This is a genomic window from Halobacillus sp. AWH4_228 (assembly GCF_056158365.1).
The window spans coordinates 3,661,499-3,702,500 of record NZ_JBSWTE010000001.1 but is presented as its reverse complement, the minus strand read 5'-3'; the positions used below and the strand labels follow the sequence as shown (position 1 = coordinate 3,702,500).

Sequence of the window (41,002 nt, the reverse complement as noted above, 5' to 3'; positions counted from 1 at the left end):
GCTGCTAGGCACAGTACCGGAGAAGGATTGGGATGTCGTTGAAAAAGCAGCACAGTCCGTAGGTGTCCGTTTGACCAGGATTGGAAATGTGGAGCCTATGAGGTCTGACAGTCCCTCTGTATGGCTCACCAAAGACGGAAGGCGGGAGAGACTTGACGCCTCCGGGTATACACACTTAAAGGAAGAGGGTGAGTAAATGACTGCATTCGAATGGAAAAGCAGTTCAGTAGAAGAAACGAACGATATGGCTGTCCGGCTTGGAGAGAAGCTGACTGCGGGTGATGTACTCACCCTTGAAGGAGACCTCGGGGCGGGGAAGACGACGTTTACGAAGGGACTTGGAAAGGGTCTCGGTGTGAAACGGACCATTAACAGCCCGACTTTTACGATTATTAAGGAATATGAGGGGCGCGTGCCTTTTTACCATATGGACGTTTATCGTCTGGAGGACAGTGATGAGGATCTCGGCTTCGATGAATATTTGGACGGCGGCGGGGTTACCGTTGTGGAGTGGGCCCAGTTCATTGAGGAATACCTTCCAGAAGAGCGACTGGATATCACAATCCGGTATCTGGATGATACCGTCCGCGTCTTTCACTTTGAAACAGCCTCTCCTCGATTGGAACAGGTATGTAAGGAGATTTTGTCATGAATATTTTAGCGATCGATACTTCGAATTACGTAATGGGAGTCGCGGTTCTTAGAGACGGTGAAGTCGCCGGGGAATACGTGACCCATATGAAAAAGAACCATTCCATCCGTCTGATGCCTGCGATTGACCAGGTGATGAAGGACACAGGAATGAAACCGGAAGAACTGGACAGGATCGCTGTCGCTCACGGACCTGGATCCTATACAGGTGTCCGCATCGGACTGACGACGGCGAAAACGATGGCATGGTCTCTTGGAATTCCTGTTGTCGGTGTATCCAGCCTGGAGGCGGCTGCACGTCAGGGAGCCTTTTTCCAAGGATATATCAGCCCGTTTTTCGATGCCCGGCGCGGTTTAGTGTATACCGGGTTGTATGACGGAGAGATGAACCTAGTGAAAGAGGAGCGCAACCTGCTGATGGAGGACTGGCTTCAGGAGCTGAAAGAGCAGGGAGAAAAGGTGCTGTTTATCAGTCAGGATACAGCTGTGCATAAGGAACGGATCCTTGAAGTGCTCGGTGACCAGGCTGTCATTCCGGCCGCACCTTACCAGTTCGCTAGACCTTCCCTGGTCGCAGCTGCTGGAGCTGACAAGGAACCGGGGCCGCTGCATGACCTTGTCCCGAATTATCTCCGCCTTCCTGAAGCAGAGGCCAAATGGCTGGCCCAGCAGGAGAACAAGTAAAATGGCGTCCGTCCGGCGAATGACCATTGACGATGTCGAAGCTGTGATGCAGGTGGAGAAAGCATCTTTTGCTGTGCCGTGGTCACAGGAAACATTTGAAAAAGAAATGACCGACAATCCATACTCCTTCTACTATGTTGTGGAAGAGGATGAGAAAATCATCGGATATTGTGGATTGTGGTTAATTATCGATGAAGCGCATATAACCAACATTGCCATTCTTCCTGAGTACCGTGGATACAAGTACGGGGAACTGCTCTTCGGGCATACGTGCCGGGAAGCCGTCGAGCGGGGAGCTGTACAGCTTTCCCTTGAAGTCCGTGTCTCCAACATGGCTGCCCAGCATCTATACCGGAAATTCGGTCTTGTTCCCGGTGGTGTACGGAAGAGGTATTATACAGACAATGGAGAAGATGCGCTCGTTATGTGGGTGGGATTAAAATGAACGAAGATCAATACATTCTTGCGATTGAAACGAGTTGTGATGAAACAGCCGTCGCTGTCGTGAAAAATGAAACCGAACTGATTACAAACGTCGTTGCCTCACAAATAGAAAGTCATAAGCGCTTTGGCGGCGTCGTCCCGGAAATCGCGTCAAGGCATCATATTGAGCAGATGACCCTCACGCTTCAGCAGGCACTGGATGAGTCGGGTATGACGATTGATGATATGGATGCGATTGCTGTGACAGAAGGACCGGGGCTGGTCGGCGCGTTATTAGTCGGTGTGAACGCCGCGAAGTCGATAGGTTTTGCCAAGCAGAAGCCACTCGTTGGTGTGCATCATATCGCCGGCCATATCTATGCGAACCGTCTGGAAAAAGAATTTCAGTTTCCACTGCTGGCGCTCGTCGTTTCCGGTGGACACACAGAGCTCGTACTGATGCGCGAGCACGGTTCGTTTGAGATTATCGGGGAAACGCGCGATGATGCCGCAGGAGAAGCCTATGACAAAGTGGCCCGGACGCTGAAACTTCCCTATCCAGGTGGGCCGCATATCGACCGTCTCGCTCATGAAGGGGAAGAAACGATTGATTTTCCACGGGCATGGCTCGAGGAGGGTTCCTACGACTTCAGCTTCAGTGGATTGAAGTCAGCTGTCATCAACCGTCTTCATAAGGCGAAGCAGCGTGGGGAAGAGTTAAAGGCCGAGGACGTTGCGGCCAGCTTCCAGGCAAGTGTTGTCGATGTTTTATCTACGAAAGCTCTCCGGGCTGCGGAGGAATACGGTGTGAAACAGATGATCGTTGCTGGTGGGGTGGCCGCCAACAAAGGGTTAAGAAAAGCGTTGGAGGAAAAATTCCAGAACAGTGAGGCAGAACTGCTGATTCCGCCCCTTCATTTGTGTACGGATAATGCAGCAATGATTGCAGCAGCTGGTGCCGTAGCTTTCAATCAAGGCCATCGTTCCGGCTGGGATTTGAATGCCAACCCCGGGCTCGATCTTGAAAGGTACGGAGCAAGGAAAACAGGCTCTCCTTCCTAAAGGGGAGCCTTCTTTTGTTCAGTTATCCACATGTGTATAAGTTCTTTTTCCAGTAAAAGGCTGTGGGCAAGTAGATATTGGAAAGAAAACGTTACCATTATACGTGGATAAGTACGGGTTTTTCTGTGGATAATGTGAATAACCCTGTTGAGAACTGTAATTACGCGTGTGGATCTGTTGAAAACTTTGTGGATATTGAATAGTGGTTCACAGGGTTATGAGAAGGATCGCAGGTTGTCGGGAATTTTCTCGGCAGTTCATAAAAAAGACCGTTCCTTTTTTATAGTCTAAAAAAAAAGCCGGCGTATGAGCGCCGGCTTTCTTGTTTACTCATGAAGAGCTTCCCATTCTTCCATTAAAGCTTCTAAACGAGCATTCTTTTCTTTATTGTCTTCCGTAATCTCAAGAGAGCGTTCGTGGTCCTGGTAAATATCCGGATCACAAAGCAGTTCTTCGTTTTCTTCCAATACAGCTTCTACTTCTTCGATTTCCTTTTCGATTTCAGCAATCCGGCGGTTTTTCCGGCGTTCCTCACGCTTCGCAGCTTTATCCTCTTCAAAGCTGTTTTTCGGAGCCGCCTGCTTTTCCGCCGGTTTTTCCTGGGCACGTTCGGCTTCTTCCAACTGCTGCAGTTCGTATTCTTCCTGCTTCTTCTCCACATAATAGTCATAGTCCCCGAGGAACAGGCGTGTGTTCTCCGGCTTCATTTCCACGATTTGATCGGCAATCTTGTTGATGAAATAACGGTCGTGGGAAACGAACAGCAGAGTGCCCGGGTAATCGACGAGTGCCGCTTCCAGGACTTCTTTACTGTCCAGGTCCAGATGGTTGGTCGGCTCGTCGAGAATGAGGAAATTGGCTTCCTGCATCATCAGCTTGGCGAGGGACAATCGTGCTTTTTCCCCACCACTCAATGCGGAGACCGGCTTCAGCACGTCCTCCCCGGAAAACAGGAAGTTGCCGAGAATCGTCCGGATATCTCTTTCATTTTTCATCGGGTAATCGTCCCACAGCTCATTCAGCACCGTTTTCTTAGACTGAAGTTTGAGCTGTTCCTGGTCATAATAGCCAATCTGGACGTTTGTGCCGAGGAGTTTTTTCCCTTTCGTCCCTTCCAGCTCACCGACAAGCGTCTTCAGAAGGGTCGTTTTTCCGACCCCGTTCGGTCCGACGAGTGCTACAGAGTCCCCGCGGTTCAGATCAAGCGTCAGGTTATCGAATAAATAGGACGAGCTGTCCGAATAGCGGAAGGCATAGTCTCTCAACTTCAGCACATCATTGCCGCTTCTTCTCGCAGCCTGGAAACTGAACTTCGCTGACAGGTTGTCTTCTTTTGGTTTGTCGAGCTTATCCATTTTCTCGAGCTGCTTGCGGCGGCTCTGCGCCCGTTTACTCGTTGTGGCCCGGACAAGGTTCTTCTGGATGAAGTCCTCCATCCGTTTGATTTCTTCCTGCTGCTTTTCAAAGCGTTTCATTTCCTGTTCGAAGTCGGCTTCCTTTTTCTTTAAATAATCGCTGTAGTTGCCATGATATTTCTTCGATGATTGAAAAGCGATCTCGTATACGGTATCGACGATTTTATCCAGGAAGTAGCGGTCGTGCGAGACGATGACCACAGCACCGGGATAGCCCTGAAGGTAGTTTTCCAGCCAGCTCAGCGTATCAATGTCCAGGTGGTTGGTCGGCTCATCAAGAATCAAAAGATCGGGACTGGTCAACAGCAGTTTCCCGAGTGCCAGCCGTGTTTTCTGACCGCCACTTAATGTAGAAATCGGTGTAGTCCAGTCAAAATCCTTGAAGTTAAGTCCGTTCAATACGGCTCGGATATCGGCTTCATAGTGGTAGCCGCCGGCAGTCTTGAACTGCTCCTGCTTCCGGTCGTAGTCCTTCAGCAGCTGCTGATAGCGGGTCTGATCTTCCACCAGGGCGGGATCGGCCATCTGCACTTCCATGGAACGGAGTTCTTTCTCCAGTGATTTCAAGTGGTCAAAAACCTGCTCCATCTCGTCCCAGATCGACTTTTCGGACTGCAGACCTGTATGCTGCTCCAGGTATCCGACCGATGCATCTTTCGGTTTGAACATATCTCCGGAATCGTAGCTCATCTCTCCGGCCATAATCTTCAACAGGGTCGATTTTCCTGCCCCGTTCCGGCCGACGATGGCAAGCCGGTCATTCTTTTGTACTTCCAATTTAATATTCGTTAAAATCAACTCGGCGCCGAAACGCTTCGTCAGTTGATTCAGCTGCATGAGAATCATGTCGTTTCACCTCGATGAACTAAGTGTATCTTATACGGATACCTGCTAGCAACAGAATGCCCCGTGTGAAAAGCGATCGTTGACGACTCCGGATTGATTTTTTGGTAGAATAAGAGTAGTGTTTCAATCAGAACCATGTAGAAAAAGGGGAACGTGCCAATGGCGGAATTTAGTCATTTCAATGAAGAGGGCCGTGCCCGGATGGTGGATATATCCGGCAAGGAAGATACCGTAAGGACAGCGGTCGCCTTCACAAGTGTAGAAGTGAACAAAGAGATTTATCATAAAATTACAGAGCGGACGATGGAAAAAGGGGACGTTCTGTCTGTAGCCCAGGTAGCCGGGATCATGGCAGCCAAAAAAACCCCGGACTGGATTCCGATGTGTCACCCTCTGCCGTTGAAGGGTGTCGATATCTCCTTTGACTGGGAGCTTGATGGAGAGAAACCGCGTTTGATCATCGAGGTTTCCGCCAGGACGAAGGGAAGCACGGGTGTGGAAATGGAAGCGCTCACGGCTGCATCTGCTGCTGCTCTTACAGTTTATGACATGTGTAAAGCCGTTGATAAAGGGATGGTCATCGGACCGACGTATTTGTCGGAGAAGACCGGTGGCAAAAATGGCGACTATAAACGAACGGATCGGTAAAGGAGGTCGGAGCCATGGATATGGAACAAGCAAAAATTCCACAGGCGACAGCCAAGCGGCTGCCGCTGTATTACCGCTTCTTGAATAACCTGCACAGTCAGGGAAAGCTGCGTGTATCATCGAAAGAGCTGAGTGAGGCGGTGAAAGTCGACTCCGCTACGATCCGCCGGGACTTTTCCTACTTCGGAGCACTCGGGAAGAAGGGCTACGGCTACAACGTGGAATACCTGCTGTCCTTCTTCAGAAAGACGCTCGATCAGGATGAAACGACGAAGGTCGCCCTGATTGGTGTAGGGAATCTGGGAACGGCTTTTCTGAATTATAATTTTACGAAAAACAACAATACGAAAATCGAAATGGCTTTTGATGCCAACGAGGAGCGGGTCGGTACGGAAGTCGGCGGTGTCGAAGTGCACCACATCGACGACTTGGAAAACCAGCTCGGTGACCTTGAGGTGGCCATCTTAACAGTACCGGCATCTGCCGCCCAGGGCATTGCCGAACGCCTTGTAGAAGCGGGTGTGAGCGGAATTCTCAATTTCACGCCGGCGCGGATCAGCGTTCCATCGCGCGTGCGGGTGCATCATATCGACCTTGCGATTGAACTGCAGGCACTCGTTTACTTCCTGAAGCATTATCCGCTGATGGAGGATGAGCCGCTGGATGAAGCATAAAAAAGACTTAGAGCGTCGTCTGCTCTAAGTCTTTTTTATTACTTCGTCGTTTCTTTCCAGCTGTTGTCCATCAGCATTTTACCCGGCCACGTGTAGGCGGTCAGTCCGCCGTCCACAGTAAGATCCTCACCGGTAATGAACGAGCTTTCCTCAGAAGCGAGGAAAAGGGCGGCGGAGGCGATTTCCTCCGGCTTTCCTAACCGGCCCATCGGTGTCACCCATTTCTGCGCCTCCCGGAACTCACGACCTTCCTCTTCTTTTTTCGTACCGGCAAGTTCATCAACGAGCGGCGTTTCAATCGTTCCGGGGGATACGGCATTCACGCGGATGCCCTGACGTGCGTAATCAATCGCCATGGCCCGGGTGAAATTGGTGATTCCGCCCTTGGCTGCGTTGTAGCCGGAACGATCCAGGTCAGCCGCCTGTCCCGACATGGATGATGTATTGATGATCGAGCCACCATTTTCGAACATAAGCGGAAGTAGATATTTACTGACTAAAAAGGTGCCGCGGAGGTCGACAGAAATGATCTGGTCGAACAAATCGACCGGATATTCGTGCACCTTGCCGCCTTCTTCATCGACACCGGCGTTGTTGAACAGCACATCAATCGTTCCGTACGTTTCCTCTACATAATTGGCAAAGACGCGGACACTTTCCTGCTCGGATACATCCAGGGCGTAGGATTCCGCCTGCCCGCCATGGATGTTGATTTCCTCCACAGTTTTGCGGACATCCTCTTCATCGACGTCAGCACAGATGACGCGGGCGCCCTCCTGGGCAAAAAGCTTCACGGTAGCTTTCCCGATTCCTGTCGCGGCTCCTGTAACGACTGCCGTTTTATTGTTTAAACGTCCCATATGATCTTCCTCCTTTATTCGTCTGGTTGTATGGTACCCAGGGGTTAAAGACTGGAAACATAAGGGAACGCTTACACCGCTCATTTGATGAAAAACAAACTGGAACGGCCGATGGAAGGGTTAATCCGGCTGCGAGGTGGTATAGTAGATAATAGTGTACGAATCGACAGAAAGTGAGGGACATCTATGAGTAAACTGCCGAATAAATGGCTTGTCGTCATATCGGTTTTGTTTGGAACGTTTACCGTCATCTTAAATAATAGTATGCTGAACCCGATTTTACCGCGGTTCATTGAAATCTTTGATTCCAACGCCGTAGCCGTCGGGTGGATTTTAACGATCTTCATGGTCGCCATGGGGATGACGATGCCGCTGACGGGCTATTTCGGAGACCGGTTCGGGAAAAAGAAAGTCTACCTGACCGGTTTGTTTATTTTCATCCTTGGGTCGTTATCCGGATTCTTTTCCTCCACGCTCAGTATGGTGATCATCTCCCGGGCGATTCAAGGAATGGCCGGGGGCTTGATGCTGCCGATCGCCATGGCGCTCATTTTCAACTCGTTTCCGAGACATGAGCGCGGACTGGCCGTCGGTGTATACGGGGTTGCGGCGATGGTCGCTCCGGCGATCGGCCCGACCGTCGGGGGGCTGCTGATCCAGTATGTGGACTGGCCGTGGCTGTTTGCCTTTAACATTCCATTCGGACTGACGGGGCTGATTCTATCCGCGAAGTTTCTGGAGCGGACGGAAACGCATCCGGAGAAAAAGTTCGACCTTGTCGGGTTTCTTATCATTACCTTAGGTATCGGATCCGTGTTGTTTGCGCTCGGACGGGGGCGGACACTGGATAAATTGATGGATCCGCTGAACCTGACGCTCGTGGTGGTCGGCTTACTGGCGATCGTCCTGTTTGTTTTTTACGAAAACCGTCAGGACGACCCGCTTCTCAATTTATCGGTCTTCAAGGTGCCGACCTATTCCGTGTCCATCCTTGTCACCTCGGCTGCATCGATTGGATTATTCTCAGGAATTTTCCTGCTGCCGCTGCTCATTCAAAATGTCTACGGCTTGAATGAAGTCATGACAGGACTGTTGTTCCTGCCGGCAGCCGCGGCGAGCGGGGTGTTCATGTCGATCGGCGGACGGATACTTGATAAAAAGGGACCGAAGTACGTCGTTCCGCCGGGTCTTGCGATTATGGCCCTGGCGACACTGGGTCTTGGGATGCTGAAGCTTTCCACCCCATACTGGATGATTCTCGCCTTGAACACGGTTCGCGGTCTCGGCATGGGGATGGGGAACATGCCGGCGACAACGTCGGGGATGAACGCCATTCCTGAGCATCTGGTCGCACAGGGAAGTGCGATGAACAACATCATCCGGCAGATCTCCTCCTCGCTCGGCATCGTCTTTTTCTCTATTTATTATGAAGTCCGCCGCGCGCAGATTTCCGCAGGAGGAGATATTGATATGCAGGCGGCCACCCTGCAGACATTAAATGAAGCTTTCCTCGTGTCGGCGGTTGTGCTGCTGATTGCGCTGCCGTTTTCCTTTATTCTGAAGGGCGTTCCGGATGAGGACGAAAAACAAGCATAAGTAAAGGGCTTGTTCTCACCTGGAACGTATGTGGAAGCTTGCCGCGGGCACGGCCACCTTAATAAGCATAAAAAAACGCAGGCATCGCGCCTGCGTTTTTCTTATTTCTTCGTATTCTTAATTTTGTTATGAAGGTTGTATAAACGAACGGCCACGGCAATGTTGAAGGTGGCGACAAGCGACAAAATGATCGTCGTTGCATTCCAGATCGTTTCAGCCGCTGCCTGAGCGGCAATATACGTAAAGGCAATCCCTAAGGAAAAATACAGCAGCGCCATGAATAATGGAGATGTTTTCATAAGTTTAGAATAACCCTCCAATGAAGATCGTCTCGACCTGCTCCTGCATGCGGCGGATATCTTCCTCTGTCAAAAAGTACTGGGTGGCGACAACAAACGAGTTCATCGCCATATGAGCCACGATTGGTGTAATAATTCGTTTTGTTTTGACGTAAAGGAAGGCGAATACCACACCCATGGAGAAGTAGACTAACATGTGCTTAAAGTCGAAGTGGAACGCACCGAATACAAGCGCGGAAACAAGAACCGCAAGCAGGAAGTTCGTGCGTTTGTAAATTTCTCCAAAAATAATTTTACGAAAAATAATCTCTTCTGTAATCGGAGCGAATACAACAGGGAGTAGAATGAAAAGCGGGGCTTCCCGGGCGATTTCCATCAAGCCCATCGTATTTTCCGAACCGGCCGGCACACCGAACACCTCACGTTCAATGGTGGCGGCAATCGCCTGTGCGAATAAAGCGAGAAACACCCCGGCGATCGACCAGAGAATGACTTTTCCGGCACCGGCTTTTTCATCGCGTGCGTACGTATTCTGTCTTTCCGGACGGAGCAGCAGCAGAATGATCAATGTCGCGATCGTAAAGCTGACGACAGACCAGATGGCAATCGCGTCAAACTGCTCAAGTCCCGCAGCCATCAGAAGCGGAGCGAATACAACTGTGGAAAGCTGTGTCACTACATAAGTTAAAATAATATACCAATATCGTTTGGGCATACGTTTACGACTCCTTTTATTCAGCAGCAGGAATACTTCCTGCACTACATACTTTATGTATTTTATCACAGTTTCAAAACCACACGTAAGCGATACGCAGGAACGTGCGATTTTTGTCGAAAAACTTGGATAAATTTCTAGAGTTTCTACTTGAAAAACAGTAGTGAATTGATTATGATAAGAATTGTGTTAGCACTCACCTATGTCGAGTGCTAATAAACGACTAAAATCTGAACAACCATATCAAGGAGGGTGTCCTAATTGTTAAAGCCACTTGGTGATCGTATTGTCATTGAACTTGTTGAAGAAGAGCAGACTACTGCAAGCGGAATCGTACTTCCGGATTCTGCGAAGGAAAAGCCGCTGGAAGGTAAAGTTGTTGCTGTCGGTAACGGCCGCGTAACCGAACACGGTGAGAAAGTAGCACTTGAAGTCGCAACCGGCGACCGCGTGATCTACTCCAAATTCGCAGGTACCGAAGTGAAGTATGAAGGCAGTGAATACTTGATTCTCCGCGAATCCGACGTACTTGCTGTCATTCAGTAAATTCTTCAAAATTACTTAAACATACGATATTAATGAGGAGGGCATTTTAAATGGCTAAAGAAATCAAATTTAGTGAAGACGCACGCCGCTCCATGCTGCGTGGTGTAGATACATTAGCAAATGCTGTTAAAGTTACACTCGGACCAAAAGGACGTAACGTCGTTCTTGATAAAAAATTCGGTTCTCCACTCATTACTAATGATGGTGTAACCATCGCAAAAGAGATCGAGCTGGAAGACCATTTCGAAAACATGGGTGCTCAGCTTGTATCTGAAGTTGCTTCCAAAACCAACGACGTGGCCGGTGACGGTACGACGACAGCAACGGTTCTTGCTCAGGCGATGATCCGTGAAGGTCTTAAAAACGTAACATCCGGTGCGAACCCTGTCGGTATCCGTAAAGGAATCGAGAAAGCGACAGCTGTAGCAACGGAAGAGCTTCGCAAAATCTCTAAGCCGATCGAAGGCCGCGATTCCATCGCGCAGGTCGCAAGCATCTCTGCTGCTGACAACGAAGTCGGCCAGTTGATTGCTGAAGCTATGGAGCGCGTAGGTAACGACGGTGTTATCACGATTGAAGAATCCAAAGGCTTCAACACTGAGCTTGAAGTGGTTGAAGGTATGCAGTTCGACCGCGGCTATGCTTCTCCTTACATGGTCACTGACCAGGATAAGATGGAAGCGGTTCTTGAAGATCCTTACATCCTCATTACAGATAAGAAGATCAACAACATCCAGGAAGTTCTTCCTGTTCTTGAGCAAGTGGTTCAGCAGTCCAAGCCGCTTCTATTGATCTCTGAAGACGTTGAAGGCGAAGCACTTGCTACACTTGTAGTGAACAAGCTGCGCGGTACATTCAATGCGGTAGCTGTTAAGGCTCCAGGCTTCGGTGATCGTCGTAAAGCGATGCTTGAAGACATTGCGACACTTACGGGCGGCCAGGTCATCACAGAAGATCTTGGTCTTGAATTGAAGAATACAACCATCGATCAGCTTGGACGCGCGTCCAAAGCGGTCATCACAAAAGAAAACACAACCGTTGTCGAAGGTGCCGGAAACCCTGAGCAGATCTCTTCCCGTGTCGCTCAAATCCGTGCCCAGGCAGAAGAAACGACTTCTGAATTCGACAAGGAAAAACTGCAGGAGCGCCTTGCAAAACTTTCCGGCGGCGTAGCTGTCATCAAAGTCGGCGCTGCTACAGAAACAGAATTGAAAGAGCGTAAACTACGCATCGAAGACGCCTTGAACTCTACTCGAGCAGCTGTAGAAGAAGGCATCGTAGCCGGTGGTGGTACAGCGCTTGTCAACATCATTACCTCTGTCGAAGGCCTTGGCCTTGTCGACGACGAAGCGACAGGTGCAAGCATCGTTCTACGTGCGCTTGAAGAGCCGGTACGCCAGATCGTCCACAACGCAGGTCTTGAAGGATCCATCATCGTTGAGCGTCTGAAAGGCGAAGAAGTCGGTGTCGGCTTCAACGCAGCCACAGGCGAATGGGTAAACATGGTTGAACAGGGTATCGTTGACCCAACCAAAGTAACTCGTTCTGCGCTTCAAAACGCAGCTTCCGTAGCCGCTATGTTCTTGACGACTGAAGCGGTTGTAGCGGATCACCCAGAAGAAGATAACGCTGGCGGCGGTATGCCGGATATGGGTGGCATGGGCGGTATGGGCGGCATGATGTAAGCTGTCCTCAAACCCTTTGATAGTTAAGGATTTGAATTCCTTTAAATGAATATTGACTGGATTTTGACTGGATTTTCAAATCCTTCAACCATTATTAAAGTAGCCCCTTACAAGTTCATTTAACTTGTAAGGGGCTTTTTTATATCTTAATCCATAATAAGTTTGTTGTTAAAGAATAAACTAATGTACAATCAAATACTGATCTAATTCCATACAATAAGGAAAACGGTGTTTTATCATTTAATGAACGGCTTTGAATTAATTGCGTTAAATTCATTCATTTTCTGAAAACATTTAGGTTATACAAACGCAATAAATTATACTATAATTAAATTAGATAGGAGGAGATACTAATGGCATGTGTACAAGACGTAGCAAAATACTTTTTAAGTTTAAGTGAAGTAAGCACGCCTTTTGCTATTACTCCGTTAAAACTACAAAAGCTAGTGTACTATGCTCAAGGAATTCATTTGAGAGATAACCCTGAGCCTTTATTTGAGGAAAATTTGTTGGCTTGGGACCATGGTCCTGTAAATCGTTTGCTTTATGACCAATATAAACAGCGAGGGTATTTAACTATAAACCCTGAGCCTTTTCCTAATGCCAATGAAGAGTTAACAGATGATGAAATTAGATCTATTGACGAAGCATGGGAGCAATATGGTCAATTAGATGGGAAAATCTTAGAGGAATTAACACATCAAGAGGATCCATGGTTGTTCACACCAAGAAACCACGTTATCCCTATAGATGTGATAAGAGAGTATTTTATAGAGAATCAACCGTTAATGTTAAATATTTGAGGCGCTCAACAAGCCTCAAATTTTTTTGCGCATTAATAATTCCTTATTTTTCCATTGAGGAGCTTGGCAATGAAACATCATTTTAATCGTAGGTATTTTTATACATATTCTAGTTGGCTTTGGCATGAAATTTCAAGGAAATTAGTTAATAAATCAACAATATTTTTATTCTTAACAGTAGCTTTTTCTGGTTTCTTCTTATTCCATACTTCACTTCCCGGGAACTTATCACAAGTACCCTTGTCCATCTCAGTATGGTGGGTAAACACACTAGGTATTGAGAATGTAAATGATGTGATTGTTAAAAGAGGAATCACTACAGTCATTAGTTCTTTGACTCTAATTATTTCTCTCTTGTCAGCAATATATGTATTTACACATAGAGAACAAAAGAATGTGTCTCCTTCTGCCTCGACAGATAATCACAAAAATGGACTTGTAATATTAGTAATAAGTTTAATGATATTTAACGTTGTATTTGGCAGCTCAATTGTTATGGAATATAACGGTCTACTTTCATCTAGCAGTTATGTTGAGTCACTGCAGATTACCAAATCTCTTTACTCTAGAATAGTAGTTCTATGCATATGTCTGGGTATCTTAATATATTTCATTGATCAGATCATAAGATATTTATTTAAAACTATAAGTATAGATAGTATGTTGGCTGATTCAGTAAATTCTACAGAGAAATATATTGATTTATTAAAGTACACTCATAGAGATAAAAAGTTCGAGGGGTTCTTAGACGAAAGGTATAGAAAGTTCCATTATAGTTTGGAGAGTGTTTTTCAAAACCTCAACTTTGCAGCTGAGAATAATATGAACAAAGAATTTGAAGAGAATATTGAGAAGTTCAAAAAGTCTTTTCGAAAACTGGATCAAAACATTGAGAAATATAACATAAGGAATGTTTCTACATATCTTTTAAGAGAAGATGGGGTGAAATTTACAAATGCTTACAATTCCGCATTGCGAAGTAACCTTTCTTTAATTAGTATGTTATTAAAGAAAAACCAGTACACAAAGGCAAAAAAAGCTGTTTCGCTTTACTTTTCAATGTATTTGGAAAGTGAAGAAAAACTGAAAAAAATCTTTAAAATTAGCCTTCATGATTTCCTTGATATTATCGATACTGATGATGAAAGGCAATTGATTATTTTTTCTGATGGATTAAAAGAAATATCTAAAGAGCATACGCTAATTACTTATAAATTTCTTTTAATGAAACTCATAAACAAGAATAGGATAAAGAATTTAACAAACCTTGTTTATGCCTCTGATGAATACAAAGGTAATAAGTTTCTTGAACGTTCTCAACTAGTGATACTTCTTCAGAACCTAATAAAAAGTATAGAAATATCTAATTATGCTATAACCGGCTTTATGGTTAAATTTCTTGTGACTAATTTCTCTGGCAAAGATATAAATAGAGGCCTTGTTAGTTTAAAGAGAAATAGGTATGCTTTTAGCAGTGTTTTAGAAGTAGATGAAGAAATTGAAGGCATCAACGAAAATAGTATTTACGCAATTAAAATAAATGATGAAACTTTTGACTACTGTTTCAAAAAAGCATATATTCTTCTTTTTTCACAGCATTTATACTCTTTGAAAAATAACTTGTGGTACACAAAGAATAGCTCAGAAGTGGGAAGAGAAATTATGCTAGGAACAGAATTTAAAGATTGTAGTTACTGTGAGTATATGGTTAAAAAGATAGAACGTGCTTCTGGTCAGTATGGGTTATTATTCTTTGAGGATTATTTTGTTATGGGGGAGGTTTATAGTGAACTAAATATTTCACCTCCAAATTCTAAAGAAGATATGAATATCCCACAAATCTTTGGTTTGCTAGTAAATAAGCTATTTAAATAAGAAAACAGCAGATGTAATTTTTCTGTGTTCCCTTTACTCACATCTAATAAGAAAAGCAGAATAAACAATGTTCGCTTAGCGTAATTGTTTATTCTGCTTTTTTTTATTAGATTATATATCCTTTAATCCAAAGCGCCTTTCATAAGTTCACTAAACTTCTCTGATGCCTTTTGTTCCATATTCTTAGTAATGTGAGCATAGATATTCATTGTAGTATTGATATCTCCATGACCTAATCTTTGCTGAATTTCCTTTGTCCCTACACCTGCCTCAATTAAAAGAGAGGTATGAGTGTGCCTAAAGGAATGTGGTGTAACATTCTTCTCGATTCCACTAAGCTTTAAAAGACGTCTCATCCGGTTTTCAACCGTTTTTATAAAATCAGGATAACCCGGATTATTAATTTCTTTTGCAAATACAAATCCAAAGTCATTGTACAGATCACCAAGAGCCATTTTAATTTCTTTTTGGTAAGTTATATGCTTTTTAAATTCATTCATCACTTGCTTGTCCATTTTTAACGTCCGTATAGATCCTTTTGTTTTAGGAGTGAGCAGCTGATAACCCTTCGTATTATTATTAGGATTGTAATAGGTTTTTGTAATGCGGATAGTGTCATTAGTGAAGTTCACATCGGTCCATTTAAGTGCCAGCATTTCTCCAACGCGCAAGCCACTATAAGCGAGGGTGAGAAACATAATAAAGTCCCTATCTAATCCCTTTTCCTTAGCTGTTTTTAAAAAAGTTATCAGCTCATTCTTTTCTAAAAATTTTATTACCTCTTCATTCTGCTCAATTTCCTCCACCGTTTCAATTTTCTTTGGGATTTTTGCGAATTCACTTGGGTTTGTTTTAATAAGGTTATATTCTAATGCCTTCTTAAATAACATTCGGCCAGTAGTATGGATCCCATCCAGGGTATTATGGGCGTATCCTTTTTCGTGTAGGTCATCAAGAAATGCTTGATAATGTTTTCTTGTAATATGAGATAACTTCATTTTTGAAAAATATCTTCTGAAGTGCTTCAATTCTTTAGTACGTGCACGATGCGAGCTAACCTTAGAATTTTTAGCATAGAAATTAAGCCATTCATCAGCAAATTCGTTAAGAGTAATATTGTTTTCTTCCACAAAGGAACCTTCTCTTAACTCCTTTTCTATTTCCTCTGCTTCGACTCTTGCGTCTGATTTTCTTGTGAAACCACCCTTGGACTTTGTTCTTCTTGTTCCGGTGACTGGATCTAACCATTCTAATTGATAGGACCACTTGTTACCTCTTTTTCTTAGATATGCCATAGTATTACCTCCTATCTAAACTGTAAGTTATAAAATGGTTTTGACTGGTACAATAGGACGTCGCTTTATTTTTTCCAGTCGTTCTTGGCATATATCTAACGGAATATTAAAATCTCGAGACCATACATCAATGATTTCAGGATCATTCAACGTATACTCTTTAATCATGTGATAGGGTAGCGAGGCATAAAGAGTGAAGTGCCTTGCATCTCTTTCTTGAAGATCATAAAAATCTTTAGGCATTATTAACTGCCTTCCAGCATGTCTCAATGCGTGGCATAGCTCGTGGAAGAATTGCTCTCGTTGGTTTATCTGGGGAAGGCGACTATCTAAAACAATTTCTTGAAACTTCCCTACTTTCATATAACTAGCTTGAGTCGGTCTACATTGAACAAAGATTTGGTTTTCATATCCAATGTTATGAACACTTAAGTCAGTGGGTTCTTTAAAATTGTGATTTTTATACCACTGAGTTACAAGATCTTCTAAAATTGTGGTTGTGTAGCAAGGAAACCTCAAACTAATCACCATCCTTATAAGCATTATACGAACAAGTGTTCTATCATTCAATAAATAATTACAAAAAATGGATTAATTAAAGGGGGATTAGGATTACTTATTCTGCAAAGAAACTAAAGTATAGGAATTTATCTTCAGAACCATAATGAAGTTAAGATTCATAGTTTTGGAGAGTGATAGAAAATGTTCCTAACAGAAGCTTGGGAAAAGTATTATGTCGATAAAAAGATTGAAGGTTACTCGCTACTAACACTGAAAACATACTGCTTACAATTCAATATGTTGGTGAAATACTTTGGAGATGTTGATACAGAAGAGGTGGCTATCGATCAGCTAAAGAGTTACTTGGTTGAGGTGGGCGGACATCTAAAATCCTCTAGTCTTGGAAACAAGGTTCGTTTCCTTCGATCTTTTTTCAAGTGGCTACATGAAGAGGGTGTTATTAATGAAAATCCAGCTATTAAATTAAAAGAACCTAAAGTTGGCAAGAGAATTCCTAAGTTTCTAACGGAGATGGAAATTGAGCAACTAAGGGACTCGTGCTTAACTTCCCTGGAAAGGGCACTTTTCGAATTTTTTTATTCAACTGGTTGCCGTATCGGAGAGGTAGTAAACCTGAATAGGGAGGATATTAATTTCTCAGCAAGATCGGTTATTGTAAAAGGAAAAGGAGATAAAGAAAGAGAAGTCTACTTTAGTATTCGTTGTTCTCTATGGCTACAAAGATATATAGAGGAGCGCAAGGATCATGATGAATGTTTATTTATTACCGAGAGAAGACCAAAAAAGAGAATGAGCATTGAAATTATCCGATATATTATTAAACGGATCTCCATTCGCGCTGCTATTAATAAAGAAATACATCCTCATCAATTAAGACACAGTTATGCTACCCACATGCTTAATAATGGAGCGCCAATTGAAGTAATCCAAAGCTTGTTAGGGCATGAGAAAAGTGAAACAACTAAAATATATGCACAATTAAGTGGTAAATTAAGACAGGATTTCTACAGTAAATATTTCTAGAGGGCGTGCCTATTCCAAATGGTGCGCCTTATATTGTTGTAAGCGAGGCTTGTAGATAAGAGAAGGATTTGAAATAATTGGTATTAAGTAACATCTTGAATATCTCGAAACTGAGTCTTCCAGAAACGGGCAGGTTTCTGTAAGACTCAGCTTCGAGATATTAGCCACATTTGAAACGATGTCTGTACTCATTCGTATATGGATTAAAACACTTTTGAGGAGTGGTAGTTATCTTAGACCTTGTGGTATTTGTTGCAGTTGCCGTTGGGGGTGGAATAATTGCACTAATTGGGCTTTTGGTCATATTAGGGAGTAAAGTTGTTGAACCTAATAGAGATTTGAAGCGAAAAGTGGAGCGTCTGGAAAGTGAAGTTAAAAGTCTCAAAGATAAAAGGTGAATTAGAAAGTAGTGGTGAACTAATTGGTAAAAAGCAAATTATTGATTCAAAGTGTATTAGTTCTGCAAATCATATGGTTTGTTATGTTTTTAACTAATTTGCTTGGATACATAGGTTCTAGAAATGAGATAGTACAGGACATCGTATGGTTAGGAATACCGATAATCGGTATTTTTGTTTCATTGAAATTTTTATTTGAGAAACGTTTTACTTTTCTAGGCACACTGACTATAGCTTTATCTTTAATTATCGTTTCCATATGGTTTTTAATATCTGGATTAAGTAAAATGTGAAAATTAATTTCTTTTGACTAACAGGTATCTTTGTTGAAAGTTAGTACGACGACTCAAAATCAAGTCTTACTGAAACGGGGGCGATTGTTCAATAAGAACGATTGCATTTTAACTACATGGAATATCATTTGTGAAAAATTGAGTTGGATAAGAAAACGAATATGATCTGTATGGCCATAGGTTACAAACTAAACAGTTGCTATTACACATTCAATAGAAGGGGAATAATTATATGCCATTTGTCAAAACTGATAGATTAACTTTAGTTACTTTCACAACCGAAATGATGAAAGCCTCTTTATTCAGTTATAGAGAGCTTGAAAGAATAACAAGTTATAATGTGCCCGCTGAATATCCAATGGATGATTATAAAGAATTACTTCCTTACAAAGTTGAACGATTTAATCAGTATCCTGAAGAGAATGAGTGGGAAGGGATTATTATACATACAGAAACTAACACGATTATTGGAGATATGGGGTTTAAAGGTGGACCAAACGAACATGGAGAAATGGACTTAGGATATAGTATTCTCCCAAGATATCAAGATAATGGATATGCGAGTGAAATGGTCATGGCCATGGTTCGTTGGGGGTTGAAACAACCAAAAGTTAAAAAAATTACAGCAAGCTGTTCTAATGAAAATTACGCTTCTATACGAGTGTTAGAAAAAAATGGATTTTGGCAATGTGATAATGAGGACGATGAAATCTATTGGGAAATTGACCAAATCTAAAATATACTTAATCAACGGTATAGCTAAATTATATTGAAATTCATTAGTTTATCTCGAATTCAAGTCTTATAAAAACGGGGGCTTATCTGCAGTAATGATAAGTCTCTTTTTAGTGAGAAAGGATTGAGTTCCTCGCCCCTATTTGAAATAATTGGAATTATGTAAAAGCTGAATGTTTTAATCAACACACTAGCATTAATTAAGGAGGTACTATGAAGAAAACATTATTAGCAATATCAGTAATTGTTAACCTGATTTATTTAATTAACGTATTTGTTGGTTTCGGAATCAGACTGTCTAATGTAATGAATGTTATTTTGGGATTGATATTTGTAGTAAGTATTTTGGGGGCAATATATTTCTTAGTACGATCAAAACAAAATTCGGGCTATCACCCTTACCTGTCACTTGCTGTGCTTACATTAAGTATAGCTTCCTTAGGATGGTTTGCTTTTATAAATTATTTATCTTTAATAATGGGAGGGTAGGTTTCGTATAATGTCTACATCTCGAAATCGAGTCTTAAACAAATGGGGGCGCGCGACAAGTTCTGCTATAAGCGCATTTTTGCGTGAAAGGCAGGAAGTTTATTTGTTTAAATTTCAACTGTACAACGGAGGATGGGAATGAAGGATCCATGTTTCCCGAAACCATCCCGTCAACACTCCTGCATGCGTTGAGACGGACAGGTCTTAGGGTGTGGAGCACAGGTAGATTGGGCAGAACGAAGGCTGAAGCCATTAGGTATGCTGACGGATATGCCCCACGGCTGAAAAACTAGATAGGATGAGAATCGTTCTTTGAGATAGGAACTGACGAACTTCCGAAGGTAAGGGTCTAAAGTTTCGAACGTAAGGAAACTTACGTGTCATCTTACGATGACGTGAGTGGTGTGGAGTAAAACTGCCCCCTATGAAAGACGCTATACCGAACCATGGCGGTATCGAGCTCACAGGCTTACAGGAAGCATCTACGTCTAGTATGGATAGCTACGTTGTATGGTACTTGGAAAGCAAGGAACGTTGAACCAAGGGCTGTCACCTGAAACGGTTGCCATAAGGCATAAGCTGAAAGGCATTTATCTTTGTGAGGGCAGGGGTATGACCGAAGAATCTTCTGTAATGGAAGGGGAGGAACAGCCCCAAGTCTAGCGAATGGAACGATGGTTTTACAAGCGTGCATTGCACCGATCGGGTAGGAAAGTGGGAACATCACTCAGACAAGGGGAGATGCCACAGTGCAATCTTTCGAGCAAGAGGTTTTCCGTCATAGACTTCTCTGGTTGAAGGTAACGAGTAACTTATCATCATAGTACATATCGTTAGATGGAGCGCCGGATGCTGGGAAACTAGCACGTCCTTGGTGTGGAGCAGGGGAAAAGCTGGAGATAATGTCAAAGGCTTACCTATTGCTAACGATTGTTCAATAAGAGCAATCTCTTTTTTATTAACGGGCAGTATTTTTCAGTAAAAAATCACCAAAAAATGAGCATTTACTGTAAAATAATATTAGACCTAGAATTGTGTTAAATAAAAAGCTTAACTTAATACTTTGCCTACAACCTACAAATGTATAATAAGAAAAAGTAGGACATGTTAGTTTATTAGAATTTAATGAATGAAGGTACAGAGCGGAAAAACTATGTAGGAGTGTCCAAAATGAAAAAGAAAATAAACTATTTAACTTTACTTTTGATGATCTTTTTTATGATTGGTTGCACCAATGCCGAAGATCCAGCCACTTCAGAAGGAGAGGTGGAAATAGAAACACAAGAAGTAACCGCAGATGATGCAACGAAAGATAATGAATCAGACGGAGAAACAGATATACAAGAAGGAAATTCATCTGCTGATACCACTACTAGTGGTGAAAAAGAAGAAAGCACTGTTGTTGAGGAGGAACCCACAGAGGAAGACTCAACTGAAACACAAACACAGGATGACCTATTTTCAGGATATGAACGACTGGAAGTAGATGGTGGAGACCTCAGTGGAGATCGAGAAGCGAATGTTGTCGTGGATATTGGATTTGGGGACCGGGAATACTGGGCTTTCACCAATAAGCACGGTCAGTTGGTGAGAGTTGTGGCGGAGGAAATCATCTTGCAGGACGACGATACAGAGCCGGTCGTCTCATCCGGAAGATACTTCTGGGACGAAGCTCAAGTGCCTGGGGTCGAGAGTGACCAGTTAGATCAAGGACATGTCATTGCGGACTCTCTCGGAGGCGTCTCCAATGCTTATAACATTACGCCTCAGGAAAGTACGCTGAATCGCCACGGGGATCAAGCCTACATGGAAGATGCCATCCGGGACGCCGGGGGCGCTACTGATTTTGAAGCCATTATCACATATCCTGATACGAACACACAGATTCCTTCCCATTATGAATATACTTATACGATACAAGGCAATGAGGTTGTCGATACCTTCGATAATCTCAATCCGGATGACGTCAATGAATCACTTGGACTCACCGGAGACGACTCCTCCGATTCATCCGATTCCAATGGTTCCACCGGGGCCACTGAAGAAGGGGATGTTTCTAGCGTTGATGCAAATGGTAATGGTCAGGTGACGATCCAGGAAGCAAAGGATGCTGGTTTCAGTATGCCGATTACCAGCGACCACTGGTTGTATCAATACATGAGAGATAATGATGGAGATGGTATGGTTGGGGAGTAAATTTTCTGGACGCTGAGAACAAATAAATGAACGCAGAACATATCTGTTTTGCAAGTTTTATATTTATATCAATTTAGAATTCTCTGTAGTAAAGGTTGGTTTCAATAAAAGTCGCCTGAAGTAATAGAGCGTGTCTTCGGATACGCTCTATTTTTTGTTTTCCTGTTCAAGCTCTTTTGACTTTCTTAACAGATATTGAAAATAACTTTCCAACTCCCGAATTTGTTCCGGCCCCATAGCCTTCCATTTTTCTAAATCAAAAAATGCAGCATCTTCAATCCCGTACTTATCCATGAGCTTATTTATTTCATTGATAGTATTGTATTCATTTTCTTTTGTTTGGTTTACTGTAGTCTCAGACCTACCTAATAAATAATCAACACTCACATCTAATGCATTAGCAAGACTAATAAGCATCTCATTTGAAGGTGTACTATAACCATTTTCGTAGTTACTAATTGTACCCTTGGTCGTTTTAATCTTATTTGCTAATTCATTTTGAGTGAGTCCCTTGGTTTTTCTAGAATATTTAAGTCTTTGTGAGAGCATTTTTAGAATCCTTTCACTTTTTTAGGTACAAGATTATTGTACCATCTTTACAGTTATTTATTGATGTTTTTAACTAAAGTACAAGAATCTTGTTTTTATGTGTTGACATACAAGTAACTTGTACATATACTTTTAAGTACAAGTTATTCATACAAGGGAGGTGAAATAATGAAAAATAGACGTTTGAAAGAAGCAAGGATTAAAGCTAACATGAGTCAAACCCAACTCTCTGAATGTTTGGGGTATAAGGGAAAACAAAGTGTAGCTAATTGGGAAAATGGATATTCAACACCAACTCTTAAAGTAGCTATTCGTTTATCAGAACTTTTGGGAAAAGATATCAGTTATTTATTCGGCCAAAAAGTACAAGAATCTCATACTTTTAGTTCTAAAGTATTAAAATCTAATTGAAGAAAGGAAATGATTTAATTGTTTGAAGCAAAATTAAAACCTGAAGCCGATTTTAATAATAAGGTGTACGATATCTTTTATGATATTGCAAAAAAGGCTCAAGAAGATGTCCAAAGAGAAGCAGAGTTGCCATATTTATTGGACCGCACTAAGTTAGCCGAATATGTCTTTAATGTAAGTGTACAGTCATTAGACGCTCATGTTCTAAAGCGAGAAGACTTTCCAAAGATTCATGTTGGAGGTAGAACACTTTATCCTAAAGATTTAGTAATGAGTTGGATTAGAGATCATGTTGAGATCTCCGAAAAAACAGCACCAGAAAGAAGCTTTGGTGTGATATAACTCTATAAATCTATCATAAATTAACCAGAATATAGCTGATGGTACAAAACAAGGGGGGAGTTCAATTAATTATAGTAAGTCTGCAAATTATATGAGAGCAGAGAGAAAGGGTATTAATAAAACACAGCAGCAATTGGCAATTGATATGTTTCAATCTAGGGAGTATATCTCTAAGCAAGAAAGAGGAGAACGGAAGATCCCCCCTGTAACCACCAAATACTTTATCGAAAAATATAATAGTCCATGGCTAGCTCTGGAAGCTGTTAATGAATATATCGGATGGGGGATTACACAGTTAGATAGTATTCCTAGAGCCAATAACGATAAATACTTTCTCCAATTGATATTAGAGAAAGAGTTAAAGGAAGCACTTAGACGCATTGCTCAAGTGAAATGGACAGAAGACTTATATAGTATCCACTCTATGGATTTACAAGACATCCATAGGTCTGCAGATATAATGGCTAGTGTAGTTCACTTCTCTACTGTGTATTTGGCAACTTTGTGTGATGAGTACGATATAAGTTGGTTGAAAATATGGGAAAAACACCACACCTGTTTAAAATCTAAAGGCTATATCATCTGATTATCACATGTATAGAAAGAAGGTGAAATAATGCAAGGGTGGCTGAAGCTTCATCGGAAAATCCTTCATAGTGAAATTTTTGAAAATGAAAAGATGCTAAAAATCTTTATATATTGTCTTACAAAGTCAAGTCATAAAAGTACGGAATCAAGGGTGGGGAGGCAAAGTGTAAAACTGGAACCTGGACAGTTTATATTCGGTCGTAAGAAAGCTGCTTCTGAATTGAATATGAATGAGTCTACTGTTCGTGATTACTTGAAAATACTTGAAGAAGATGGAGTTATTTCTATACAATCCACCAACAAATATAGTGTCATAACCGTTGATAACTGGGCAATTTATCAATCAAACGATGAAGAAAATGACAACAGAACAACACCATATAACCAGCAGAAGAACAACACTTTACCATCAGATAGACAGCAAAAAGACACATACAAGAATGGAAGAGAACTTAAAGAAGTTAAGAATGTAAAAGAGTTTGTTACTACTACTACTTCAGAACAGATGGAATGTCCCATTCAATTTTATCAAAACAACTTTGGCGTTATACGTCCTAAAATTTCAGAAGATATAGTGAGCTGGAGTGAGGACCTTGGAGAACCATTAATCTTGGAAGCTATGAGGCGTTCGTTGGACCGTAATAAACCAACGTGGGGATATGCGAAGAGTATTCTTCAGTCTTGGATCAATAAAGGGATTCGAACATTAGAAGAAGCAGAGACAGAAGAGGTGGAATATAAAAATAAAAAGAATAGAAATGGTTCAGTAACTAATAGGTCTTCTCAAAAGGAAGTAATTCCTGAATGGTTCAACAACCACGGAGAACAAAAAAAGCAGGATATAAATAAACAACCTAGCATTGATGATACAGCTCGGACCATTGAGTTAGCGATTAAGCTAAAAAGATCGAGGGAGAATATTCTTGAATCCATTGATGATCAATATAACCTTTCTGAAGAAGATATAGCTTCTATTCGGGAAGGAAAACGCTCAGCGAAAAATATTTTATTAGAACAATTAAAGCTTAGAGTAGCTGGCGAGCCATAAACATGGGAGGTGGTAAGTTGAAAACCAATAAAAAGCACTTTGCTTACTATGATATTTCTTCACAAGCTGACAATGTAAAAACCTTTGAAGGAAAAAGGTATAATGTGCATGGCATTTGGGCGGTGGATCGCCATGGTACTGCTGAAAAGCTGTCTAGTATCTATTATCGAATTCGAACTGTAAAGGATGGTCAATTTAGAACCATTGCTAAACGTAAAAACCCTATGAGTGAACTGAAACCTGTTAAGTAAATATAACGATTTTAATACGTGTTTAGATAGCACATTTAGATCCTTGAAAACTACATATCTAAGCTAGGAAAAGAAAGGTCACAGAATTTTCCTAGCTGTTGATGAGTGTTGGGTGCGTGTTACTCGAAACGCATCTAGTGACCGGCTAAGCGTTATATCAACGATGGTTTTTGTATTTAAAGTGAGGGTCTACTGATGAAACTCTTAATATTAAAACCTAGATATATAAAGTTCTTCGTATATGCTAGAAACGTTGTGCTTTGCAGTACACTATAATCATTAGTGAATGCTGCATAGGGTTGATTGTATCTTGCCAAAAACAATCTTTAAACCATCAAGATAATCTTCCAAATCATGGATTTATATTTAAGTAGGTGTTAGAATCGTTATACAAATCACTTGAGAGGAGATTGATCTGATGGCAAAGTGTTGGATCGGTGGTTTGACTGGATTTGTTATGGTTCTAATCCTGGTTGGTTGCGGGTCACAAGGAGCCACAGGTCAAGTCGAGTCTTTATCACCAGGGGAACTAAGCGAATATATTGAAGGCAATGATGAAGCTTTTATATTGCTTAATAATACGGAAGATAAAAAAGAGCGAACAGATAATATTTCATTAGTTGAGAAAGAAATTGATGAAATTAGTGTAAAAGAAATTAATGCTAAGTCAGATGAAATGTTGGATAAGGATTTGAAACCTAGAGACTTAGGACTCAAGGATATTCAATTCGAGACTCTAGGTTTTTATGAAAATGGAATTTTGAAAAAGTATGTTTCTCTGAGGGATGTTGATTATTCCTCAACTGGTGAGAAAGAAGATGCATTAGAAAAATTCATAAAAAATAATTAATCGTGATAGAAGTGATCTTTTAATAGGTCGCTTCTTTTTTTATGGACGAAAACCTTGAAAGGGGGTGAATGTTAATGGGCGTTACTAATCGTGAACTTAAGCAATCAAAAGACTTAGTTCAGACGTTGCTGACCATCCAAGACATTTCTTACAATGATTGGCTTCATGAAAAGCACCAAGACTACATTCAACAAAACCAAGATGTCGTTATGAAGTCATTGCTCCATTACCAAGGGGTGGATGAAGAAAACAAGAACAAAAATATTTAATAAGGGGAGATTTTAATGAAGTACTTTACAGATTATTCCATGCTTGCTGCCATTAGTAATTTACAATCTACTGGGGCATCAATTCTAACCGCCATGCAGCTTTTGGGTATTATCTCGGCTGCCATTGCTTTTGGTATAGGAGCCTACCATCTTATATGGGGGGGAGTTAGAGGCCGCCAAAGCTCTATCGTGTGGTTCATTGGTGGTGCCGTTGGACTTGTCGTTCTAATGGGAGCTACAGCTATCGCTGAATACATTGATAGTCAGGTGATCTTTTAAAGGAGTGTAGGTTCATGAGGGTATTATTCACATCAAAAATGGATGGTGAAATTTCGAGCTTTCACCCTTATTCCTTCCAGGAAATTGTCGTTCTAACGGCAGAATTGGATGCTAAATTAAAGAAGAAAAATGCCAAGCCAATTCTGCTAGATTTCATGATATTTAATGAAGAAGGAGACAAGCTGTACAACGGCTCATATGAAATGGGAGCAGAAGGGACATCAAATATTTATGAGCATGTTTGTGAAAAGCTTTTACAGCTACCCATGGAAAATAAAAATGAAGAAACAAAAAGGGATGTCTTCCTTCAACAATTAACTTCTAACACACCAGCATCTTATCAAATTGATATGACAGAAGTATTGAAAGCGAAGGAAGTACAAAACTCGAGTTGGAAGCAACTTGGTCACCGTGGCAAAATTTTTGTGAGTGTGATCAGCACCACATTAATGGTGGCTATAGTTACATCCATTACTCTATTTATACTTCTAAGCAATCAAGGCAAAGACCTAAAAGCCACGACACAAGAGCTGGAAAAAATGGAGAATGTAAAAACGGCTTATGAAGGTTACTGGACAGGTGATCAGAAAAAAGCTGTTGATCAGTTACAAGGAATGGAAACCTTAACGGAATTGGAGCGCCAAACATTGCTTCATTTTCTTGTGGAACTTAAAAAGTATGATCAAGCTTTGCAATATGTAGGAAAGGAAAACACTTCTTCACTGGCTGAGCAAGTCATGAAAGTTCATGGTCTGGAAGAGTTGATTTCCTTTCAAGAAGCTTATCCAAGTCCTTTGGGTGAATTTAAAATAGCCTTTCATAATGGGGAATACAAACAGGCGGTGGATATTCAAGATATGGCGATGTCTCCTGAACTGTATAAACAAAAGGGGATCGCTTATTTGAGGCTTGATCAATTGGAAGATGCAAAAAAGATGGCCAGTGAAGCGAAAAATGATGAACTGAATAAAAAGATTAATGAGTATCAAGAAATTGAGGAACAGTTGACTAAGATAAATAGCCAAATAGAAACAGAGAAAAAATCAGAAGATCAAAATCAATCTAAAATCGATTCGCTTAAGGAACAACAAGATGAGCTGGAGAGCCAAAAGAACAATATATAAGAGGGTGATTCATTTGAAATCAGTCATTGCTAAAAAACAGGTGCTTATTCTCCTAAGCATCTGTTTTTTTATATCCACGATGCTGGTCAGTACTTTCGTATGGAATTTGGGATATGCCATGTGGTCAACCTTAAAGACTTTCCCAGAATTCAGTGAACCAATAGAATTTAAAGCTTCATTTTTGACAGATTTTCATATGCAAGAACAACCTCTCTACTATGGAATAGCGTCCTTAATCGGCTTAGTCGGTATAGCCCACATGATTTACAAACTTAGAAGTAACTTTAAACCCGTAGGCACGGACGAAAAAGGTTCCCAGAGATTTGCAACGAGAAAAGAAATTCAACAACAGTACAAGGCCATTCCTGATCGAAAACACCCATATAAAGGTCAAGGAGGACCTGTGTTATCTAGAAAAGGGGACAAAGCTTTTATTGATCCGTCGCCTGTCAATAATTTGATTATTGGTACGACAAGGAGTGGTAAGGGCCAAACCTATGTGATTCCAACCATAGATGCTTACTCTCGTGCTGAACATCAGCCTTCTTTAGTCATCAATGACCCTAAAGGGGAGTTATTTGCTTCTAGCCGGGAGACGCTGGAGAGAAGAGGGTATGAGGTTGAGGTTTTAAACTTAATGAATCCAATGCAAAGTATGAGCTTCAATTTGCTAGAGTTGGTTAAACAATCTTATAAGGATGGGGATTATTCTACAGCCCAAACGCTTTGCGAAACCATTACTCATATGCTTTACCACAATCCGAACGCTAAAGAACCCATGTGGGATGATTCAGCTAAATCACTTGTGAATGCGATGATTCTTGCGGTTACAGAGAAAAGCATAACTGAAGGGATGGAAGAGAAAATTACGATGTACACGGTTGCCAACATGCTCTCAGAGTTAGGGACTAGAAATGAGATGGATGAAGATGGCCAAGAGTACAATGCATTGGATCAATTTTTCCAAGAACTACCCCAATCACATGTAGCGAAAGGTCAATATGCAACGAGTAATTTTTCCAAAGGGAATACTCGATCAAGCATTTTTACGACAGCGATGAATGGATTGACGAAGTTTACAATGAGTGAAACAGCTAAGATGACAGCTAAAAACTCTTTAGATTTAAAAAGAGTGGGATTCGGTCAAAGTATTAAGGGGCGAGGTGATCCTTTTTCCAAAGTGATGATTTCATTCCCGGATGGATCATCTGAAATCAATCAATCAGGTGAGAGTGGGACATGGACCATTAACTTTAAAACCTCACTAGAAGCCGGAGATCATTTAGTTATTTCTCAAGACTCGGCTCCTGGTACTTCAAAAGATAAAGAAGTTCAAAAGGATAGTTCGACAATTCGGATTGACAAAGTAGATGAGGAAACGGGCAAAGTTAATTTTTCTTATCCCTCTGCCAGCAGCACTTTGGAAGTAAAAGAAATTACTTACTCCACTAAGCCTATTGCTGTGTTTATGGTTACACCCGATTATGATACGTCTACTCATGCTATACCGTCTATTTTCGTTAGCCAATTGTATTATGTATTATCAAAAAATGCAGCCATTGCTAAAGGACAAAAATGCTTACGAGAAGTGGTCTTCATGTTAGATGAGTTTGGGAATATGCCTGCGATAGCAGATATGGAAAATAAAATAACGGTATGTTTGGGAAGAAACATTCGTTTCCACTTAGTTGTTCAATCCTATGCTCAATTGAAAGACTTGTATGGAGAAGATGGACAAGCGACCATCCGAGGTAACTGCGGGAATGAAATTTATATATTGAGTGCTGACTATGATTCAGCTTCCTATTTTTCTTCTAAGTTAGGAAAGAAAACGTTAAATACTCAAACGCGGTCTGGTTCTAACTTTTCCCTGGATAAGTCGAAAACGGAAAGTACGGAGGGAAGAGACCTTCTAACGGCCAATGAACTGCAGGAATTAGAGGAAGGAGATACGGTAGTACGCCGAGTATTATTACGACGTGATAAGAGAGGACGAAAAATTCGTGCCTTTCCTATTTATAATACAGGAAAGTACAGTATGAAATATGCTCACACGTATCTTAGTTCAGAATTCCGTCCAGGGCGATCGATCACGGAAGAGGAGATTTCTACTCCACACCGCCATGTTCATCCAGCAGAATTAGTTATTGATTTCCAAACTGACTATTCTAATAAAGCACAGACAGAAGAGGCGGCAGAGGATATGGAAAATCAATCGCAAAATGGACCATTTAGTGATTCAAATCTATCTACGGAATGGTGGAGGAAGGAAAAAGTCGGAGAGTTCTTCGATAAAAGCACATTTTCACTGATCCATCAGCAAATTGCTCCTCATTTAGAACACAGTGAGGAGGAAATGAATGAGGAACCTATGGAAGCTTTTCTTTATAACTTAAAGCTTTTGGGCGATCATGAAGAAATTAACCGACAAGTGTATAGTCATATTCGCAAACAAATAGATAAGTTAATTGAAGAAAAGGGGACACCAGTGGAGCAGGGATGAAAAATGGAGAAATAAAATAGTAAAGGTGGTGATGGAGTGTCCGATGAAGAGTTGTTAGAGATATTGATAAGATTTTCCGAAGTCTTATCAACGAATAATATCTTTACATCTGGGTTAAGGATCGTAGGGTGGGGAACGATATTATTCTTGAAAATGATTGTTGATGGTTTAGAAGGAATGGTTGATCAGGTCTTAACCTTAACGGACTTCTTTTTGAGCGAACCTGTGACTAACTTTCTAGAAACCATCCAGCCTGTTCTCTATATTCTACTGGCCCTCTCATTGGGAATGATCGGGTTTCGATTAATCTTTAATAAAGAAAAGAATCGATCTGACATTCCAATGAACCTATTTATATCCATCATGACGATTACCCTTCTGTCTTTTGGAATGGGGGAAGTAAATGAATTTACTGGAGATGCAATGGAAGTAGCGAAAGTACAAACAGATTCTTTTACCACCTCTGATCGTGTAATGGAAGACCATATTACAGATATTTCTGTTTATGATGAATATGGATGGGAAAATCCAGAAGTAGAAAACCGGCACCATGTTGCTCCTAGTAATATTGATAAAATTTCTATAAATGAGATGATGACTAAGGAATTCGAAAAAGCAAATGGTGACCAACTGACATCTAAAGGGAAAGAAATTTTAATGAATAAGGTAGGATTAGAATCAAATGGCGAAGAAGGGCTTGTTGAGTTAGGAAAAAGTGGTCTGTTTGATTTCCTTCCAGAAAATTATTACAGGTGGCATGTAGATTGGTTTACTGCCATCGTAACTCTTTCCGTTATGGCTTTTACCATGATATTAATATCGATTAAAGTAGCCAAGCTCTGTTTTGAGCTTGGCTTTAATCATATCGTGGCCTTAATCATGGCCTATGCAGATATTTCGACGGGCCAGCGATTGAAAGCGATCATTAAGAATATTGGAAGCATTTTTGCTTCGCTTATCATGATTTTCTTAAGTCTTCGTGTGTATATGTATTACACAACTTTTATAAATAATAACCTTGAAGGACTAGGGTATCTGATTGCTTTAATTGCAGGAAGTTTGGCTGTCATTGATGGTCCTAATATCGTGCAAAAACTCTTTGGAATTGATGCTGGATTGAAAAATGCCTGGCATGTGGCGATGGGTGGTTACCTAGCTTCTAAAACACTCGGACCTCCCGTGAAGAAAGCTGCAGGAGCTATTACAAGTGGTGGTGTATCAGCCTTGATGAATACAGGTGCCGGGACAGCTGGTGCGGTCGCTGGTATCTATGGACGCAAAGATGAGAGGAAATCTAAGACAAATGGAAAAAGTGATTCATCATCAACTGAAGAAAATAGAAGTCAAGGAAATAGAAAAAAACAAGAGCCAAGTCCAATGAGATTCAATCAGGAAGGGCAAAAAGGTTCGTTGGGAGGAAAAGAAGTTAGAAGTCCGGAGGCAGGAAATCGTTCATCCAGCTTTGAAACTCAGGGTCAGTCCCATCCTTCTTCTCAGAAAGAGTCCTCTATGAACACTACAAAAGAAGATTCCCCAGGAGGATTGGACGTACCGTCATCGAACCAAAGCAATGAGCAACCTATATATACTCAACCTAAGAAAGATAAAAAACAAGAGAAAGATATAGGTAGTAGTGAAACAGGAAGCGCACGTTTAGATGCAAACGATAATGAACCTAAGGAAGAGACAAACCAAATAGCTGCAAGCACAAAAACAGAAACATCAGATACAAAAGCTCCACAAAGTACAGATGATATTCCTATGCCGAATCAATATAGAACAGAGCAGCGAACTTTAGGAGGATATATGAAAGATCGAATGGGGGAGCGATTCACTAATAATCCTAAGGTTCGAAGTGCAAAACGGACGTATAACTTATCTCGAAACACTACGGAGAACTGGATAAATAAAATTAAGAAACGCGGGCCTGAGTCTTAACTTGGTCCGCGTTTTGTTATGAAGGAGTGTTTTTATTGCAATACAAGATACCATCCGAAATTGGAAGTGAGTTGAAGATCAACCGTCTATTTTATCTTACAGACTTACTTGTGGTACTCATCTTAGGCGGCATAGGCTTTACATTCCGATATGTCGTTCATTCTTCATTCGTTTGGTACTATGCGATTTTTTGGATCATATTGATGGTTGCTTGGTTGATCCGACCCAAAACGAATCCTAAACTTCGTATGGTCAAAGCCTTATTCTTAGCTGTCACAAGGGACCGAATTGCTTATTGTGCCATTGATAAAAAAGAAAGGGAGGATGGTAGGGATGGTGATTAAATTTGAAGAGTTAAATGATGAAGAATATGCGTTTCAAAAGTTTAAGGCGCTTCTTGATGAACAGATTGGGCGAGACTTAACAAAAATAGAAGCACGGAAGATTCGTTGGTTGTCTGGATGGGAGCATGAGACGGTCGGCGTATTTTTTGACCTGATTCATGAAGTAGCAGGAAAGAAAAGTGAGGGAGGACTTTAAATGAAGAAGAATAAGAAAGACCACCCTTTCTTTAAAGAAGACAGTTCCGAAAAAATGGCTCTTTTTGATGAACGAAAAACTACTGAGAAAAACAAGAAGCTGCAAAGGTCGAACGCTAAAAATAAAAAGAGAGAGATGGCCATTCCATCCATAGCTGAGATTCTTCCCATTCAGGACATGACCGAGGAAGGATCCTTTCAATTAAAAGGAGATGGGGGCTATATGGACGTGGTACAACTTCAGAGTAAGGATATTTATTCTCCATCTACCCAGGAAACCGAATACGACATCATGAAGATGGCTAAGTTCTTTCAATCATACGCGCCGGATATCAAGATCGTATCTATGAATTTTCCGGTTAATATGAAAAAACAACTGGATGCGATTAATTACAAGATTGCTCAAAACAAAGCGCCTATCTATGAGCGCTTTTTAATTAGAAAAAGAGAGGAGCTGCATTTTTTAGAGACCTACCGGACGAATAGAGAATTTTATTTATATATTTACGCGACTAGCCTTAAGCAGCTTGCTGAGTATAGAAACAATTGTCGGCGTTATCTTGGACGAGTCGCTCCGGTCATTGAGTTAACCGATGAAAAGAAGATTGATTTGCTCTATAAGCTATACAATCAAAATTCTAAATTAGAAAAGAGGGGTTAAGGAATGTTTTCATTTCTAAAAAAGAAAAGTGATGCCGAAGAAACACAAGAAAAAGGATATAACCCTTTCTTACTGGCCCATATCCAACCGCAAGGAGGAATTAAATTTCACGAAACCTTTACCCGGAAAGGAGATGGTTATGAAGTTTGTGTCCATGTCTATTCCTTCCCTAAAAATGTTTCAGACTTTTGGTTAGAGCCTATTTTCAATATGGAGAATGTCATTACTACGATGGATATTGTCTCTGACGATCGTTACAAAGTTCGAGATGGATTAAACAAAGGGATGGCTGAACAGAGTTCCAGAATGATTAATGAAAAAGATAATGCAGGCATTATTGAAGCGCAAAATAACTACGATGATTTGCGGCAGCTATATAATCAGGTCTCTGAAGAAGGAGAAATCATAAAGCGTGTTCATCTTAGGCATTATGTAAGTGCACCAACAAGAGAAGAGCTGGAAGACAAAGTGAAAGTTGTCTTATCGACTTTACAGGACGAAAATTTTCGAGGATCCATCTTCTTAAACGAACAGGAATTTGAATGGAGATCACTACTCACGAATTATACAGAACAATCCACTTATCGAAACAAGAGGGAAGGTCACCCGATACCCGCACTAGGGTTAGCAGGTGGCTTTCCTTTTCATTTTACTAGCTTAAATGATCCTTACGGTACATTCTATGGAACGACACTTACCGGAGGAAACGTCGTCTTTGATCTTTTTCATAGAGATCAGCAGCGTAAGAGTTATAACGGAGTCATGGTCGGAGCGATGGGCGCAGGGAAATCTACCACGCTTAAGAAAATCATGCTGGATAATGCGATTAAAGGATATAAGGTCCGGACGTTTGATGTCACAGGAGAATTTGTGGAGTTAACGGAAGCCTTAGGTGGGAAGCAGATTGCTCTCGATGGTTCAGATGGGGTCATCAATCCTTTGCAGGTGTATCGAACGGCAGAGGACGAATATACGTCCTTTACTCAGCATTTATCCAAATTGACAACATTCTATAAATTCTTAGCACCTGAAGCGAATGATAGTGAATTGAAAGAATATGAAAATCTATTAAGAAAGCTCTATGAAAAGCTTGGCTTATGGAACGATGATTCAAAATCAAATATAACCGAACTTTCTGTCCATGAGTACCCTATCTTTACCGATTTTCTTGCCTTTATAGAAGAACAACTCTATGAAAATATCAAGGAAGGGAAGCAAAAAGAGAAGTTGAGTCAGGAAAGGAAACGACGCCTGGAAAGCATCGAATTAAACATACGTAACCTTGTAGAGACTTACGCGCATCTCTTCAATGGAGTATCAACCATCGAACACTTTGATGAGCAACAGGTCGTTACTTTTACCCTTAGGGGCCTATCGCAAATGAGGGCAGAGGTTTTCCAAGCGCAATTGTTTAATGTACTCAACCTCCTATGGGACTCCATGCTAACGAACGGTTCACCTCAGTTTGATGCCTATAATCGAGGAGAATTAGCTTTTGAAGACGCTGTACGCTATCTCATCTTGATGGATGAAGCTCACCACATCATTAATACAAAGAAGAAAAGTGAGAGTGCTCTAGATTTTCTTACAAAGTTTAGCCGAGAGGCCAGGAAGTATTTTGGTGCTCTCCTCTATGCCAGTCACACCATTCGTGATTTTGTTCCTGAGGGTTCGGATCAAAGTATGGTAGAGGAAATTAAGAAGCTTTTTGAACTGACACAATACAAGATTATTATGCAGCAGGATAGTAACAACTTAGAGATGATGCAGCAAATATTCATGGGGCAATTAAGCCAAAGTGAATTAAAAGATATCCCTTACCTACAAACAGGGGAGACGATGTTAAGCATCCGTGCGGTTGAAAACATTCGTTTCAAGGTGGAGGTTTCGGACGAAGAATTAGCCTTGTTTGGAGGAGGTGCATAAGGATGCCTTGGTCCCTTCTTCTGGGGTTAGTCCCTCGGAAAGTATGGCTTTGGTTAATTGGTATTCTGGTAGCTCTTTTCCTTCTACAAATGCTTTTGTATGCTTCCGTCATTACAGGGTTGATCGGATATGAAAAGTCTTCCTCTAGTGAGGATGTGAGGTCCGTTGATGTGGTAAATGGAACAGCGCAAATTTCAGCTGCACTAGAAGAGTACCGTCCTCTGTTTGAAGAATATGCTGAAAAGTATGGGGTGTCCAAGTATGTGGAGCTTCTCTTGGCCAAAACGATGCAGGAATCGGGTGGACGTCTGGATGATGTGATGCAAGCAAGTGAGTCACTCGGTCTACCTCCAAACACGATAGAGGATCCCGAAAGAAGTATTAATGTCGGGATCCGATACTTCTCTGAGATGCTGGAGAAAGCAGGGGGAGATATTAAGCTAACCCTCCAAGCTTATAACTTCGGTGGAGGGTTCATTGATTACGCAAACGAACACAACAATGGAGAATACAGCAAAGAGTTAGCGATCGAATTTTCAATAATGAAGTACCAGGAATTGAAGCATACAGGCATGTATTCCTGCATTCGACCTGAGTCGGCAGAAACAGGAGCTTGTTATGGGGATATAGGTTATGTTGAGGCCGTTTTAAGTTACCTTAAAGGCGGAGTTATTGAAGCAGATTTACAACCAACGGGAGATTGGGTTATGCCCGTTGAAGGAGCACTCACACAAACATCTGATTACGGCATGCGCTCAGATCCTTTTGATGGAACACCGGACATGCATAGAGGTATTGATTTTGCTTGTACGAACGCCGTAACGCCTATTCAAAGCGTAGATAACGGTCAAGTGGTTGATGTGGTAAGAAAAAACTCTGGTTATGGAAATAACGTACTTGTGAAACATGAAGAGGGACTTTATAGTCACTATGCTCATTTGTACACGATAAGTGTACAAAACGGGGAGATGATTCAAAAAGGAACAAAAGTAGGCAAGTGTGGTTCGACAGGAAACTCAACAGGTCCCCATCTACATTTCGAAGTTAGGACCAAAAAACAGTATCGTTCTGACGTAAATCCTGCCCCATATCTTGGACTTTAAGAAAGGGGAAAGTTGATGAATAGACGTGTTCTTTTTGGCCTGTTTGTCGTTCTGTTAATCGTTCTCACATTGGTTAATATATATGCTGCACGCACAGCATCGAGTGATGATCTACAGGAAAGCTTGCATCAATTAAAAGTGAAAAACGAAAAGACTATGGAAGAAAAAACTGAATTAAAAGAGATGTTACAACAACAGGAACCTGCTGACATTCAAGCGAGATATGACGCTTTAGTGAAGCAGGTTTCTACGTTTATAGAGGTTGCTTTTAAACAGGATAAAGGGACCTATCAAGAAAGGAAAAAAGAAGCTCACAAGGTGATGAGCAACGATTTAGCTTCAACCTTCTTTCCTACAGAGACCTATAAAGGAGACAGGAAAACGGAGGTGGATGAAGTAGAAATATTCATCAAAACAGGCAATCTCACAAACAATCAAGCTAGCGTATTAGTTAAGTTTAAACACACACTCTATTCTTTGCAGAGTGATCAAAAACAGGTGTCTCCTGTGTTTCTCAGAATAAATGCTCATAGAGAAGAAGGGCACTGGATGATAACAGATTTTGAAGACGTCGAAGAGGAGGGCTATTCATGAAGAAACAAACGAAACACATCACGGAAGGAACCTCAAAAAAATATCTTATTGGACTAAGCGTCATGGCTATGGCGCTTCTTTTTTTCTTGTTTTCTGGTTTTATATTTGGTGATGAAGATCAGAGTAAAGTTCAACAAACGCCTGTCAATGAACCTCTGAACTTACAAGGATCAGGTGAACTTACGATTAAGGACTGGGTTTATAATCCAACGAAAAAGCTGATGGTTGTCACCATAAACATCAATAAATCATCAGCATTATTAGATGAATCCTTGAGCTTTACGGCTCAGGAAAAAGAGCATCCAAAACGCGATCTTCCAACGCACGTAGAGTACAACGATGAAAGCAGATATGTCATTAGTATCCACCAGGTAAGTCCTTCCTTTGATGTCATGGCACTCGATGTTATTAAGGAAGAAAACGCCATGCTATTTCCTGAAAAGAATGATCAAAATTCCCTGAAAGGGGGTGAGGAAAAGAAAGAGCTGGCACGTATTTATACAGATCAACGTAAAGTGGAAATGGACAAACAATTAAACATTTTAACGGAGCAAGAATATGAAGTTGCTGCTGTATCTGAAGAGATCGAAGAGGCTAAAGAAACAATAAAAGAGAAGAAGGCAAGTATTCAAACCATCGATGAACGAATCAAAGAAGTTGATCAAAAAATCGTTGAATTAGAATCAGAGCTTCTTTACGAAACGGAGGAAGAGAAAAAGAATACAGAGGCTAGAATTAATCACCTAGAAAATGAAAAAGATCAGATCAATAAAGAGGCAGCTGAACATGAACTAACCATCCAAACCATCGTTGAAAAGATTGGGATGTTAGAAGAAAAACGAGAGATGATTTCGAACTAAAAAGGGGCGTAGGTTGTGGTAGAGGTCAACACAGGGTCCACACATCTCCTGTGCAGGGACCACACACCAAGGTGAAAACACGAATGGATGTTCCTGTTTTAGCCGCACAGCGACCGCACATCTGGAGATTTTCTTGTTCCCTCGTTTTGCCCGGCTCTGCCGGGATTCACACGTCAAGTGGGAACAAAAACCCCTTATGCTCTTCTCTTTATTCACTAGTTTCAGGGACTTCATCAAAAGGAGTGATTGTAATGGAAGTAAGAATTCGTTATATGGATCCAAAAACTGTTCAACGAATTGACGAACTTGCGGAAGAAAAAGGATTAAGTCGGCAAGAGTTTTTACATGCTCAGTTGCATCAGTTAGCTGTCTTTCGAGAAGAGAACAAGCGTGAACAAAGACTGCAGCAGTTAGTCGATCGAAACATCCAAACGATGGCTCATTGTTATACAGCGATACGAGAAATGAACGATCTCTTGCAGATAGAAGAACCAGGTGAAGAAGCATGAGTGAAACCGTAACGCCTGGGGTGGTTTTAAAAACAAAATTCGTGACCGCGAATAAAAAAGGATTCCAAGATTATGTACAGTATGTGGATCGGGAAGAGGCCAAAGGAAAAGGGGACGCTCATCGGTCCATGTTTAGTTTATATAATCACTATATGGACGATCCAGATAAAACATCTGCTTTGTTTACTCAGCAGTCGGACCATTTATCGGTGGAAGGAAAGCAGGGCATTAAATCTTTGTTTGAACAAGCTCAAAAGAAGAACAGTATCATGTGGCAGGACGTCATTACCTTTGATAACGATTGGCTTCAAAACCGAGGCGTTTATGATTCAAAGACACACACCTTAGATGAAGATGCTTTGAAGCAAGTAACACGGAAATCGATGCAGTCTATGATGAGAAAAGAAGGATTACAAGAGAGTGCTGTCTGGTCAGCGGCTATTCACTATAACACTGATAACATTCACATTCATGTGGCCACCGTCGAACCAAATCCGACTCGTGAACGTGGAAAGCGAAAGCCGAAAACGCTAGACGCGATGAAAAGTGAATTCGTGAATGGATTATTAGATCGAACGCAAGAACGAAATCAAATTAACTCGTTGATCCGTGACCATATGGTGAATGAAAAGAAGGATAATAGCAGCATGAAATGGAGCAATAGAGAAATGAAACCTTTGTTCCTCAACGTATATAATCACTTGCCAAAGGATAAGCGACAGTGGCACTATGGCTATCAAACGCTTAATCCTATTCGACCGAAAATAGATGAACTAGCGACAAGATATTTAGATAAGTATCATGGCAAAGATATGAAGCAGCTGCATGATAAATTGGATCAAGAAGTGAAAGAATTAAAACAGGCTTATGGGGATGGACCGAAGGATAAGAAACGCTATCAACATTATAAACAAAACAAGTTGGATGATCTCTATAAACGATTGGGCAATGCGTTCTTGCAAGAAATGAAACGGTACGATAACCAGCAGTATCCTAGACAAACTACCAATACAAATGTCTCTTATAAGTCCATGCCTTCAGGAATTCAATTGCAACGTTCCTTGAGAAGCATTCAACGTTCGATGGGACAAACGTATGATCAGTTTATCAATGACTTGGATCACCAGAAGTTGGAACGAAAAATCGAAAGAGAAAGGTAGGGGGCCATGAATGAGAAAACGTCAAAATGTCACGTTGCATGAAGAGACAATTGCGTTAATTAAAGAGTATCAGGAACAACACCATATTCGTTATCCTGGTGAAGCTTTAGATCGAATGATTGAAGAGTGGGAAGCACAGAATGCGAAGGAACAATCACAAGAATATCTCATGAGTTTGATGGCTCAACATTTTCAAGACGTGTTTTCTGAAGAGATGAAACGGTTGCGGTTAGCAGCCAATCGAAGCGATAAAAATACACAAGTCCTTCTAGAATTAATGAACGGTTTTGCGATGGATCAGAACTTAGATAGTTGTGTTACCACGCCAATCTTTGAAAGCCAAGCAATGAAGGATGCGAAACAAGCGGTGGAAGAAAGGATCAGTCATCAGCGTCAGAAGAGAATAAGCACAACAGAGACTCAACCAGCATCAAGCTAATGGTATAAATGAGGAATTATTCAACAAAGGAGTGAGGATATGCTTTTATTTAATAGCGATTATGAAGTAGGTGTGTTTAAGCGGTTAAGCGAAAATAATCTGCTCGTGATGGACGTGGGCCGGGAGGAGTATACCTTAACGTTAAGTGATGAGGAAATGGATGATCTTGAGCAGCATTTAGTGAATCAAGAGAACCTACTCATTCCATTTCATAAGAAAACAAAGGAACTGATATTAAACACAGAACCAACTTACGATGAGGAAGAAATGGAAGAACTCATGAACATCAGTGAGGGAGCTGACGATCATGGCGAAGACTAAACATTCCTATAAACAGAAGTCACCGGAAAAGGTTAAAGAGGAGATCGATCGACTGACTGAGGGGATGGAAAAAAGTATTTCAAACCACTTTCATTCTCCTGAACAAATGAAAGAGTATCTAGACTTTATGGGGAAGTTCCATCGGTATTCTCCACGTAATACAGCACTCATTGATTCACAGTTTCCAGGAGCCGAAGCTGTAGGGTCTTACGCCTTCTGGAAAGACAAAGGGTTCTCCGTAAACAAAGGAGAAAAAAGTCTAAAGGTTCTCGTGCCTAACCGATTAGGTAAGCAGTTTCAAGATAAAGAGGGCGAATGGAAACCTTTAAAATATGCAACGAAAACAGAAAAGCAACAAGTCATAGACGGTCAACTCGACAAACGAGATGGCCGTCTTGTTTATTCTACAGGAAGTGTTTTTGATATAGCACAAACGTCTGCGACTCAAAAAGATCTACCTCAAATCTTTCCTAATAAATGGATCGATGGGGAGATTGAAAACTACAGCCAGCTTCGACAAGGAATGGAGGCTATAGCCGATAAAAATAACATTCAAATTGTGAAGCCTTATGAAGAGTTAGGGGCAGCTAAAGGAGTAAGTTACACCGGGCGAGATGAAGTAGCTCTTAATCCGCGTAACTCTGAGCGACAAGATACAAAGACTCTGTTGCATGAACTAACTCATGCCAAGCTTCATACAAAAGAAAACATGAATGACTACACCAAACCGGAGAAAGAATTTCAAGCAGAAATGACAGCTTATACGGTTGCTTCTTATTTCAATATTGATACCAGTGACTACTCGTTAGATTATCTGCATCACTGGACTAAGGACCATGAATTTAAAGACCACGAAAGCTTATTAAAAGAAGTTCAGGTAACCGCTAAAGAATTCATTACAACCATTGAAGAATCTATGGGTCAAGAAAAGGAAGGGGAGAAAGATATGAGTGTTAGAGAACAAAAACATGAAATGGAAGAGGGGAAACAAGAAAGAGAGATTTT

At 41.3% G+C, this 41,002-nt stretch carries 46 protein-coding genes (2 of these 46 cut by a window edge); 39 read left to right on the top strand and 7 right to left on the bottom strand.

All coding sequences use genetic code 11. The features are described 5' to 3' along the window. The 5 genes in view from thiL to tsaD are tightly spaced (at most 1 nt apart) and all read left to right on the top strand, a layout consistent with a single transcriptional unit that may run on beyond the window. Positions 1 to 196, top strand: partial view of a thiamine-phosphate kinase gene (gene thiL / locus ACXADP_RS19015; RefSeq protein ID WP_474972227.1) — the final stretch only. Its footprint begins 791 nt before the window's first position; only the last 196 of its 987 coding nucleotides appear in the window; its start codon lies beyond the left edge, outside the window; the stop codon is at positions 194 to 196. Beyond that, positions 197 to 652 (top strand): tRNA (adenosine(37)-N6)-threonylcarbamoyltransferase complex ATPase subunit type 1 TsaE, encoded by a 456-nt coding sequence (tsaE, locus tag ACXADP_RS19010; RefSeq protein ID WP_474967202.1) that lies wholly within the window; start codon positions 197 to 199, stop codon positions 650 to 652. It begins immediately after the preceding gene. After that, entirely contained in the window at positions 649 to 1,335 is a 687-nt protein-coding gene (tsaB, locus tag ACXADP_RS19005) for a tRNA (adenosine(37)-N6)-threonylcarbamoyltransferase complex dimerization subunit type 1 TsaB (RefSeq protein ID WP_474972226.1), read from the top strand. Before tsaE ends, tsaB begins: the two co-directional genes overlap by 4 nt. Position 1,336: 1 nt before the next feature. After that, positions 1,337 to 1,780 carry a ribosomal protein S18-alanine N-acetyltransferase gene (rimI, locus tag ACXADP_RS19000; protein ID WP_027955823.1) on the top strand — a complete coding sequence of 148 codons (444 nt, stop codon included), beginning with the start codon at positions 1,337 to 1,339 and terminating at the stop codon, positions 1,778 to 1,780. Then, the gene (gene tsaD, locus ACXADP_RS18995) at positions 1,777 to 2,820 is read left to right on the top strand and encodes a tRNA (adenosine(37)-N6)-threonylcarbamoyltransferase complex transferase subunit TsaD (protein ID WP_474972225.1); all 1,044 of its coding nucleotides are present in this window, start codon (positions 1,777 to 1,779) and stop codon (positions 2,818 to 2,820) included. Before rimI ends, tsaD begins: the two co-directional genes overlap by 4 nt. A 326-nt stretch (positions 2,821 to 3,146) precedes the next feature. Here the strand turns inward: tsaD and ACXADP_RS18990 are convergent, their stop codons facing one another. Continuing rightward, a complete protein-coding gene (locus ACXADP_RS18990) occupies positions 3,147 to 5,081 on the bottom strand; it encodes an ABC-F family ATP-binding cassette domain-containing protein (protein ID WP_474972224.1) in 1,935 nt (644 codons plus the stop codon). Between the two features lie 159 nt (positions 5,082 to 5,240). On the opposite strand from ACXADP_RS18990, the gene moaC reads away from it, so the two are divergent. Continuing rightward, positions 5,241 to 5,729, top strand: coding sequence for a cyclic pyranopterin monophosphate synthase MoaC (gene moaC / locus ACXADP_RS18985; protein WP_474967206.1), 489 nt, complete (start codon positions 5,241 to 5,243; stop codon positions 5,727 to 5,729). Between the two features lie 14 nt (positions 5,730 to 5,743). Then, the gene (locus tag ACXADP_RS18980) at positions 5,744 to 6,403 is read left to right on the top strand and encodes a redox-sensing transcriptional repressor Rex (RefSeq protein ID WP_474967207.1); all 660 of its coding nucleotides are present in this window, start codon (positions 5,744 to 5,746) and stop codon (positions 6,401 to 6,403) included. A gap of 38 nt (positions 6,404 to 6,441) precedes the next feature. Here the strand turns inward: ACXADP_RS18980 and ACXADP_RS18975 are convergent, their stop codons facing one another. Further along, on the bottom strand, positions 6,442 to 7,263 hold the full coding sequence (locus ACXADP_RS18975; protein WP_474967208.1) for an SDR family oxidoreductase: 822 nt from the start codon (positions 7,261 to 7,263) through the stop codon (positions 6,442 to 6,444). 186 nt (positions 7,264 to 7,449) lie between these two features. On the opposite strand from ACXADP_RS18975, the gene ACXADP_RS18970 reads away from it, so the two are divergent. Beyond that, entirely contained in the window at positions 7,450 to 8,859 is a 1,410-nt protein-coding gene (locus tag ACXADP_RS18970) for an MDR family MFS transporter (protein WP_474972223.1), read from the top strand. Positions 8,860 to 8,960: 101 nt separating this feature from the next. Here ACXADP_RS18970 and ACXADP_RS18965 read toward each other — a convergent pair whose 3' ends face one another. After that, a complete protein-coding gene (locus ACXADP_RS18965) occupies positions 8,961 to 9,158 on the bottom strand; it encodes a YdiK family protein (RefSeq protein WP_474967210.1) in 198 nt (65 codons plus the stop codon). A gap of 4 nt (positions 9,159 to 9,162) precedes the next feature. Then, positions 9,163 to 9,873: a lysostaphin resistance A-like protein gene (locus ACXADP_RS18960; RefSeq protein ID WP_474972222.1), complete on the bottom strand. Its 711-nt coding sequence runs from the start codon at positions 9,871 to 9,873 to the stop codon at positions 9,163 to 9,165. Positions 9,874 to 10,134: 261 nt separating this feature from the next. On the opposite strand from ACXADP_RS18960, the gene groES reads away from it, so the two are divergent. From groES to ACXADP_RS18940, 4 genes are all read left to right on the top strand, one after another. Then, on the top strand, positions 10,135 to 10,419 hold the full coding sequence (gene groES / locus ACXADP_RS18955) for a co-chaperone GroES (protein WP_027955522.1): 285 nt from the start codon (positions 10,135 to 10,137) through the stop codon (positions 10,417 to 10,419). A 50-nt stretch (positions 10,420 to 10,469) separates the two neighbouring features. After that, positions 10,470 to 12,104: a chaperonin GroEL gene (groL, locus tag ACXADP_RS18950; RefSeq protein WP_474972221.1), complete on the top strand. Its 1,635-nt coding sequence runs from the start codon at positions 10,470 to 10,472 to the stop codon at positions 12,102 to 12,104. A gap of 353 nt (positions 12,105 to 12,457) precedes the next feature. Further along, on the top strand, positions 12,458 to 12,907 hold the full coding sequence (locus tag ACXADP_RS18945) for a Panacea domain-containing protein (RefSeq protein WP_474972220.1): 450 nt from the start codon (positions 12,458 to 12,460) through the stop codon (positions 12,905 to 12,907). Positions 12,908 to 12,976: 69 nt separating this feature from the next. After that, on the top strand, positions 12,977 to 14,782 hold the full coding sequence (locus ACXADP_RS18940) for a hypothetical protein (RefSeq protein WP_474972219.1): 1,806 nt from the start codon (positions 12,977 to 12,979) through the stop codon (positions 14,780 to 14,782). A 122-nt stretch (positions 14,783 to 14,904) separates the two neighbouring features. On the opposite strand, the gene ACXADP_RS18935 is transcribed toward ACXADP_RS18940, so the two are convergent. Next, entirely contained in the window at positions 14,905 to 16,077 is a 1,173-nt protein-coding gene (locus ACXADP_RS18935; protein ID WP_474972218.1) for a tyrosine-type recombinase/integrase, read from the bottom strand. 27 nt (positions 16,078 to 16,104) lie between these two features. Continuing rightward, a complete protein-coding gene (locus ACXADP_RS18930) occupies positions 16,105 to 16,608 on the bottom strand; it encodes an ImmA/IrrE family metallo-endopeptidase (protein WP_474972217.1) in 504 nt (167 codons plus the stop codon). Between the two features lie 171 nt (positions 16,609 to 16,779). Here ACXADP_RS18930 and xerA point away from each other — a divergent pair, with 171 nt between their 5' ends. The 4 genes from xerA to ACXADP_RS18910 all read left to right on the top strand — a co-directional run bounded on the left by xerA (position 16,780) and on the right by ACXADP_RS18910 (position 21,733). Continuing rightward, the gene (xerA, locus tag ACXADP_RS18925) at positions 16,780 to 17,622 is read left to right on the top strand and encodes a site-specific tyrosine recombinase/integron integrase (protein WP_474972216.1); all 843 of its coding nucleotides are present in this window, start codon (positions 16,780 to 16,782) and stop codon (positions 17,620 to 17,622) included. A gap of 923 nt (positions 17,623 to 18,545) precedes the next feature. Next, complete coding sequence (locus ACXADP_RS18920; protein ID WP_474972215.1) at positions 18,546 to 19,049, top strand: GNAT family N-acetyltransferase; 504 nt, start codon at positions 18,546 to 18,548, stop codon at positions 19,047 to 19,049. Positions 19,050 to 19,261: 212 nt separating this feature from the next. After that, the gene (locus ACXADP_RS18915; protein ID WP_474970548.1) at positions 19,262 to 19,537 is read left to right on the top strand and encodes a hypothetical protein; all 276 of its coding nucleotides are present in this window, start codon (positions 19,262 to 19,264) and stop codon (positions 19,535 to 19,537) included. A gap of 1,170 nt (positions 19,538 to 20,707) precedes the next feature. Further along, on the top strand, positions 20,708 to 21,733 hold the full coding sequence (locus ACXADP_RS18910) for a DNA/RNA non-specific endonuclease (RefSeq protein WP_474972214.1): 1,026 nt from the start codon (positions 20,708 to 20,710) through the stop codon (positions 21,731 to 21,733). A 147-nt stretch (positions 21,734 to 21,880) separates the two neighbouring features. On the opposite strand, the gene ACXADP_RS18905 is transcribed toward ACXADP_RS18910, so the two are convergent. Next, on the bottom strand, positions 21,881 to 22,282 hold the full coding sequence (locus tag ACXADP_RS18905; RefSeq protein ID WP_153464115.1) for a helix-turn-helix domain-containing protein: 402 nt from the start codon (positions 22,280 to 22,282) through the stop codon (positions 21,881 to 21,883). Between the two features lie 168 nt (positions 22,283 to 22,450). On the opposite strand from ACXADP_RS18905, the gene ACXADP_RS18900 reads away from it, so the two are divergent. The 23 genes from ACXADP_RS18900 to ACXADP_RS18790 all read left to right on the top strand — a co-directional run. Continuing rightward, entirely contained in the window at positions 22,451 to 22,693 is a 243-nt protein-coding gene (locus tag ACXADP_RS18900; protein ID WP_474972213.1) for a helix-turn-helix transcriptional regulator, read from the top strand. An 18-nt stretch (positions 22,694 to 22,711) separates the two neighbouring features. Next, entirely contained in the window at positions 22,712 to 23,035 is a 324-nt protein-coding gene (locus tag ACXADP_RS18895) for a DNA-binding protein (protein WP_474972212.1), read from the top strand. 91 nt (positions 23,036 to 23,126) lie between these two features. Further along, entirely contained in the window at positions 23,127 to 23,621 is a 495-nt protein-coding gene (locus ACXADP_RS18890) for a helix-turn-helix domain-containing protein (RefSeq protein ID WP_474972211.1), read from the top strand. A gap of 30 nt (positions 23,622 to 23,651) precedes the next feature. Next, entirely contained in the window at positions 23,652 to 24,671 is a 1,020-nt protein-coding gene (locus ACXADP_RS18885) for a DnaD domain-containing protein (protein ID WP_474972210.1), read from the top strand. 17 nt (positions 24,672 to 24,688) lie between these two features. After that, on the top strand, positions 24,689 to 24,922 hold the full coding sequence (locus tag ACXADP_RS18880) for a hypothetical protein (RefSeq protein ID WP_237648674.1): 234 nt from the start codon (positions 24,689 to 24,691) through the stop codon (positions 24,920 to 24,922). A 418-nt stretch (positions 24,923 to 25,340) separates the two neighbouring features. After that, positions 25,341 to 25,772, top strand: a complete 432-nt coding sequence (locus ACXADP_RS18875; protein WP_474972209.1) for a hypothetical protein — start codon at positions 25,341 to 25,343, stop codon at positions 25,770 to 25,772. A 74-nt stretch (positions 25,773 to 25,846) separates the two neighbouring features. Next, a complete protein-coding gene (locus tag ACXADP_RS18870; protein ID WP_474972208.1) occupies positions 25,847 to 26,041 on the top strand; it encodes a hypothetical protein in 195 nt (64 codons plus the stop codon). Positions 26,042 to 26,056: 15 nt separating this feature from the next. Beyond that, positions 26,057 to 26,320: a hypothetical protein gene (locus ACXADP_RS18865; protein WP_474972207.1), complete on the top strand. Its 264-nt coding sequence runs from the start codon at positions 26,057 to 26,059 to the stop codon at positions 26,318 to 26,320. Between the two features lie 14 nt (positions 26,321 to 26,334). Continuing rightward, positions 26,335 to 27,444, top strand: coding sequence for a hypothetical protein (locus ACXADP_RS18860; protein ID WP_474972206.1), 1,110 nt, complete (start codon positions 26,335 to 26,337; stop codon positions 27,442 to 27,444). Positions 27,445 to 27,457: 13 nt separating this feature from the next. Next, complete coding sequence (locus tag ACXADP_RS18855) at positions 27,458 to 29,947, top strand: VirD4-like conjugal transfer protein, CD1115 family (protein ID WP_474972205.1); 2,490 nt, start codon at positions 27,458 to 27,460, stop codon at positions 29,945 to 29,947. Between the two features lie 36 nt (positions 29,948 to 29,983). Beyond that, positions 29,984 to 31,885, top strand: a complete 1,902-nt coding sequence (locus ACXADP_RS18850; RefSeq protein ID WP_474972204.1) for a pLS20_p028 family conjugation system transmembrane protein — start codon at positions 29,984 to 29,986, stop codon at positions 31,883 to 31,885. Positions 31,886 to 31,911: 26 nt separating this feature from the next. Then, positions 31,912 to 32,229 (top strand): DUF5592 family protein, encoded by a 318-nt coding sequence (locus ACXADP_RS18845; protein WP_474972203.1) that lies wholly within the window; start codon positions 31,912 to 31,914, stop codon positions 32,227 to 32,229. Continuing rightward, positions 32,219 to 32,425: a hypothetical protein gene (locus ACXADP_RS18840; protein ID WP_474972202.1), complete on the top strand. Its 207-nt coding sequence runs from the start codon at positions 32,219 to 32,221 to the stop codon at positions 32,423 to 32,425. Before ACXADP_RS18845 ends, ACXADP_RS18840 begins: the two co-directional genes overlap by 11 nt. Continuing rightward, a complete protein-coding gene (locus ACXADP_RS18835) occupies positions 32,426 to 33,085 on the top strand; it encodes a hypothetical protein (RefSeq protein ID WP_474972201.1) in 660 nt (219 codons plus the stop codon). A 3-nt stretch (positions 33,086 to 33,088) separates the two neighbouring features. Next, positions 33,089 to 35,011: a VirB4 family type IV secretion system protein gene (locus ACXADP_RS18830; RefSeq protein WP_474972200.1), complete on the top strand. Its 1,923-nt coding sequence runs from the start codon at positions 33,089 to 33,091 to the stop codon at positions 35,009 to 35,011. A 2-nt stretch (positions 35,012 to 35,013) separates the two neighbouring features. Beyond that, positions 35,014 to 36,114 (top strand): lysozyme family protein, encoded by a 1,101-nt coding sequence (locus ACXADP_RS18825; RefSeq protein WP_474972199.1) that lies wholly within the window; start codon positions 35,014 to 35,016, stop codon positions 36,112 to 36,114. A gap of 15 nt (positions 36,115 to 36,129) precedes the next feature. After that, entirely contained in the window at positions 36,130 to 36,708 is a 579-nt protein-coding gene (locus tag ACXADP_RS18820) for a hypothetical protein (protein ID WP_474972198.1), read from the top strand. Then, positions 36,705 to 37,568, top strand: coding sequence for a hypothetical protein (locus tag ACXADP_RS18815; protein WP_474972197.1), 864 nt, complete (start codon positions 36,705 to 36,707; stop codon positions 37,566 to 37,568). The genes ACXADP_RS18820 and ACXADP_RS18815 overlap by 4 nt, the downstream gene beginning before the upstream one ends. A gap of 251 nt (positions 37,569 to 37,819) precedes the next feature. Beyond that, entirely contained in the window at positions 37,820 to 38,077 is a 258-nt protein-coding gene (locus tag ACXADP_RS18810) for a hypothetical protein (protein WP_474972196.1), read from the top strand. Then, the gene (gene mobP2 / locus ACXADP_RS18805) at positions 38,074 to 39,237 is read left to right on the top strand and encodes a MobP2 family relaxase (RefSeq protein ID WP_474972195.1); all 1,164 of its coding nucleotides are present in this window, start codon (positions 38,074 to 38,076) and stop codon (positions 39,235 to 39,237) included. Before ACXADP_RS18810 ends, mobP2 begins: the two co-directional genes overlap by 4 nt. A 10-nt stretch (positions 39,238 to 39,247) precedes the next feature. Further along, entirely contained in the window at positions 39,248 to 39,676 is a 429-nt protein-coding gene (locus ACXADP_RS18800) for a hypothetical protein (protein ID WP_474972194.1), read from the top strand. A gap of 39 nt (positions 39,677 to 39,715) precedes the next feature. Continuing rightward, the gene (locus ACXADP_RS18795) at positions 39,716 to 39,997 is read left to right on the top strand and encodes a hypothetical protein (RefSeq protein ID WP_474972193.1); all 282 of its coding nucleotides are present in this window, start codon (positions 39,716 to 39,718) and stop codon (positions 39,995 to 39,997) included. Continuing rightward, positions 39,984 to 41,002, top strand: partial view of an ImmA/IrrE family metallo-endopeptidase gene (locus tag ACXADP_RS18790; RefSeq protein WP_474972192.1) — the 5' portion only. The gene runs 469 nt beyond the window's last position; the window shows 1,019 of its 1,488 coding nt (coding positions 1–1,019); the start codon lies at positions 39,984 to 39,986; its stop codon lies beyond the right edge, outside the window. Before ACXADP_RS18795 ends, ACXADP_RS18790 begins: the two co-directional genes overlap by 14 nt.

What these genes read in the sequence shown, in the direction of transcription:
- tsaE (WP_474967202.1), top strand. Translation starts at nt 197, where the DNA reads ATGACTGCATTCGAATGGAAAAGCAGTTCAGTAGAAGAAACGAACGAT.
- tsaB (WP_474972226.1), top strand. Translation starts at nt 649, where the DNA reads ATGAATATTTTAGCGATCGATACTTCGAATTACGTAATGGGAGTCGCG.
- rimI (WP_027955823.1), top strand. Translation starts at nt 1,337, where the DNA reads ATGGCGTCCGTCCGGCGAATGACCATTGACGATGTCGAAGCTGTGATG.
- tsaD (WP_474972225.1), top strand. Translation starts at nt 1,777, where the DNA reads ATGAACGAAGATCAATACATTCTTGCGATTGAAACGAGTTGTGATGAA.
- ACXADP_RS18990 (WP_474972224.1), bottom strand. Translation starts at nt 5,081, where the DNA reads ATGATTCTCATGCAGCTGAATCAACTGACGAAGCGTTTCGGCGCCGAG.
- moaC (WP_474967206.1), top strand. Translation starts at nt 5,241, where the DNA reads ATGGCGGAATTTAGTCATTTCAATGAAGAGGGCCGTGCCCGGATGGTG.
- ACXADP_RS18980 (WP_474967207.1), top strand. Translation starts at nt 5,744, where the DNA reads ATGGATATGGAACAAGCAAAAATTCCACAGGCGACAGCCAAGCGGCTG.
- ACXADP_RS18975 (WP_474967208.1), bottom strand. Translation starts at nt 7,263, where the DNA reads ATGGGACGTTTAAACAATAAAACGGCAGTCGTTACAGGAGCCGCGACA.
- ACXADP_RS18970 (WP_474972223.1), top strand. Translation starts at nt 7,450, where the DNA reads ATGAGTAAACTGCCGAATAAATGGCTTGTCGTCATATCGGTTTTGTTT.
- ACXADP_RS18965 (WP_474967210.1), bottom strand. Translation starts at nt 9,158, where the DNA reads ATGAAAACATCTCCATTATTCATGGCGCTGCTGTATTTTTCCTTAGGG.
- ACXADP_RS18960 (WP_474972222.1), bottom strand. Translation starts at nt 9,873, where the DNA reads ATGCCCAAACGATATTGGTATATTATTTTAACTTATGTAGTGACACAG.
- groL (WP_474972221.1), top strand. Translation starts at nt 10,470, where the DNA reads ATGGCTAAAGAAATCAAATTTAGTGAAGACGCACGCCGCTCCATGCTG.
- ACXADP_RS18945 (WP_474972220.1), top strand. Translation starts at nt 12,458, where the DNA reads ATGGCATGTGTACAAGACGTAGCAAAATACTTTTTAAGTTTAAGTGAA.
- ACXADP_RS18940 (WP_474972219.1), top strand. Translation starts at nt 12,977, where the DNA reads ATGAAACATCATTTTAATCGTAGGTATTTTTATACATATTCTAGTTGG.
- ACXADP_RS18935 (WP_474972218.1), bottom strand. Translation starts at nt 16,077, where the DNA reads ATGGCATATCTAAGAAAAAGAGGTAACAAGTGGTCCTATCAATTAGAA.
- ACXADP_RS18930 (WP_474972217.1), bottom strand. Translation starts at nt 16,608, where the DNA reads ATGGTGATTAGTTTGAGGTTTCCTTGCTACACAACCACAATTTTAGAA.
- xerA (WP_474972216.1), top strand. Translation starts at nt 16,780, where the DNA reads ATGTTCCTAACAGAAGCTTGGGAAAAGTATTATGTCGATAAAAAGATT.
- ACXADP_RS18920 (WP_474972215.1), top strand. Translation starts at nt 18,546, where the DNA reads ATGCCATTTGTCAAAACTGATAGATTAACTTTAGTTACTTTCACAACC.
- ACXADP_RS18915 (WP_474970548.1), top strand. Translation starts at nt 19,262, where the DNA reads ATGAAGAAAACATTATTAGCAATATCAGTAATTGTTAACCTGATTTAT.
- ACXADP_RS18910 (WP_474972214.1), top strand. Translation starts at nt 20,708, where the DNA reads ATGAAAAAGAAAATAAACTATTTAACTTTACTTTTGATGATCTTTTTT.
- ACXADP_RS18905 (WP_153464115.1), bottom strand. Translation starts at nt 22,282, where the DNA reads ATGCTCTCACAAAGACTTAAATATTCTAGAAAAACCAAGGGACTCACT.
- ACXADP_RS18900 (WP_474972213.1), top strand. Translation starts at nt 22,451, where the DNA reads ATGAAAAATAGACGTTTGAAAGAAGCAAGGATTAAAGCTAACATGAGT.
- ACXADP_RS18890 (WP_474972211.1), top strand. Translation starts at nt 23,127, where the DNA reads ATGAGAGCAGAGAGAAAGGGTATTAATAAAACACAGCAGCAATTGGCA.
- ACXADP_RS18885 (WP_474972210.1), top strand. Translation starts at nt 23,652, where the DNA reads ATGCAAGGGTGGCTGAAGCTTCATCGGAAAATCCTTCATAGTGAAATT.
- ACXADP_RS18875 (WP_474972209.1), top strand. Translation starts at nt 25,341, where the DNA reads ATGGCAAAGTGTTGGATCGGTGGTTTGACTGGATTTGTTATGGTTCTA.
- ACXADP_RS18870 (WP_474972208.1), top strand. Translation starts at nt 25,847, where the DNA reads ATGGGCGTTACTAATCGTGAACTTAAGCAATCAAAAGACTTAGTTCAG.
- ACXADP_RS18865 (WP_474972207.1), top strand. Translation starts at nt 26,057, where the DNA reads ATGAAGTACTTTACAGATTATTCCATGCTTGCTGCCATTAGTAATTTA.
- ACXADP_RS18860 (WP_474972206.1), top strand. Translation starts at nt 26,335, where the DNA reads ATGAGGGTATTATTCACATCAAAAATGGATGGTGAAATTTCGAGCTTT.
- ACXADP_RS18840 (WP_474972202.1), top strand. Translation starts at nt 32,219, where the DNA reads ATGGTGATTAAATTTGAAGAGTTAAATGATGAAGAATATGCGTTTCAA.
- ACXADP_RS18835 (WP_474972201.1), top strand. Translation starts at nt 32,426, where the DNA reads ATGAAGAAGAATAAGAAAGACCACCCTTTCTTTAAAGAAGACAGTTCC.
- ACXADP_RS18830 (WP_474972200.1), top strand. Translation starts at nt 33,089, where the DNA reads ATGTTTTCATTTCTAAAAAAGAAAAGTGATGCCGAAGAAACACAAGAA.
- ACXADP_RS18825 (WP_474972199.1), top strand. Translation starts at nt 35,014, where the DNA reads ATGCCTTGGTCCCTTCTTCTGGGGTTAGTCCCTCGGAAAGTATGGCTT.
- ACXADP_RS18820 (WP_474972198.1), top strand. Translation starts at nt 36,130, where the DNA reads ATGAATAGACGTGTTCTTTTTGGCCTGTTTGTCGTTCTGTTAATCGTT.
- ACXADP_RS18815 (WP_474972197.1), top strand. Translation starts at nt 36,705, where the DNA reads ATGAAGAAACAAACGAAACACATCACGGAAGGAACCTCAAAAAAATAT.
- ACXADP_RS18810 (WP_474972196.1), top strand. Translation starts at nt 37,820, where the DNA reads ATGGAAGTAAGAATTCGTTATATGGATCCAAAAACTGTTCAACGAATT.
- mobP2 (WP_474972195.1), top strand. Translation starts at nt 38,074, where the DNA reads ATGAGTGAAACCGTAACGCCTGGGGTGGTTTTAAAAACAAAATTCGTG.
- ACXADP_RS18800 (WP_474972194.1), top strand. Translation starts at nt 39,248, where the DNA reads ATGAGAAAACGTCAAAATGTCACGTTGCATGAAGAGACAATTGCGTTA.
- ACXADP_RS18795 (WP_474972193.1), top strand. Translation starts at nt 39,716, where the DNA reads ATGCTTTTATTTAATAGCGATTATGAAGTAGGTGTGTTTAAGCGGTTA.